The following is a 56,717-nucleotide window of genomic DNA, read 5'->3' as shown; positions in this document are numbered from 1 at the left end:
GGGAGGGCGTCGACCGTGCGGTGATCGGCGGCCTGTCCATGGGCGGCTACGTGGCGATGGCGCTGTGCCGCCGTCACCCGGACCGCGTACGCGGGCTGATCCTCGCCGGCACCAAGGCGCAGGCCGACCCCGAGCCGGCCCGGGCGAACAGGGAGCGCATCGCCGCCGCGGTCCTGGAAGGCGGCACGGACATCCTGGTGACCGAGTCGCTGCCCGCGATGGTCGGCGCGACCACCAAGGAGCGCAGGGGGATGGTCCTCGGGCGCGTGCGCGGGCTCGTCCAGGCGGCGCCGCCCGCGGCCGTCGCATGGGCCCAGCGGGCGATGGCGGCGCGGCCCGACGCGTTCGGCACGTTGCGGTCGCTGACGGTGCCCGCGCTGGTCGTCGTGGGCGACGAGGACGAGTTGTCGCCGATCCCGGACGCCCGGGCGATGGTGGAGGCCATCCCGCAGGCACGGCTCGCCGTCATCGAGAAGGCGGGCCACCTGTCCGCCATCGAGCAGCCAGAGGCGTTCAACCGGGTCGTCGCCGAGTTCGTCACGTCCCTCGGCTGACCTGTCTCGGCCGGGTCCCCTCGGCCGGTCTCAACGACATGAGAGCGGGGCCCGGCGCTTGGCGCCGGGCCCCGCTCAGACAGCCGTCCAGACCCCCGAGTGTGCCGGTGGCTACTCCTGCCACCACTCCGCGTCGTCGTCGCTCTTGGTGGAGCTGATCGGCTCGACGGCCGGCGTGGCGGGCACGGCCGGCTTCTCCGCGACCGGCGGAGCCGACAGGGCTGGCTTCGGCGGGGCCGCGGTGACGGGCGCCGGCTCCGACTCCATGCCCGGCAGCGGGGCGCCGCCGAGCAGCTGGCGGAGCTGGGCGAGGTGGCTGGTGATGCTGTCGCGCTGGCGGGTGAGCTCGTCGACCTGGCGCTGCATCGCCGTACGGGTGCGCTCGGCCTCGTTCTTGGCCTCGGTCACGATCGTGTCGGCGCTGGACTTGGCGTCGGACACCAGCTGGTCGGCGTTCTTGCGGGCGTTGGCCAGCAGCTGCTTGGCGTGGGTGTCGGCCTCGCGGCGGGTCTGCTCCGCCTGCTGCGTGGCCTTGGCGGCCCGCTGCTCGGCGGTGGCGGCGCGCTGCTCGGCCTCGGCCACCAGCTTCTGGGTGTTGGCCTGGGCGGTGGCGTGCCGCTCGGCCTCCTGGCGCTCGGCCTCCTCGCGGCGGGCGGCGAGCTGGATCTCGAACTCCGCCTCGTCCTGGGCGCGCTTGGCCTCCGACTCCTCCAGGATCCGCTGCGCCTGGGCCCGCATCTCGTCGGCCTGGCGCTTGGCGGTGGTGAGCACCTCGTCGCGCTCGCGCTTGGTCGAGGCGCGCAGCTGGGCGACCTCGCGCTCCGTCGTGGTGCGCAGCTTGGCGATCTCGCGCTCGGCGTCCGCCCGCTTCTCCGCGACCTCGTGGTCGGCGGTGGCGCGGATCTTGGCGACCTCGCGCTCGGTGGTGGCGGTCAGCTCGTCGGCCTCGCGCCTGGCCGTCGAGCGGATCTCCTCGGCGTCGCGCTCGGCGCTGCTGCGCATCTCCTCGGCCTCGCGCACCGCGAGCGCCCGCTTCTCGGCCGCCTCGTTCTCCGCCGCCGCCCGCAGGTCGGCGGCGTCCACCTTCGCGGCGGCGCGAATCTCGTTCGCCTCCGACCTGGCCGCCTGGACGAGCTCGGTGGCCTGTTCCTCCGCCAGCCTGAGCAGCTGCTCGATGCGGGCGCCGAGGCCGGAGTACGTCGGCCGCTCCTGCTCCTGCAACTGGCGCTGGGAGTCGGACAGCTCCCGCTGGAGGGCGCCGACCTGTTCCTTCGCCTGACGCAGTTCGGTGTCGAGAGTCTTCAGGTGGTCGTGGACCTGGTGCCGGTCATAACCCCGGAGCACCACGTCGAATTCGCGAGATGGAGCGTCCTCGAAGAAGTTGTTGAGCTGGGCGTCGATGTCGGACTGCATGAGGCTCGATCCTGGTTGTCGAGACGGCTACAGGGGCCGGACGGGGGGTCGTTCCGAGGCGAGGAAGCCGGTGTGGCGTCCACGTCCGGTGGTACGCCAGCGTACTCCGGTACTGCCGCGTTGGAGGCCCCGTCCGACTTTCTGCGCGACTTGTTACGTATGAACGTTTCTTGCGTTTGCCTAGCGCCTGGACGTCTCGACGAGCTCGGTGAGAACCCCTCCCACGTCCTTGGGATGCAGGAACGCGATCGAGGCTCCCATCGACCCGTGCCTGGGCCGCTCGTCGATCAGGCGCACGCCCTTCGCCCCGATCTCCTCCAGGGCCTTGGTGACGTCCGCCACGCCGTACCCGATATGATGCACGCCCTCGCCCCGCTTGGCGAGGAACCTGCCCACGGCGGTGTCGGGGTGCAGCGGTTCGAGGAGCTGGACGTACGACGCGCCCTGGTCGCCGTCGGCCACGTGCAACATGGCCTCCCGGACGCCCTGCTCCTCGTTCACCTCGCGGCTGACGACGGTCAGTCCGAAGACGGACTCGTAGAACTCGATCTTCTCTTCCAGGTTGTGGCAGGCCACGCCCACGTGGTCGATTCGCAGCAGCATCGCCGTCTCCCTTCGCCGCGCCCGCTTCCGGGCGGCCGTACTACTCCTGGGTATGGTGACACCGTCGCCCCGATCTCGTAGTGGAGGGTCCCAATGTCTGGTTCCGTCATCGTCGCCGGAGCACGCACACCGATCGGACGGCTCCTCGGCTCGCTCTCCGATCTGTCCGCCGTCGAACTGGGCGGGATCGCGATCAAGGCCGCGCTGGAGCGTGCGGGTGTCTCCCCCGACCAGGTCCAGTACGTGATCATGGGACAGGTGCTCCAGGCCGGGGCCGGTCAGATCCCCTCGCGCCAGGCGGCGGTGAAGGCCGGCATTCCCATGACCGTGCCCTCCCTCACGATCAACAAGGTGTGCCTGTCGGGCCTGGACGCGATCGCGCTGGCCGACCAGCTCATCCGCGCGGGCGAGTTCGACGTCGTCGTCGCGGGCGGCATGGAGTCGATGACCAACGCGCCGCACCTGCTGCCCGGCCTGCGCAAGGGCGTGAAGTACGGCAGCACCGGGATCGTGGACGCGACGGCCCACGACGGGCTCACCGACGCGTTCGACCAGATCGCGATGGGCGAGTCCACCGAGCACCACAACGCCAGGCTCGGCCTGACCCGGGAGGAGCAGGACGAGTTCTCCGCGCGGTCGCACCAGCGCGCCGCCGAGGCGACGGAGAAGGGCCTGTTCGACGACGAGATCGTCCCGGTGCCGCTGCCGCAGCGCAAGGGTGACCCGGTGCTGTTCTCCGCCGACGAGGGCATCCGCAAGGACACCACGGTCGAGGTTTTGTCGAAGCTGCGCCCGGCGTTCACCAAGGACGGCACCATCACGGCCGGATCGGCCTCGCAGATCTCCGACGGCGCCGTCGCCGTGGTCGTGATGTCGAAGGCCAAGGCCGAGGAGCTGGGCCTCGAATGGCTGGCCGAGATCGGCGCGCACGGCAACGTGGCCGGCCCGGACAACTCGCTCCAGTCCCAGCCCGCCAACGCCATCAAGCAGGCGCTGGCCAAGCAGGGGCTGTCCGTCGACGACCTCGACCTGCTGGAGATCAACGAGGCGTTCGCCCAGGTCGTGCTGCAGTCGGCGAAGGAGCTCGGCGTCCCGCTCGACAAGGTCAACGTCAACGGCGGCGGCATCGCGCTCGGCCACCCGATCGGCGCGTCCGGCGCCCGGATCGTGCTGACCCTGGCCCACGAGCTGAACAGGCGCGGCGGCGGCCTCGGCGCGGCCGGCCTGTGCGGCGGCGGCGGCCAAGGTGACGCGCTCATCATCCGGGTGCCCGCGCCCGGCGCCTGAGCGGAGCCGTACGTGGACGTCCGTGAGCTCGTCGGGCAGGCGCGGCGGGGACGGCCGCGCGCGGTGGCGCGGCTGATCTCGCTGGTGGAGAACGCCGTGGAGAACGCGGCCGACACCAAGGGGCATGCCGGGGGAGACCAGGCGGGAGCCGCGGCGGCGAGCCGTGCCCTGCGCGAGGCGATGGCCGAGCTGGCCACCGGCGCCGCCCGGCCGTACAGCGCCCGGGTCATCGGCCTGACCGGCTCTCCCGGAGTCGGCAAGTCGACCTCGACCGGCATGCTCATCCGGGCGTTCCGCAGGCGCGGCAGCAGGGTGGGGGTGCTGGCGGTCGACCCGTCCAGCCCGTTCACCGGCGGCGCCCTGCTCGGCGATCGCGTACGCATGCAGGACCACGCGACCGACCCCGACGTCTTCATCCGCAGCATGTCGAGCCGGGGACACCTCGGTGGGCTCGCGTGGGCCACGCCGCAGGCGCTGCGCGTGCTGGAGGCCGCCGGGTGCGACGTGATCCTCGTCGAGACGGTCGGCGTCGGGCAGGCCGAGGTGGACATCGCCCGCCTGGCCGACACGACCGTCGTCATCCTCGCTCCGGGCATGGGCGACGGCGTGCAGGCCGCCAAGGCGGGCATCCTCGAGGTCGCCGACGTCCTGGTGGTGAACAAGGCCGACCGCGACGGCGTCCAGGCGACCGTGCGGGAGCTGCGGAACATGACGGGCCTGATCGAGACGGCGTGGCGGCCCCCGATCGTCACGACCGTCGCCTCCAGGGGCGAGGGCGCCGACGACCTGCTGGCCGCGCTGGACAAGCACCAGGCATACCTGGAGGAGTCCGGCGAGGCCCGCAGGCGGCGGCTGGCCCGGGCGCGCGACGAGATCGAGGCCATCGCGCTGGCCCAGCTCCGGTCGCGCTTCGCCGTGCTCCACGGGGACCGCCTCGACGCGCTCGCCGAGCGGCTGCTCGGCGCCGAGACCGACCCCTACGCCGCCGCCGACGACCTCATCGCCGCGCTGCGCTGAGCCAACCGGCCCAAGGCCCTGCCCGTACGGCTCTCGCGTCACGGCGGCCGACGGGTCAGGGCTCGCCGGCGTACTTGACCGTGATCGTCGTGAAGCCGAGGGACTTCAGCATGCCCTCCAGCATGGCCTTGGCGTTCTGGTCCGCCCGGGAGCGCAGGTCGCTGGCGGCGGCCGCCTCCTCGATCTTGCGTTCGGCCAGCACGTAGAGCTCCTGCTGGTTCTGCGGGGACGACGACAGGAAGTCGGAGATCCGGTCGAAGATGCCCCGCTCCTGTGCGAAGACGTACGACCGCTTGTTGTCGAGGTTGGGCTTCTCCAGCTCGGCGTGCGGCAGCCGCACGGTCACGGTCGTGCGGTCGGGGGAGACCGTGAAGGCGTCCTTGGGCAGGGCGGAGAAGTCCACGTAGGCGTCCACGTTCCCGGCTCCAACGAAGAGCGTGCGGGAGCCCTTGATCGCGTCGGGCAGGAACTTCGCGTCCTTCTCCAGGTCGACGATGACCTGGAAGTTGCCGGTCGCGGCCTCGAAGCGGCTCAGGTTCTGCACCGACCGGAGCAGCGCGGGGCCGCTGCGATCGATGGTCTGCTCGCCCAGCGGGTTGAGCCAGGACCAGGTCAGCCGGGCGCCGACCACGAGCAGCAGGACCACGAACAGCAGGCCGGCGAGCATCCGCCAGCCGCGCCGGGGGCGGCGTGCGGGGGGCCCGGCGCTCGCCGTGGCGTCGGTGGCGGCGGCGCCGGAGTCGGCCGGCGCGAACGAGGGACGGGTCTGACGGTCCACGGCGGAAATCTTCCCGGTATTTCCGCCCTCTCACTCATCGCAAGATCGATTCTGCTGAGAAGCCCTGCTTCGGCCCTCCGAAACCCGTCTTTCGCCCGGGCCGTGCGCCGCCCCACCGGTCCCGCGCCGTACGCCGCGCGTCTCCGGGCGCGCTCCGGGCGCGCTCCGGGGCGGGGCCGGAGGCCGGTGCGCCCGGCTCTGCGGGTGTGCCCGACCCTTCATGTTGGGCCCGCAGCGTGCCGTCCACCTCCGCGCGCTCCGGGGCGGGGCCCGGAGTTGGTGGCGTCGGTGCCGCTCGTCGCGCGGTGTCTGCCGTCCCCACGGTGGGGCCGGCGTCATGAGGCGGGGGCCAGGAGCGCGCCGGGTACGCCGGTCACACCGGGGTCCTCCTGCGCGTCCTCCTGGAGGTCCGCCTCGCGGGCGCCGGTGGCGTCCCCCGTGGCGGGCCGGGCACGGTCGGTGCGTCCGCCGTCGTGCACGGGACGCCGGTCCTTCCCCGCACCCCCGGGGGCGCCACCAGAGGCATGGCCGGAGGCGCCGCCGTGACCGGGGAGGCGCTCCGGCCGGGCGCGCCGCCCGCCCCGCCCGTCGTCCGCGCCCTGGCCGCCGTTTCCCCGAGGTCCTCCCGTCCGGCCGAGGCCGCCCTGCCCCGACGGCCGCCCGCGGTCCGGGGCGTTCTCCCGGCCCTGCGTCCCTCCCTGACCTCCTCCCTGCGCCGTCGGGCCGCCGGGCTGGAGGCGGCCGGGCATGCTCGGGACGGGTGACGGGCTCGCGCCGGGCTCGCCCGGCCGATAGGGGGGCGGCGTGTCCCCGGGCCTGCCGGTCCTTCCGGGCCGCCAGGGGTGCGGCGACCGGCCGCGGCCGCGGGACCAGGGGTCGTCTCTCCGGGCGCCTTCGCCGCCCGGCATGTCCCACGACCCCGGACCACCCTGGCCCGTCGAACCCCGGCCCGTCGAACCCTGGCCCGTCGGACCCTGGCCCGCGGGGCTCGCGGTGGGAGGAGACGGCCACGCGGGAACGGACGGGCTCGGGCCGGTCCACCCCATACCGGTTCCGCCGGCGCCCGGGTCCGCGCCGCGCTCCCAGCCGGGCTCCGGGTCGACCGGCACGCCGGTGGCGACGGCCGTACCCGGATAGGTCGGCTCGACCGGATAGTTCGGCGCGTACGCGGGGGTGGGGCTCGCCGGATAGGCCGTCGCCACGGGGCCGGCGGGCCGGGAGCCGCCGCCGAAGTGCTTGGCCTGCAGCCCGCAGGAGACGAAGTCGGAGTAGAACATGCGCAGCCAGTCGTGCCGCTGGGCCTCGGTCAGCTCGGAGAACCAGACGGAGGCCTGGTGGTGCTCGCGCAGCGGTCCGCCGGGCAGCGAGGTGCCCCGCAGCCAGGCGACGACGATGCCCCGGTAGCCCGCGGCCACGGTTCCCGGGCACGGGCGGGCCAGGCGGTCGAGGAACTCGACGGCCGCCCGCTGGGCGTACCCGGACCCGAGGTCGTCGATGTGGACGACGACCACCTCCGGCCCTGCCGGGTCCTCCTCGCCGTACGCCCGCTGCTCCACCCGGCGGAAGGCGGCCGGTGTCCCGTTCAGGCGCATCGCGAGCGCGGTGAACACGGTGGCGAGCTCGGCCAGGCCCCCGCGCAGCGCCGGATGCACGCACACGCTGATCGGCCATTCCTGACACACCAGGCGTTCGCTCACGGGCATCGTCCGCGGCACGGTGACGAGCCGGGCCGCGCCGGTCCCCGCGGCCAGGACGGCGATCACCGCGGCGGCCAGCGCCAGCGTCCGCCGGGTCACCAGGGCCACCCAGCCGAGGAGCAGCGCGGTGCTGAGGCCCAGCAGCCAGAGCGTCTGGTCCGTGTACGCGGTCTCGCTGACGCCCGCGATCAGGTCGTACGGCTCACCCGTGGCGGGGGTGAGCCGGTCGGCCCAGTTGGGCCCGGTGGCCAGCCAGGTGAACAGCCCGTAGGTGCCGGCGCCCGCGATCAGCGGGACGACGACGACCGGCACGAGCCAGCCCAGGATCCAGCCGACCACGACGTACAGCCCCAGCCCGGCGACGGACATCGCGAGACCGCCGGGCAGCAGCGGCCCGCCCTGCCCGGTCAGCGCGGCGCGCAGCCCGAGCAGCAGCACGGTCGCCCCGAAGGAGCCGGTGACGACCGCGATGATCGACAGCGGCGCCCGTGCGGCCCGCCACGGCGTCAGGACGCGGCCCCGCTCGGCGCGGCGCCTGCGGAACGCGACCCAGGCCGCGAACGCGGCTCCGAGCGGTCCCGTCAGGCGCAGCGAGCCGATGACGGCCGCCACTATGTCATCCCAGTCCATGAAACCGGGAATGAGGACGCTCCACGCGGCGACGAGCGCCAGCACGAGCAGCACGGTCGCCGCGACCAGCGCGCCGTGTCTCAGCTCACCGCGTGAACCGCCCCTATGCTCACCCACAGTAGGGCGCGGCCCATGGCCACGCCGCCGAAGTCCGGCGCGCATGCGGCGCCGGGACAGCGATGCTGTCCATTGAGAATCTCCCCCGTGTCTGTGTGAGCGGTGCGCGAACCGACGCCGTTCCCCGTGGCGCTGGTTCGCCGGCCGGCATCGCCTCGCCCGCCGTCGGACGCGTCCCCGCGGACCCCCCTTGCCCCGGCGGGACCACCCCGGATACCCGGGGCGGCCGCGCGAGGCAAGCTCCGCGAGACGTCCTCTAGCAGACGGGGTTCCCCGTGCCGCCGGGTTTGCCGCCGCCTCACCTTTCGACGTGGCAACCATAACGGAGCGTGACCCTGACGGGGGGAGTTCTGGGGTCAAGGAATGAATCCGGTTACGCTCGGTGCGCCGGTAGATCTTGGTCGGCGTCGCGCTACCGTATATCGCTGTGTCCGTTCCGCCCAGCTCAGAGCCGCCGCCCACGGGTGGCCCCCGGCCGCTCAAGCTCCCGTTCGACCCGATCGAGCGGGCGGCCGAGACCTGGCGTTCGACGTTCGGGCCGTCGTCCGCCATGGCCGCCGTCACTTCGATCATGAGAGCCCATCAGATCCTGCTGGCGCAACTGGACACGCTGCTCAAGCCGTACGACCTGACCTTCGCCAGGTATGAGGCCCTCGTGCTGCTCACGTTCAGCCGGGCCGGATCGCTGCCGCTGTCGAAGATCGGCGAGCGGCTGATGGTGCACCCGACGAGCGTGACCAACACGGTGGACCGCCTCGAACGGGCCGGCCTGGTCCGCCGCATGCGCAACCCGCGGGACGGCCGCGGCGTGCTCGCCGAGATCACCGGCGAGGGCCGGGACATCGTACGGCGGGCCACGGCCGACCTGATGAACGCGGGTTTCTGCATGGGCATGTACGACGACGCCGAGCTCGGCGAGATGTTCGGCCTGCTCAGGACCCTGCGCGTCGCCGCGGGGGACTTCAGCCCCTGACGCGGTCCTTCGCCAGCATCGTGAACGAGCCCCGGACGAGGGCCAGCAGTTCGGGCGCGGCCGCGTTCTCGTCCAGTGCGGAGCGGCGGTCGCTCGTGAGCGCGGTCACCACGTATGTCCTGCCCGCGGCGTCACGGGCGAGGAAGCCCATGGAGAGCACACCGGGCTCGGATCCGCCCTTGTACCAGACGGTGGGCCAGGCCTTGGCGTCGAGCCCCAGCCCGGCGTCGTTGGCCGACATGGCCTCGTCGAGGGGCGGCGTGTTCAGCGCGGACAGGCCCGCGAAGGCCCGGCAGACGTCGCCGGGCGAGGCGAACCACTCCAGCCTGTCGATGTCCCGGGGCTTGTTCCACACCTTCACCTCGGTCAGGGGCGTGCGGGCGACGGTGGTGGCCAGATAGCGGTACCGCCGGGAACGGTCGAGCGACAGGTAGTTCTTCGCGAGGCGGGGGTAGTCCGCGCCCTTGAGAAGGAAGAGCTCCCTGGTCGTGAGGAACGGCCGGTTCAGCGCCGCGTGACGGGACCACTTGCTCATCTGGGTCTCCACCCTCGCGCGGCCGGCCTTGTCGATCAGCAGGTCGGCGCCCGTGTTGTCGCTGATCGAGATCATCAGCTTGGCCGCCTCCCGTACGGAGACCGTGCTGTTGTCGGGACGGTCCTGCAGTATGCCGCTGGGCAGGCTCTTCAAGCCGGGCCGGATGGTCAGGGGCGTGTCCCAGGAGAACCGGCCCTTCTTGATCTGCTCGGCCGTCGCGCCCAGCACGTAAAGCTTGAACATGGACCCGAGCGGCCGGGGGGTGTCCGGCGCGACGGTGTGCACGGGACGGCAGGCGCCGTTCCCGCGGACCTCGGCCGCCAGGAACCCCACCCGGGGCGCGAGCGCACGCAGCCGCTTGTCCAGTTCGGCCCAGCTGCGCGGCGCCGGACGCTGCTCCTGCTGGAACAGGAGGGCGGCGATCCTCCCGTCGCCGTCGACGGCCATGGAGATCTGGAGACGTCCCTGGCCGGTCGTGACCATCCCGGACAGGGTAGTGGGCGTGACGTCGGCCAGCGACTCGAGCCGCAGGCCGCCCAGGCTCTTCAGGACCTCGTTCAGCTGGGCCGGGGAAACCTGTGCGAGGAAGCCGGCGCTGAAGTGCGCCCTGATCTGGTCCTCGGGGATCGGGAGGGCCGCGGCCGCCGTCAGGAACCAGCGAAGCTGCTCGCCCACCGGCGAATCCGGGATGTCCGGCGTGCCGGTGGGAGCGGGGGTGGGCGCCGCCGTGGCGGGCGCCGCACCGGCGCCGACGGCAGCGGGAGCCGCGGCTGCGGCGGTGGCGGCCACGGCGAGCGCCAGTGCCGCGCTCATGAGGGGAATCGCCAACCTGCACAGTGAACTGGTGCGCATCGATCTCGGCGCGATCGGCACGAGAGAGCTCCTTCGCGGTAGGAAGTGCGGCGTCCGGGTGCGGGCCGTCGGCGGTTCGCCGCGGCGGTGGGCGTTCACGTGATCTCACGTTAACGATCACTGCGCGGTCGCGACACCCGGCGGGCCCCCGGGCCGTCGAGGGGCGGTGTTCGGGCCTGCCGGTCGCGACCACCGTTACGGCCGACCCGGCCCTGCGCACCCGCAGGTTCCCGGACGAGATCGAGGGAGCGACGTATCTCGTGGTCAGCGAGGCGATAGCCGACGCGCTCAAGCACGCCGGCGCGTCGCGGGTAGAGGGCAGCTGGGGCTGGAGGCCAGTCCGGACATCCGCCGGGTCGCCGCGGTCTTGCCTGTCTCGGCGGTTCCTGATCCGCGCCGCCCGGGTGGGCCGGTGGCGCACCACCGCATGGGGTGCGCCACCGGCCCAGGGTAGGCGCACGGGTGCGCCTCCGGTCAGCTCGGCTCAGCGGCCGACGGCGCGCAGGGCGTCGACGATGCCCCTGCCGTAGAAGCCGTTGTTGTCGGCGGCGCCCTCACAGGTGTGCGTGGCGGTCACCGTGCGCCCGTCCGGCAGATGGCGGGTGTAGGTGTAGGCGGGCGGGTTCGGGCAGGCCGTCCTGGTGGCCGTGCCCTTGAGGATCGCCTCCACCTTGTCCGGGTTCATCGTCAGTCCGCCGCGGACGCGGTCGCGCTGGCCGTACCGGCTGACGATCAGCGCCGCGACGCCGGCCGCGCGCGGCGAGGCCATCGAGGTGCCCTGCAGGTACTGGTAGTAGGCGCAGACCGAGCCCTTGCAGTCCTTCACGACGTACGGCACCGTCGGGTCGCCGTTCTCGTCGATCTCGCCGTTGGCGACGGCGAGCGCCTTGGGGTAGGCCGAGAGCGTGGCCTTGGTGATGTCCCTCGTGTCGCCGGGCGTGTCGTACACGTCGCCGCCGGGTGAGGCCACGTCGACGTAGCCGTTGCCGTAGCTCGAGTAGTAGGCCTTCCGCTTGCTGACGCCGGTCGAGGAGACCGAGATCACGTGCTCGGCCTCACCGGGGAGGGAGACGCAGGACGGGGGGATGGTCCGGGTCCGTTCCGTCTGCTGGCCGGGGAAGGTGGCGTAGTCGGGGCTGCCGGAGTCGACGTTCGTCTTGGTGTAGTCGATCGCCTCGTTGCCGGCCGCGCTGACGAGCGTCACGCCGTGCGCGTGCGCGTAGTCGATCGCCCGCTGGGTGGCGGCGATGTACAGCCGCTGCTGGGCCTGCTCCTCCGGGCTGTCGGCCGGGTTGTCCGTGCAGTTGAACAGCCACGGGTCGATGTAGTAGCTCATGTTGACCACGTCGACGCCGATGTCGCCGGCGTAGGTGAGGGCGTCGACGGTGGGCTGGAGGAAGAAGTAGCCCGAGTCCTGGCCGGCCCGCAGGTTCACGATGGTCACCTTGGGCGCGACGCCCGAAACGCCCAGCCTGTTGATGGGCGAGGCGATCGACGAGGCGACGTGGGTGCCGTGGCCGTCCTCGTCCACGTCGTTCGGGTCGGTGCAGGAGCCGTCGGGGTCGTCCTCGCACTTGCCGTCGATCACGTTGCCGTTGGCGTCCGCCGGCAGGTCGACGGTGAAGTTGCGGCTCAGCCGCCGGTCGAAGTTCGGCGCGATGTCGGGGTGCGAGCCGTCGACGCCGGTGTCGAGGATGCCGACGAGCACGCCCTTGTCACCCTGCTCGAACCTGTGGGCCTCGTCCGCGTGGATTTGCTTCATGTCCCACTGCAGGTCGGCGAGCGGTTCGTCCTTGACGTTGCGGCCCCACTTCGCGGCCGGGGCGCCGACCCGGCCCTCCTTCTCCACCGCCTTGCTCTTGGCCGCCTGCGTCACGGCCTTCCTCGCGGCGGCGGACGCCTTCGCGTCGTCCGGCGCGCTGCCTATCACCCGGTTGCGGGCGACGCCTTCGATGGCCGCGACGCCGTTCAGGGCGCCCGCGAAGTCGGCGTTGGTGGTGCTGACCGTGGCCAGCCCGACCTCGGCGTTCACCTTGATCACGCTGCCGCCCGCCGCTTCGATCGCCTTCTGGGCGTCCGCGGCGGCCGCGCCTTCCTTGTACAGAACCACGTATTCGGTCTGGGTCGCCGACCCGGCGGCCGCGGGTACGGCCTGCGCGGGTGTGGTGAGGGTTGCCGCCACCATCGCCGCGGTCGCGGCGACGACTGTCAAGCGCTTCACATCCACCTCCATGTGGACTTCAAGGGCGCTGACCATGGTTGAAGATTTCTCGGTCCTGTCAAAGGTCCGTGAGAATTCGCGACCAACGTGTGACATGACTGCCGGGGAGGCGGGCGATCAGTGGGGACCGGTGCTGGCCGGATTTAGTAGGACGTCCTAGTATCTTCTCGGAGAGTGAGACACGGGGAGGGACGCATGGAGCCGGACGCGACGAGCGCCGAGTCGATCGAGGCGGGCAGGGCCCGGTGGCAGGCGCGGTACGACGCCGCCTTCAAGCGGGACCGCGAGTTCCGCACCCTGTCGGGAGTCGACCTGGATCCCGTGTACGGGCCGTCCGGGGACGACCCCCGGTTCGGGCGCATCGGCTGGCCGGGCGAGTTCCCCTTCACCCGCGGCCTGTACGCCACCGGCTACCGCGGCCGGCCCTGGACCATCCGCCAGTTCGCCGGGTTCGGCAACGCCAGGCAGACCAACGAGCGCTACAAGATGATCCTCGGCGCCGGAGGCGGCGGTCTGTCGGTGGCGTTCGACATGCCGACGCTGATGGGCCGCGACTCCGACGATGCCCGCTCGCTCGGCGAGGTGGGCCACTGCGGCGTGGCGATCGACTCGGCCCTCGACATGGACCTGCTGTTCGACGGCATCCCGCTCGGCGACGTCACCACGTCCATGACCATCAGCGGGCCCGCCGTACCGATCTTCTGCATGTACGTGGTCGCGGCCGAGCGGCAGGGCGTGCCGGTCGGGAAGCTGAACGGCACCCTCCAGACGGACATCTTCAAGGAGTACATCGCGCAGAAGGAGTGGCTGTTCGCCCCCGAGCCGCACCTGCGGCTGATCGGCGACCTCATGGAGTTCTGCGCCGCCGAGATTCCCGCGTACAAGCCGCTGTCGGTGTCGGGGTACCACATCCGCGAGGCCGGGGCCACGGCCGCGCAGGAGCTGGCCTTCACGCTCGCGGACGGTTTCGGCTACGTCGAGCTGGGCCTGTCGCGCGGGCTCGACGTGGACGTCTTCGCGCCGGGCCTGTCGTTCTTCTTCGACGCCCACATCGACTTCTTCGAGGAGATCGCGAAGTTCCGTGCCGCCCGGCGGATCTGGGCCCGCTGGATGCGCGACGTGTACGGCGCCCGCACGGAGAAGGCGCAGTGGCTGCGCTTCCACACCCAGACGGCCGGGGTGTCGCTGACCGCGCAACAGCCGGACAACAACATCGTCCGCACCGCGATCGAGGCGCTGGCGGCCGTGCTCGGCGGCACGAACTCGCTGCACACCAACGCGCTGGACGAGGTGCTCGCGCTGCCGTCGGAGAAGGCCGCCGAGATCGCACTGCGCACCCAGCAGGTGATCATGGAGGAGACGGAGGTCGTCAACGTCGTCGACCCGCTCGGCGGCTCCTGGTACGTCGAGGCGCTGACCGACCGGCTGGAGGCCGAAGCGGAGAAGATCTTCGCGAGGATCCGTGAGATGGGCGGCGACGGCACGATGACCGCCGGCATCCTGCGGGGCATCGAGGACGGCTGGTTCATGTCGGAGATCGCCGAGTCGGCCTTCGACTACCAGCGCAAGCTGGAGAAAGGCGACAAGCGGATCGTCGGCGTGAACTGCCACACCGCGACAGTGGAGGAGCCGCTGGAGATCCTGCGGATCAGCCACGAGGTCGAGGTCGAGCAGCGCAGGGTGCTGGCCGGGCGGCGCGCCGCGCGGGACCAGAAGGCCGTTGACGCGGCGCTGGCCGCCCTGCGGGCCGCGTCCAAGGGCGACGACAACATGATCCCGCCCATGCTGGAGGCCGTACGCGCCGAGGCCACGCTGGGCGAGATCTGCGACGTCCTGCGCGAGGAGTGGGGCACCTACGCCGAGCCCGCCGCTTTCTGAGTCTCCGCGCCGCCGCGCCGACTCTCGTCGGCGCGGCGGTGCCCTCTCCCTGCGCAAGGCCCAAGCCACGAGTCCGGCTCGACATGTCGGCTCGGCATCATCCGGTGACATGCGCGTCGGCGTCTGACTGCACCCTCATCGTCACAGGCGGATACCCCCAAGTTCGCAGTGCCGAGTCGCAGGTCGGCATCCGTCAGGCGGGGGCGAGCGCGGCGACGCGGTCGAGGAGGGACTCCAGGGTCTTGTCGTCGGTGGCGGGGGCGATGACCGTCACCCGCAGGTGGCGTACGCCGCCGACCTCGGCCGAGGTCAGATGGAAGGAGCCCTCCTCCAGCAGGGTCTCGCGAATCGCGGCCTGGTCGCCGTCGCCGTACCGGAAGCAGACGATGTTGCTCTCCGGCTCGTACGGGCAGTGGAAGCCGGGCCGCTCGCGGGCCAGCTCCCAGAAGCGGTGCGCGGCGGCGTACCGCCCCGCCACGTGCTCACCGAGGCCCCGCTCGCCCCGCCAGGCCAGGTTGAGGAACACCTTCAGCCCGAGTGCGGCCTTGGTGCACTCCACGGTCCTGCCGATCAGGTCGAACCCCTGGTCGCCGTAGAACAGGTAGCTGGCCTGCTGCCGGAACGCGGCGTCCAGGTCCCCTTCGCGCCGGACGAGCACGGCGGCCGCGAGGCCGGAGGTGCGCAGCATCTTGTGGGCGTCCCAGATGATCGAATCGGCCAGCTCGACGCCGTCGAGCAGATGGCGGTGCTCCTCGCTGAGCAGCGCCGACGCTCCGTGCGCGCCGTCCACGTGGAACCACAGCCCGTTCCCGGCGCAGAACTCGCCGATGGGCCGCAGGTCGTCGTACAGGCCGGTGCCGGTGGCGCACGCGGCGGCGACCAGGGCCATCGGCCGGCGACCGGCCCGCCGCGCCCGGTCGAGCCCCTCGGGCAGCCGCGCCACGTCGATCCTGCCCAGGTCGTCCACGTCGAGCGGCACGACCGCGCGCTCGCCCAGGCCGAGGATCGCCGCCGCCCGCGTGATCGAGTAGTGCGCCGACGGCGGCGCGAGGACGGCGAGATCGCCGGGCACGCCCTCGGTCCACGCGTCCGGGGCGGCGGCGGCCCGCGCCGCGAGCAGCGCGGTCAGGTTGGCCAGCGACCCGCCGTGGGTGAACACGCCGCCGCCCTCGGCGAAGCCGACCTTGCCGAGCATCCAGCGCAGCACCTCGAACTCGACCGTCGCCGCGGCGGCCCCCATCTCGTAGATCGCCATGGGGTTGTTGATCGCGCCGTGCACGAAGTCGGCCAGCGCGGCGGGAAAGTCGGGCGCGGCCGTCTGGTGGGCGAGGTAGGCCGGATGATGCAGCCGCGTTCCCTCCACGAGATAGGCGTCGAGCCACTCCCGATAGGTCTCCGCCGTCATGCCACCCTCCCGGATCCACCGGGCGAGCCCGAGCCGTCCGGCCAGCTCGCCGGGGGGTCTGCGGCGGATCACCGGCACCGTTCCGCCCTGGCTCTCCCGCACGTACGCGGCGAGTCCGTGCACGGTCACCTCGGCGGCGTGGACGAAGTCGTCGATGTCCCAGGTGTGATTCGGTGTCATGCCCGAATAATGGCCCTATCGGACGTCAGTCCGCCACGAACGCCGAATCGACGAAGGAACAAGACCGTGACCGTCGAACTGGATTCGACCGACAGGAAGATCCTGGAGCTGTTGCAGAAGGACGCGCGGCTGCCCAACAAGGATCTCGCCGAGCGGGTCGGCGTCGCCCCCTCCACCGCGCTCGAACGCGTGCGGTCGCTGCGCCGGCGCGGGCTGATCACGGCCTTCCGCGCGGAGGTCGACACGCAGGCGCTCGGACGGCCGCTGGAGGCGCTGCTGGCGCTGCGCGTGCGGCCCCACACGAGCCAGCTCGTGGACCCGCTGCGGGCGTTCGTGCTCGGGCTCCCCGAGACGGTCGCGCTGTTCCACGTGGCCGGCCCGCAGGATTTCCTGGTGCACGTCGCGGTGCCCGACGCAGATCACCTGCACCGCCTGATCCTCGAGCGCATCCTGGTCCGGCCGGAGATCGTCCATCTCGAGACGACGCTGATCTTCCGTACCGAGCGCAGGACCGTCCAGGGCCCGGTGAGCTGAAGAGCGATCTCAGACGCCCACGGTCCCGTCGACGCCCTCGCGCAGGAAGTCGGCGTGGCCGTTGTGCCGGGCGTACTCGTGGATCATGTGCAGCATGACCAGCCGCAGCGACACCTCCTCGCCCCACCGCGGCTGGTAGGCGGTGACGTCGAGCGACTCGGCCGCGCGCTCGATCCTGCGGGAGTGCTCGACCTCCGCCTGCCAGGCGGCGAACGCCTCCGCACCCGTGGCCCCGCTCGCGTCGTACGCCACCTGGTAGTCGCCTTCCTCCGACCAGACCAGCGGCACGTCCTCCTTGCCGATCACGCGACGGAACCACGTGCGCTCGACCTCGGCCATGTGCCGCACCAGACCGAGCAACGAGAGCGTCGACGGCGGCATCGACCTGCGGCGCAGCTCCTCGTCCGACAGGCCGTCGCACTTCAGCGCGAGCGTGGCCCGGTGATAGTCGAGGAACGCGCGCAGCATCTCGCGCTCACCGGCGATGCTCGGCGGGCCAACGCGTTCCACGGCCATGTCCTGCTCCCTTCGCGCGGTGAACGTGCGCTGTTCACCCTATGGCGGGCGCGAGCCCGGCCGGATCTCAGAAGGATCTGCGGCGGGGACGCACGGATCACGCGGGCGCGTACGGCAGGATTGGGGGTATGGCAGCGGAGTTCTCTCGACCTGGATCGCTCTACGGCGCCGTGGACCTCGGCGCGCGTAAGCAGGCACTCGAGGCCCAGGCGCGGCGTGAAGCCGCCGGGCCGGCCGGAGCCGCCTCGGCGGACGTCATCGAGGTGACCTCGGCCACCTTCAACGCCGACGTGGTGGAGCGCTCCCTGAGCGTTCCCGTGATCGTCGAGGCGACGGTGACCAGGGCCGAGCAGGTCCGGCAGTTCAGCGGCGTGATGGAGAAGCTGGCCGCGGAGGCGGCGGGCGCGTGGGTGCTGGCCAGGGTGGACGTGGAGGCCGACCCGCAGCTCGCCCAGGCGCTGCGGATGCGCGCGGTGCCCACCGTCTACCTGGCCTTCCAGGGGCAGCTCATGCCCCTGTTCGAGGGTCCGCTGCCGGAGGAGCAGCTCCGGCAGGCGCTGGCGCAGGTGTTCGAGCAGCTCGGCATGGAGCAGGCCGCGCCGGGCGAGGGGGAGCCCGGCGAACCGCCGATCGACCCCGAGCTCCTGGCGGCCGAGCAGGCCGTGGAGAAGGGCGACCTGGACGCCGCGGCCGCGGCGTTCGAGCGCCTGCTGGCGAGGTCGCCGTCGGACGAGGGCGCGAAGATCGGTCTCGCCGGGGTCGGGCTGCTGCGGCGCACCCAGGACCTCGATCCGGCCGACGTGCTGCGCCGGGCCGCGGAGGGCCAGGACGACGTGGACGCGCAGGTCCAGGCCGCCGACGTGGAGATGGTGAACGGGCAGGTGGACGAGGCGTTCGACCGGCTCATCGCGCTCGTGCGGCGCACCCGGGGCGCGGACAGGGACAAGGCGCGGGTCCACCTGCTGGGGCTGTTCGACGCACTGCCCGCCGACGATCCCTCGGTCACGCGCGCGCGCAGGGCGCTGGCCAACGCGCTCTTCTGACCGGTTCCGGTCCGCGTCCGCCGGCCCCTCACGTCGGTACGGCGGCGCGCGGCCCCGGGCGGAGTGTGGGGTGAACAGCACGGGTCCGGGCTGAAACACCCGGCGGGGGATGGCACGATGGATAGCACCCATGAGCCGTCCAGCCGGATGCGCGAGCGTGGCCGCCACACGGAGGCCGCGCCCAACTGCCGGGAGAGCACGGCCAGGCAACACCCCGCAAAGGAGCGGATAGACGTGGCCACCGTGCCCAGCGTGTCCTACTCGATCACTGTGCGCCTCGAGGTGCCCGCAGGGGGCAAGGCGGTAAGCCTGCTCACCCACGCGGTGGAGAACGCGGGCGGCGTGGTGACCGCCCTCGACGTGACCAACGCGGGTCACGAGAAGCTCCGCATCGACGTGACGTGCGCGGCCAAGGACGCCGACCATGTGCAGGCGATCGTGGACAGCCTCGGCGCGGTCGAGGACGTCACGATCCACAAGGTCTCCGACCGGACCTTCCTCATGCACCTCGGCGGCAAGATCGAGATGCAGTCGAAGGTCCCGCTGCGCAACCGCGACGAGCTCTCGATGGCGTACACCCCGGGTGTGGCCCGGGTCAGCCTGGCGATCGCGCGCAACCCCGAGGACGCCCGCCGCCTCACGATCAAGCGGAACTCGGTCGCCGTCGTCACCGACGGCTCGGCCGTCCTCGGACTTGGCAACATCGGCCCCGCCGCCGCGCTGCCGGTGATGGAGGGCAAGGCCGCCCTGTTCAAGCGGTTCGCCGGCATCGACGCCTGGCCCATCTGCCTCGACACCCAGGACGTGGACGAGATCGTCGCGACCGTGCGCGCCATCGCGCCCGGCTTCGGCGGCATCAACCTCGAGGACATCTCGGCGCCGCGCTGCTTCGAGGTGGAGCGGCGGCTGCGTGAGCTGCTCGACATCCCGGTCTTCCACGACGACCAGCACGGCACCGCCATCTGCGTGCTCGCCGCGCTGACGAACGCGCTGAAGGTCGTCGGCAAGGAGCTCTCCGAGGTGCGGATCGCGATGGCCGGCGCCGGTGCGGCCGGCACCGCCGTCCTGCGCCTGCTGCTGGCGGCCGGGGCGCGGAACGTCGTCGTCTGCGACTACCTCGGCGCGGTGCACCTCGGCCGCGACGACCTCGACGACTCGCTGCGGTGGATCGCCGAGCACACCAACAGCGAGGGGTACGGCGGCGACCTGCGCGGCGCGGTCAAGGGCGCCGACGTCTTCATCGGCGTCTCCGCGCCGGGAATCCTCACCGGGGACGACGTCGCCGCCATGGCGAAGGACGCGGTGGTGTTCGCGCTGGCCAACCCCGAGCCGGAGGTCTCCCCCGACGATGCCCGCGAGCACGCGGCGGTCGTGGCGACGGGCCGGTCGGACTACCCCAACCAGATCAACAACGTGCTCGCGTTCCCGGGCGTGTTCCGCGGCCTGCTCGACGCCCAGGCGGACGGCGTGACACCGGAGATGCTCCTGGCGGCGGCGCGCGCGCTGGCCGCGGTCGTGACGAGCGAGGAGCTCGGCCCCAACTACATCATCCCGAGCGTCTTCCACCCCGACGTGGCCAACGCCGTGGCGGCCGCCGTACGGGAGTCGGCCGGGGGCAGGGCGCGCGGTTTCACCGAGGCCTGACCGGTCCTGTCTCGGATGGTGACCACGCCGTCGCGTTGAGTAATATGACGCGGCGAACCGGGGTCGGCGTACACGAATCCGCAATCCTCCCTCATGATGGGATGTATGGCGGAAGCGATCTACGTCGGCGGGTTGCTCGTAGCGACGCCACTGCTCGACGACCCCAACTTCCGGCGTAGCGTGGTGCTCGTCCTGGAGCACGACGAAGACGGCGGCACTCTGGGCGTGGTGCTCAACCGGCCCAGCGAGATCGCCGTGACCCAGGTCCTGCCCTCCTGGGACGCCCTGGTCACGGGTCCTCCGGTGCTGTTCGAGGGCGGCCCGGTGCAGACGGACAGCGCGCTCGCGCTGGCCGTCGTGCTCAGCGGCGAGGAGCCGCTCGGCTGGCGCCGGCTGCAGGGCAGGGCCGCGGTCTCGCGCCTCGGCACGGTGGACCTCGACGCGCCACCGGAGATCCTCGCGGGGGAGATCTCCCAGATGCGGATCTTCGCGGGCTACGCGGGCTGGACCGCCGGACAGCTCGAGAACGAGCTTCAGGAGGGCGCCTGGTACGTCGTGGACTCCGAGCCGGGGGACACCTTCCATCCGAACCCGGCCACGCTCTGGCGCACCGTGTTACGCCGGCAGAAGGGGGATCTCGCGCTCGTCGCGACCTTCCCGGACGACCCCCTGCTCAACTGAGCCCCGGCACACCCTGCCCGGTGACACGCGGAGGCCGGGCGCGGGGAGCGCGCCCGGCCGTGGGTGAAACTCCGCGTCTCAGCTCGCGGTGCAGCTCACCGCCGGCACCGAGTTGGTGCCGCTCCAGGAGCCGAGGAACCCGAACGAGGTGGACGCTCCGGCGCCGAGGCCGCCGTTGTAGCTCACGTTCTTGGCGGTGATCGACGATCCGCTCGACGTCACCGTGGCGTTCCATGCCTGGGTGATCGTCTGGCCGTTCGCGTAGGTCCAGGTCACGGTCCAGCCCGAGACGGCACTGGAGCCGGCCTTGACGGTCACCTCGCCCTGGAAGCCGCCGCCCCACTGGTTGGTGACCTTGTACGTCGCCGAGCAGCCCTTGGCGCCGCCGCTCGGGGACGCGCTGGGCGAGGCACTGGGCGAGGCACTGGGGGAGGCGCTGGGGGAGGCGCTGGGGGAGGCGCTGGGAGACGCCGACGGGCTGGCGGACGGGCTCACCGGCGGCTGACCGCTGTAGATCGTCGCCTCCTTGGCGGTGGACTTGATGCCGTTGGCGCCGTTGAAGAGCCGCTGGCCCCACGAGGTGAGCTGGCTGACGTTGAAGTTCGTCACCTGGTCCAGGTATTCGACGCCGCCGCCGTTGCCGCTCCAGGACCAGCCGAGGTAGCCGACGCCCCGCGACTGGGCCTGCGCCATGATCGTGTCCTCGTCGGGGTCGCCGTCCGAGTGCATGTTGCCGAACTCGCCGATCACCAGCGGCAGCCCGGCGGTCTGGAACGCCTGGAGGTAGGCCGTGACCTCGGCCGCCGTGTCGAAGACGCCGTACATGTGGATCGAGAAGACGGTGTTCTTCTGGGGGTCGCCGGCGAAGATCGAGGCGGCGTTGTCACGCATGACGAACTGCCAGTCCTGGCCCCAGTTGGGCGCGTCGACCATCAGCATGTGCTGGAATCCGGCCGCCCGCATTCTGCTGATCGCGTTCTTGGTCGCACTGGTCCAGGCGGACGGGTTGTTGTTGCCGTACGGCTCGTTGCCGATGTTGATGACGACGTAGTTCTCCTGGCCGGTCAGCACGCTCTTCAGGCCGACCCAGTAGTCCACGGCCTGGTCGAGCGTGTACGCGCCGCTCTGCTCGCCGTAGCCGGTGGTGTCGTGGTTCTCGAGCACGCAGATTAACCGGTTCTGCTTGCACAGCGAGATGACGTTGGAGACGTCGCTCGCCGAGTTGGCCGTCCAGCGTCCGCCGCTGAGCACGACGCGGACGGTGTTCGCGCCCAGCGACTTGATGTTCGCGAACGAGCTCGTCTGGCTCGCGTACCAGGTGTGCGCGTGGCTGGTGCCGCGCATCACGAAGTCGGTCCCGTTGGCTTCGAGGATCTTCGTGCCGCTGACGTGGAGTCCGGTGGCGGCCTGCGCGCTCTGGGTCATCGCGATCACCGACATCAGGAGGGCGAGGACGGCCGCGCCCGCGGCGATGAAACGTGTTCTCATTCTGTACCTCGGGTGGGGGGATCGGCGCCGGTGGGAGCGCCGAACGCACCATAGGCGGGGGGAGCCGGAACCGTACAGCGAGCGCCTCCGGGGCGATCGCCATCGGTTTGCTGCAACTGAACCGGTTCTGCTGTGCGGGCCACCCGGACCAGCGCGATCTCCCTTCGGGGGCTGTCGCCGGCGCCGTGAAACACCGATGAAACGTTCACCTGTCGTCGCGGCGATGCCGCCTGGTGGTGGTGTGCTGTGTGGCTGTGTGGCTGTGTGGCGAGGCGGGTGGTCTGTAGGGTCGGCTGCCGTGTCCGACTTCGATGTATCCGCACTCGGTGCGCCCGGTGACGGCCCGTCCGATGTCGCGGCGCCCGTGGTGGACTGGGCGCCCCCTGGCGCCGTACGGTTCGCCGGCGGTGCGCCGGTCGCCCTGGTGGCGCCCGGCGCGGGGCTGACGTCGCTGCCCGCGGCGCTCGGCGACATGGTCACGCTGCGCCACGTCGACCTGGACGGGAACGCGCTCACGACGTTGCCCCGCTGGATCGCGCGTCTGGAGCGGCTGCGGGTCCTGCTGCTCTACGGCAACCGGATCGCGGCCCTCTCGCCCGAACTGGGCCGCCTCGTGTCGCTCGAACATCTCGGCGCCGGGCGCAACGCGCTGACCGCGGTGCCGGACACACTGTGGCGGCTGGGCCGGCTGCGGTCGCTCGTCCTGGCGGAGAACGAGATCGCGGACCTTCCTCCCGGCCTGGGCCGCCTCCGCGAGCTGCGCATGCTCGACCTCGGCCACAACCGGCTGCGCGAGGTGCCCGCGGAGATCGGGGACCTGCCCTGCCTCACGGACTACCTCTACCTGAGCGACAACGGCTTCACGTCGGTGCCCGCCTCGCTGGGACGGCTCGACCGGCTCGGCTATCTCAACCTCGCCGAGAACCGGCTGGCCGCGCTGCCCGCGGAGATCGGCGGCATGACCGGCCTGCACGAGTTGCGCGTCCACGACAACCGGCTGACCGCGCTGCCGGAGACGATCGGACGCCTGACCGGGCTGCGCGAGCTGCACCTGAGGAACAACCGCCTCGCGGCGCTGCCCGAGTCGATCGGCGGGCTGCGCGCGCTGCGCCACCTGGACCTGCGGGGCAATCCCCTGGAACGGCTGCCCGACTCCGTCGTCCGCCTGACGGACCTGACCTACCTGGACCTGCGGGCGACCCGCCTCGCCACGCTGCCCGACGGGCTGGCGGAGCTGCCTCGGCTTGAGAAACTCGACCTGCGGTGGGTCAAGCTCGACGAGGTGCCCGCCTGCGTACGCCCGCTGCGCGAGCGAGGGTGCGTCGTCCTGCTCTGAGATGGCGCCGGGTGGCCTGCGGCCTGACGTCAGCCCGCGGCCGACGCCGACGCCGACGCCGGCTCCGGCTCCGGCTCCGGCTCCGCGGAGCCTACGGGCAGGTCCCAGCCGGGACGCAGGGAGCGCTCGGCCAGCGTGAGCAGGTCCTCGTACCGGCGTGCCAGGCCGTTGAGATCCTCCGTGGGCCCGTTCATGCAGAGCAGTCCGATGCTCACGAAGACCGACACGACGAGCTGCGACTGCAGGTCGTCGGGTGCCGTTCCCATCCTGCGGGCCACCTCGGCGACCAGCCTGCGCTCGTTCTCCCTGATCAGCCGCATGGCGCCCGCGAGCAGGGACGGAGTGGAGTGGACGAGCCGCTGGGCCTTCATGATCCTGCCCGCCTCGGCGCCGTCGATCTCTCGTAGGATGCCCAGCATGGCGCGCATCGACTGACTCAGCGCGGCGAACGGCGGCTCCGACAGCGGTCGTGCGACCAGTTCGGCGAGGAACATCTCCTGCTCGTCGGCGGTCAGGGAGAGCGCCACGTCCTCCTTGGAGGCGAAGTAGCGGAAGAAGGTCCTGGGCGAGACCTCCACTTCGGCCGCGATCTGGTCGATCGTCGTCGCCTCGTAGCCCTGGGAGAGGAAAAGGTCGAGGGCCGCGTCGATCAGGGCGTCCCGCGTCCGCTGCTTCTTGCGTTCGCGCAGACCCACGGCGGTCACCTCCTCGAAACTGTCGGTTCACAAACTCTCAGATGTCACCGTATGTCGGATAAAAGGATTTGTCATCTGTCATGGACTGACATAAATTACTGCGGGTCTACTCAGTGTCGCTAAGGGGGAACCTCCATGACTCAAGCCGTATCGGCGGTGGACGCCGACGCGCCTCCAGGACGGGGCCAGGGCCATCCGTGGCTCACACTGCTCGCCGTCTCGCTCGGCGTCATCATGGTCATGCTCGACGGCACGGTCGTGGCGATCGCGAACCCGGTCATCCAGGTCGAACTCAAGGCGACACTGGCCGACCTGCAGTGGGTGACCAGCGGTTACCTGCTCGCGCTGGCGGTCTTCCTGATCACGGCCGGCAAGCTCGGCGACCTCTTCGGGCACAAGCGGGTCTTCCTGATCGGCGTCGCCGGCTTCGCGCTGACCTCGCTCGCCATCGGCCTGTCGTCCTCGATCGGCATGCTGATCGCGCTGCGCGTGCTGCAGGGACTTTTCGGCGCGCTGCTGCAGCCCGCCGCGCTGGCGTTGCTCCGGTCGGCCTTCCCCGGCGAGAAGCTGAACATGGCCATGGGCGCGTGGGGTGCGATCATCGGTCTGTCGAGCGCGGGCGGCCCGATCATCGGCGGCCTGCTGGTGGAGAACGTGAGCTGGCAGTCGGTGTTCTTCATCAACGTGCCGGTCGGCGTGGTGGCTCTGGCGTTCGGGCTGTGGGCGCTGCGGGAGAGCAAGGCCAAGACGCTGTCCAGGGTCGACTGGCTCGGCGTCGTGCTGCTGTCCGGCGCGATGTTCGCGCTGGTGTGGGCCATCATCAAGGCTCCTGAGTGGGGCTGGGGCGACGCCAGGACGCTCGGCTTCCTCGCCGCGGCCGTGGTCGTCGGGGCCGTGTTCCTGTTCTGGCAGTCGAAGGCGCGCGAGCCGCTGCTGCAGCTGAGCCTGTTCCGCAACGCCTCGGTCTCGATCGGGACCGTCCTCATGATCCTCATGTCGTTCGCGATGTTCGGCGCGATGTTCTTTCTCACGTTCTTCTTCCAGGGCGTGCACGGGCTCACGCCGCTCGACTCCGGCCTGCGGATGCTGCCGATGAGCGCCGGCATGATCGTCGCCTCGCCCATCGCGGGCGTGCTCATCGGCAAGTTCGGCCCGAAGATCACCATCGCGGGCGGCATGGTGATCGCCGCCGTCGCCATGTTCCTCATGTCGCGGCTCGGCGTCGACGCGGCCTTCGCCGACACCGCGATCCCGTTCGTGCTGCTCGCGTTCGGCCTGTCGCCGGTGTTCGTCGGCGCCACCGAGATCATCGTGGGCAACGCCCCCGAGGAGCTGAGCGGCGTCGCGGGCGGCGTGCAGAACTCCGCGATGCAGGTCGGCGGCGCGCTCGGCACCGCCATCCTGGGCGCGGTCGTGTCCGCCAAGGTGGCCGACGTGCTGCCGGGCTACCTCGGCCCGGTGGCGCAGGCCGTCAAGCCCGCGGAGCTGGAGGGGCTGAAGGCCCTGGCCTCGGTGGGCCAGGCCCCGCCCGGGCTCCCGGCCGAGGTGGCCAAGACGGTCGCCGACGCGGCGCACCTGTCCTTCATGGACGGCCTGCACCTCGGCTTCGTGGTGAGCACGGCGGTCGCCCTCGTCGCGGCGGCCCTGGCCCTGTTCGTCAAGGCCGGTCGCAAGACCGAGGGCGCCCCGGTCCACGTGGGCTGAGGTCCGTTTCCTCCCGTACGGCTCCCGCCACTTCGGCGGGAGCCGTACTCGTGTACGGGTCGGGAGCGCCCGCTCGCTCAGTAGACTTGGTATCCGTGAGCGGCACGAAGATTCTTCCCGAGAGCGACGTAACACCCCGGCTCTCGCACGGCGACGGTGACCACGAGCGCTTCTCGCACTTCGCCGACAAGAACAAGATCACTGAGAGCTACGTGACCGGCGCGCCGGTGCGGGCCCTGTGCGGCAAGGTCTGGGTGCCCAGCCGCGACCCGAAGAAGTACCCGGTCTGTCCGGAGTGCAAGGAGATCTACGAGGGGCTGCCCAAGGGCGAACCGTCCGGCGAGTGAGTGTCGATACGGGATCATCACGTTCCCCGCGGCTAGGGTCTGCCTTCTGACCAGCCGTATCGGGGGAACGAATGGTTCGGCGACCCATCGCCGTCTTCCTTGCATGCCTTTACGCGCTGGGCGGCGCCTGCGCCGCCCCGGCGTCCGCCGCCTCCCGGGCGACCGGGGGTCACGCCGGCACCGGAATGCGCGGTTCGCCGGCCTCGCGGCCGGACGCCTGTCTCGCCCGCCACGCCGTACCGCAGCGCCGGCACGGCGTGGGCGGGCTCACCCACGCGCTGGAGCCGCGTGAGCCCGGGCCCGACGAGGTCGCCCGGATGTCGGCCGACCTGGCACGCAGGCTCGGGGCGGCGCAGCGGGACGACACTGCGCGGCGGGATGACACTGCGCGGCGGGATGACACTGCGCGGCGGGATGACACCGCGCGGCGGGGGAGTGCTCCCGGCACCCTTGAGCGGATCACCGTTCCGGTGTGGGTGCACATCATCAGGGACCGCGCGCTCGGCCTGCCCGACGCCGCCGTCTCCCGGCAGATCGCCGTGCTGAACACGGCCTACTCGGGCGGGTACGGCGGGGCCGACACCGGCGTGCGCTTCGAGCTCAAGGGCATCACGCACACCGACAACAGGAGCTGGTTCCGCGACCCCATCGGCTACGAGGAGCCGATGAAGAAGAAGCTGCGGGCCGGGGGTCCGGAAACGCTCAACCTGTACATCGCGCAGCTGAGCCGGCTCGTGCTCGGCTACTCCACCTACCCGTACTGGTACGACGACGAGCCCGTGCTGGACGGCGTGGTGATCGACTGGCGGAGCGTCCCGGGCGGCCCGCTGCGCGACTTCGCCAGAGGCTTCACGGCCGTGCACGAGATCGGCCACTGGCTCGGCCTGCTGCACACCTTCGAGAACGGCTGCAAGGCCCCCGGCGACTCGGTGGACGACACCCCGGCCGAGGCGTACCCGACGAACGGCTGCCCCTCGAAGAAGGACACCTGCCCCGCCCCGGGCGGCGACCCGGTCCACAACTTCATGGACTACGCCCAGGATCGCTGCATGCGCGAGTTCACAGCGGGCCAGGGCGTACGCGTCCACCAGATGTGGGACGCCTACCGCCGCCCGGCGCCACGGGAAGCCGGCGCGGGGCCGCAGAAGGCGGCCGCGAGCATCGAGGGGCCCGCCGCGGACGGCGCCGACGACGGCGTGCCGAGCGCCGCCGAGGGCGGCGAGGAGCCGGTCATGGAGGCCCAGGGCGATGCGCGAGGTACGGGGCGATGACGAATCGGCCGTGAGCCGTTGACGTGGCGGCGCGGGTGTGAGAGTAACTCCACAGCAGCGTTCATGGTCACGAAGCCTCGCGTCCGGCCCTGAGCGCCGAGTCACTCGCCGGTTCCGTCCCACGCGCGCCCGGCCATGCCGCCCGGGGAGGCTTTGTGGATGACCAGTGGATGCGCCGGGTCTGGCCCCCCGCCGAGGAGGAGCCCCCGCCGTCCGAGGAGGGCCCCACTCGCCCGTACGGCGCCCCGGGCGGGCCGCCGTCGTCCCCGCAGTGGCCCTCACGCCCGTACGGCGGCCGGGAGGCCGAGGGGGCCGAGGAGGACAGCTTCACCCGTGCGTACCGCCTGCCCGGCGACGTGACGGAGGAGAGGCGTGGGCGTTCCGGCCCGGAGCAAGGGGGCTTCGCCACCCGCCCCTACCTCATGCCGGACAGAGGCGAGGCGGGGCAGGAGGGCAGGCGCCCACCGGAGCGGCCCGAGGCGACCGGGGGTGCCGGAGGAGGTCTCACCCGTGCGTACCGTCTGCCCGGCGACGCGACGCCGGAAGGGCCGGCGCATTCCGGAGCAGCCGGGGAGGCCGAAGAGGGCTTCCCACGTGCCTACCGCCTGCCCGGCGAGGTGACGCAGGAAGGGCCTGCGCATCCGGGAACCGAGGGCCCCGGAGGGGGCTTCACCCGTCCGTACGGCGCGCCGGTCTCGGAGAGGCGATCGGCGGACCGCCCGGTGTGGCCCTCGCTGGGCCTGGAGCCCGCGAAGCCCGAGGACGACCTGCCTCCCTCGGCGCGCCGCTACCGCGGGCCCGAAACGCCGCCGCGCCGGATGCCCCGCTGGTTACAGCGCCTTCTCGTCGGCGGCCTCGCGCTGGTCTGCTCGGCCGCCGTCATCGGCGCGGTGGTGGTCACGGTCCTGCACCGGGCCGAGAGCGCGCCTCCCACGGTGATCCACGACCAGATCGCGGGAGTCGCCTACACGCTGCCGCCCGAGTGGCGGGAGGGCGTGGTCGCGCCCGTGACCGGCTTCACCTCATCCGCCGCGCGCGGGGACAGCGCCACGGTCATGGCCCGGCCCGGCGACCGGGTGGACCCGCCCAACCTGCGCTCGGCCGTCATCGACCTGGCCGATCTCTATACCCAGCTGCTGCTGCACGGCGACAAGGTCGAGGTGCTCGACGACCGCGCGGTCACCGTCGGCGGGCGGCCGGGCCACACCCGCGCCGTACGCGCCGAGTACACCGACGTCGTCAACGAGCCGGCCTTCATGCGGGTGACCCTGCTGACCCGGCCGGACGGCGGCAGCACGGTCCTGCTCGGGCTGGCCCATCCCGACGATCCCCGGTCGCGCGCCGAGATCGAGGGCCTGATGTGGGGAGCCCGCTGAGCCGCGCTTGTCCTCCTGCCGCCCTCTGCCGGAACTCTGGCGGCGTGCCCTCCGCGCCGACCCATCCTTTCCGGGCGAATGACACTATCGGTCCCTATCGGTGGCAGTAATGGCAACGGGGGAGACAGTCGGTCGTTCCGGTCCTGATTCGCGCCCGCGTACGTCCCGTTCATTACCAGCATGAAAGTACAAAAGACCGCTCGGAGTGCTCTAAGGCGAGATAGCTAGGCGTGTCCGTATTTGTGGGGCGGCTTGGAGATAGGTGTAACATCTGTTTGCCGGTATCCGATAAGTGGCTCGCTGCCCGCGTTTCCCCCGACAGGTATTTTCGATGTCGCATCGCACGAAAACGCGGTGACCCGGAAAGACCAATTCTCTCACTATGGGGGGGAAATCAAATTGATTTCTCGTAGGAGCAGCTCGGCCTCTGGTTCGCGTGGCGCCGGTCGCCTGCTGATGTGGTCCGCCGCGGCAGCGGTGACCTGCGCGACCGTGGGGCTCTCGGGCGCGGTCGCGGCGAGCGCGGCCCCGGCGAAGGCCTCCCCCGCCACGCAGGCGGTGACGAGCCCGGCCGGGGACAAGGACAAGGACAAGGAGAAGATCCCCTACCCGCGCCTCGACACCACGAATATCATCACTTCCTTCACCACCACCGGTGCCACCCCCACTGTTCCGACGAACTCGAGGACTTACACGGGCTCCGCCCGCAGGGGTCACGTCTGGATCAACGACACCACGGGGTGGAGGGACATCACCTCGGTGTTCCCGGCAGGCTTCTACTACGACATCAGCCTGGCTGCGGCACCCAGCACGCCTCGCGGCGCGGAGGCGGCCCCTCTCGTGCTTGGAGCCACGGGTATTCCCGCCGGCCTCCTGAGGGTCACCGTCCGACGGGCGGACGGCGTCATTTACCGATCCGACTGCACCGTCACTGACGTCAGCGGTACCAACGCCGCTGGCACAGGCACGGCCCGGTCGCTGGCCAACATCACCTGCGGCCCTTCCGCCACGGTCTGACAATTTCCAGATCCAGGTAGCGAATGAGGGCGGACGGCCTCCGGGAGCGTCAGCTTCCGGGGCTGTCCGCCCTCGTGCGCAAAGGTGCCGGCGCACGAGGATCCGGCTACCGTCGTCTACCGGCCCAGCGCGCTTCACGTCCCGGATCCCACGGCGACGCGGAGATCGCCGCGGTGAGCCGGGCCGGCGTGGCAGAGTGTCGGCGACTCCATGTGTGCAGCGCCACACCGGGTGATTTCGGGCCACCTCGCGTGTGCGGGACACGTCCTGTCGGTCGGGCGGGCTAGTCTGAATCCACTGTGAGGGAGCGAACCGATAGAGACACGAGTGTTCCGACGAGTTCGGGGAGGCGTCGTTGAGCGTTTCGGCCGCGTCCCACCTCTCCCCGTCCTACCCCGACAGAGCCGCCTGGGGCACCGCCCCGAAGCTGCGCGCCTGGCAGCAGCAGGCCTTCGACCTCTACTTCAGCCGTGAGCCGCGCGACTTCCTGACCGTCGCCACCCCCGGCGCCGGAAAGACGACGTACGCGCTGCGGATCGCCAGCGAGCTGCTCAGCCGCGGGGTCGTGCGCGCCCTGACGATCGTCACCCCCACCGAGCACCTCAAGCGGCAGTGGGCCGACGCCGCGGCCAAGGTCGGGATCAGCATCGACCCCGAGTTCAAGAACAGCCAGGGCGCCACCTCGCGTGACTACGTCGGCGTCGCCGTGACGTACGCGCAGATCGCGATGCACCCGGCGCTGCACCGCGCCCGCACCGAGGCGCGCAAGACCCTGGTGATCTTCGACGAGATCCACCACGCCGGCGACGCCAAGTCGTGGGGCGACGGCGTCCGCGAGGCGTTCGAGCCCGCGACCAGGCGGCTGGCGCTGACCGGCACGCCGTTCCGGTCCGACGAGAGCCCGATCCCGTTCGTCACCTACGTCGAGGACGGCGAGGGGGCGATGCGGAGCGTCTCCGACTACTCCTACGGGTACGGCCCGGCCCTGGCCGACGGCGTCGTCCGGCCGGTCATCTTCCTGGCGTACTCGGGGGAGATGAAGTGGCGCACGCGCGCGGGCGACGAGATCGCCGCCACGCTCGGCACGCCGCTGACCAAGGACCAGCTCTCGCAGGCGTGGCGGGCCGCCCTCGACCCGAAGGGCGACTGGATCCGCCAGGTCATCCACGCGGCCGACCGGCGCCTGACGGAGGTGCGGCGGGGCGTGCCCGACGCGGGCGGGCTGGTCATCGCCTCCGACCATGAGGCGGCCCGCGCCTACGCCCGGCACATCCGCGCGGTTACCGGCGAGGGCGCCGAGGTCGTGCTCTCCGACGACCCGGGCGCGTCCAACAAGATCAAGGACTTCGGCACCTCCGACCGGCGCTGGCTGGTCGCGGTCCGGATGGTCTCCGAGGGCGTCGACATTCCCCGGTTGTGCGTCGGGGTCTACGCCACAAGTACCTCGACCCCGCTGTTCTTCGCCCAGGCCGTCGGGCGTTTCGTCCGCGCCCGCAAGCGGGGGGAGACCGCGTCGGTCTTCCTGCCCTCGGTGCCCGTCCTCATGGGCCTGGCGGGCGAGATGGAGGAAGAGCGCGACCACGTGCTGGGCCGTCGTCGCGACGAGGACGGCCTCGACGACCTGCTGCTGGAGCAGGCCCAGCAGGAGAAGAAGCAGCCCGACGCGCTCGGCGACGAACTGCCCTTCCAGACGCTGGAGGCCTCGGCGACCTTCGACCGGGTGCTGTTCGACGGCGGCGAGTTCGGCACCGCCGCCGCACCCGGCTCGCCGGAGGAGGAGGACTTCATCGGCCTGCCCGGTCTGCTGGAGCCCGACCAGGTGGCCTCACTGCTGCGCAAACGCCAGGCCGATCAGCAGGCGGCCAAGCGCAAGACCAAGAAGAGTGAGGAGTCCGCCCCGGCTCTCGCGCCGCACGAGCAGCTCGCCGAGCTCCGCAAAGAGCTGAACGGGCTCGTCGGCGCGTGGAACCACCGCACCGGCCAGCCGCACGGCGTCATCCACGCCGAGTTGCGCCGGGCCTGCGGCGGCCCCGCCATCGCCCAGGCGACGGCGGAACAGGTCCGCGAGCGCATCGCCATGCTCCGCAAGTGGGCCACCCAGCGCAGGTGACCCCGCCGTCGTCCGACCCGCGCCGTACGGCTTTGCGCGTGGTCCGGCGGAGTACGCCGAGGAGCTGTCCGGGTGTCTCCTGACGGCACGCCGCCCAATCGAGGACGGATCGCGGCTCGCCGGTCCCTTGCGGGGCGGTGAGCCGCGCGCGTCCTCGCCCCGGCTACCGGAGCAGGCCAGGAGGACCTGCGGCAACACGCCTCGCGTCCGGGGCGCTACGTGGGCTCAACTGTCGGGCTCCGGATTCCGGCCGGGGGTGCCGATCAGGCGGATGCCTCCGCCTGGACGTCCTCGGCATGCTCCACGCGCCGAGGGTCCGGCCGGTTGACGAGGTTGCTCATCCGCACCTGGGCGTACACGTCCTCCAACCGGGTCAGGACCGACTTGAACATCGTCCTGTTCAAGTCGGTCATCCTGCCGATGTGGTCGGCCATGCCGTCGACCTGTTCCGTCATCGTGGTCAACTGGCCGCTCATCGCGTCGACCCGGGTGGTGAGGCCGTCCACCCGGCCGGTCAGGGTCCCGACCTGGTCGGTGAGACCGTCGACGTGGGTGGTGAGGCCGTCGACACGGGCGGTGAGCACGTTGACCTGACCGGTGAGGGTGTCGACCCGATTGGTGAGTGTGTCCACGCGCGTGGTGAGGCCGTCCACCCGGCCGGTCAGGACCTCGACCTGTCCCCCGAGGGTCTCGACCTGCCCGGTGAGGGTGTCCACCCGATCGCTGAGCCCGTCGATGCGGCCGTCCAGCCGCTCGATTTCGTGGTCTATGTGGTCGAGGCGGCGGTTGGCGGCGGCCATCTGGCTCTTGAGGACGCCGATGTCCGTTCTCGTCTGCTCGCCGATCTGCTCGACCCGGGTGAGCCGCTCGCTTATCGCGTCGACCTTGACCAGATCATCTGCTGTGCGTCGTAAGCGCGTATCGTCGCATCCAGACGGCTGCTCTTGCCGAGATCCATCACTTCTTGCTCCAGGAGTTCGACGCGTTCCTCGATCGTCAAAGTGCGTGTCCTCCGATGCTGATCGCAGCGTAGCCGAGGCTCGCTGGGGAGAAGTAGGGGCGCTGCGGGTGCGCGGAGGTAATTGCTATCAGCTCGGAGGCCGTCGGGATGAGAATGCTCAAGGCGGATTTTGTGCGGCTCCGGCAGCGGGGTGAGGATATTCCGCTACCGGTGTTACGACTGTTCACCTGGCTCCGCGTGTTTCGTGCCGCATGACCTCATTGCACGCGATTCATGAACGGCTCATTTTCAACCTCGCCACGGGGTGCGCTCTGAGGCGCGGGAGCGCAAGGGGATCTCGTCGCCGGTCTCGCCGTTGATGGCCGCGAAGCGGCGGTGGTGGCGGGCGACGACCGGCGGAGCCGGAGGCTGAGGGAGGCCAGGCCCTGCTCCACGCGTACGGGCACGTGCTCAACGGTCTTGTCGGCGCGTGGAAACCACCGCGTCTGTCATCCGAACGCGCGTCCCGGGCGGTAGTCATCGCCGGAGACGACGAGACGGAGATGATCGATGGACGACGGGTTCGCCGAATACGTGGCACAGCGGCATCTACGGCTGTGCCGGATGGCGTATCTCCTCGCCCGGGACTGGGGCACGGCCGAGGACCTGGTTCAGACCGCGCTCGCGAAGGCGTGGCTCGCCTGGCGGCGGATCGAGGGCAACCCCGACCCGTACGTCTACCGGATCATCGTGAACACCCACGCCTCGTGGTGGCGCAGGCGCTGGCGCGGGGAGATCCCGGCCGAGACGCTTCCCGAGACGGCCGATCCCCGCGACGAGGCCGCCGAGGTGGACGACCAGGCCGCGCTGTGGAGCGCGATCGGCACGCTTTCCCCGCGCCAGCGCGCGGTGATCGTCCTGCACTACTACGAGGGACGGACGCTCGCCCAGGTCGCCGACATCGTCGGCTGCTCCCTGGGAACGGTGAAGACCCAGCTCAGCCGGGCGCTCACCCGTCTTCGCGTCGACCCGGACGTCCAGACCATGACCATGGAGAGGGCCCAGCGATGAGACACACCGAAAGCGACCTGCGCACTCTGCTGGACGAGCACGGCCGGGCACCCGCCGGCCGGGAGCCGGCCGCGCCTCTCGACGCGATCGTCCGGCGAGGCCGGCGCATGCGCCGCACCCGGCGGGCGATGACGGCCGGAGCGGCGGTTGCCTGCACCGTCGCCGCCGTCGCGCTGGGAAACGCCATGCTGGCCGGGCACCCCCGCGCCGATCGTACGACGGTTGCCGCGCAGCCCACCGGTTCCGTCCAGGCGGCGGCCTGGCCGAAGCTCCCCGACAGGTTTCCCGTGATGCTGGGAGCCGAGAAGTTCGACCTGCGCCCCATCCACGCCTGGAGATTCGAGACGATGAGCGCCGGGCAGACGCTGACCTTTACTCCGACCAGCTCTTTTACCGGAATCAAGGTGGCCTGCGACGACCCGCGCGCGTGGGTGGTCGTGGCGATGCCGCTCAAGGGCGGTGAGACGGGCGGCACGACCGGACGGTGCGGGGACTCGGCGGGTGGCGGGCACCACGACCGGAAGTCGGCGCCGTCCGGCTGGCTGAAGGGTCCGCAGTCCATCCGGATCTGGGTCTTCCCCGCGGACGCCCCGGTGCGGGAGGCGGCGTGCCGGGTGGTCCCGAAGGAGTGTGACGAGCCCGCACTCGCCGAGGGCCGGGCGTTGCGGCGTCCCGAGGTGCGTGACCAGTTGTCGGCCATGGTCGGCGAACGACCGGGCAGGTGGGCCGCCGGGATCTACGACCGCGCCGAGGAGGTGCCGCCCGCACCGGACGGCGAACCCCTGGCGGACTTCGACGACCCGTTCGAGGGCACGTCGACGCCGGCCGGCTGAGGCGGTACGGGCGGTGACCGTTCCTCAGGAGACGCGGGAGCGCAACGGGATCTTGTCGCCGGTCTGGCCGTTGATCGCCACATAGCGGCGGTGCTGCCGGGTGACCGGGCTGAGCCGGAGGCTGAGGGAGGCCGTTCCCTGCTCCACGCGCACGGGCACGTTGTGCGCTCCCTCGGGGTGCCGCGCCTCGGCGCCCTCCTGGACCCAGATGCGCAGCCGGTGCCCGGCCTGGTGAACGGCCACCGTCGCGGTGTCGCACTGCGCGGGCGACGCGGGCCAGTACACCGTGAGGCCGTGCAGGGCCCTGCCGCGGAACGACAGTCGTACGGCCTCGGGCTCGGGGATGCGGGGATCACAGGCGGGAGAGCCGGTCGGGACCGGAGACGGCGGCGCGACCGCATCGGTGGAGGGCCGCACGCCCGCCGGCCGGCCGGCGTCGGTGTGAGGGGCGCGGACGGCGACCGTCTGGGCGGGGGTCCGGGCGGCCCTCTGGGTGAGCCCCACGACCATCGTGGCCGCCTGCAGGGCCGCGAGCGTGAGCGCGCCCGTGACGCGGAGCAGGCCCCGGTGGCCGCGGCCGAAGAGCAGCCAGACACAGACCGGGGTCAGGACGAGCCAGGTGAGGCCGAGCAGGAACGCGAACATCGGGGCCGCCAATCCACGAAGGGTCGTCGCTCTGGGTAATACACCGATGACTCTACGTGGTGAAGGCGTTGGCATCCGATTCCGCGCGGTCGTGTCCCCGCACACGATTCACGGGTGCGGCGGCCGGGCCGGGTCGCCGGTCATGCCCCCGACGTCGTCGCCGTCCACCGGACTGCCTGCCGGCCCGTCGGGAGTGCCCGGGCCGGGGATCGACGTCGCGGGTCAGGAGCGGAGGACGGGCTCCCCGGTGAGCTCCGCCCCGGCCTCCGCGAGGCGGGCGAGCGCCGACTCCGTCGTCTCCCGGGCCACGCCCGCGGTCAGGTCCAGCAGGACCCGTACGGTGAAGCCGCCGGCCGCCGCGTCGAGGGCGGTGGCCCGCACGCAGTGGTCGGTGGCGATCCCGACGACGTCCACGGCCTCCACGCCGCGTTCGCGCAGCCAGGCGGCCAGGCCCACGCCGTCCCCGGTGGCGCCTTCGAACCCGCTGTAGGCCGCCTGCCGGGCGCCCTTGCTGAAGACCTCCTCGACCTTCGCGGTGTCGAAGGCCGGGTGGAAGTCCGCGCCGGAGGTGCCGACCACGCAGTGCGGCGGCCACGAGTCGACGTAGTCGGGCTCGGCGGCGAAGTGGGCCCCCGGATCGACGTGGTAGTCGCGGGTGGCGACCACGTGGTCGTAGGCGTGCTCCTGGACGTGCCGGCTGATCGCGGCGGCCACCTCGGCGCCGCCGCCGACCGGCAGGCTGCCGCCCTCGCAGAAGTCGTTCTGCACGTCCACGATGACGAGCGCGGTCTTCATGGGATCACCTCACAGTGGCGATCGCGGAAGACCGGCGTCGTCCTCATGCGCCGGTCCTCCGCGATCACTTGAAGATAGTAGGGACTGCGGGGTCTCCGGGGGAGAGGCTGGACGCCTCCAGTGGCAACTCCGTCAAAGTCGCCCGGTGCCGGTCGCGGGCGGCCGCCAGGGGTTCGCGGCCGACGACCTTGCCGTCCCGCACGAGTTCGGCCAGCAGCGGACGGTCCTCCGCGTCCATCGGCTCGCGGGTGACCACCTCGGCGGTGGCGGTGCCGCCGCTGGTCCTGCGGTAGGCCCACTTGCGCCCGCCGACGCTGGGCTTGCCGACGGACGTCTTCGCGACGGGCTGGAGGGCTCCCGTGTGGTCCTGTCTGGCGACGAGCTTGTAGACGAGGCTTGCCGTCGGATGGCCCGAGCCCGTGGACAGGGCGGTGCCCACGCCGTAGGCGTCCACCGGCGCCGCGGCCAGCGCCGCGATCGCGAACTCGTCGAGGTCGCTGGTAACGACGATCCGCGTGCGGTGCGCGCCGAGCTCGTCGAGCAGGCGGCGCACCTCCACGGCCACCACCGCGAGGTCGCCGGAGTCGATGCGCACCGCGCCGAGGTCGTGCCCGGCCAGCTCCACCGCGATGCGTACGGCCCTGGCGACGTCGTAGGTGTCCACGAGCAGGGTGGTGCCGCGCCCGAGGGAGTCGAGCTGGGCCCGGAAGGCGTCCTCCTCCGAGTCGTGCAGCAGGGTGAACGCGTGGGCGGCGGTGCCCGCGGTCGGCACGCCGTACAGGTGACCGGCCATGAGGTTGGAGGTGGAGGCGAAGCCGCACAGGTAGGCGGCCCTGGCGGCGGCGACCGCGGCGTGCTCGTGGGTGCGCCGCGAGCCCATCTCGATCAGCGGCCGGTCGCCGGCGGCCTGGGCCATCCGGGAGGCGGCCGCCGCGATCGCGCAGTCGTGGTTGAGTATCGACAGGACCAGCGTCTCCAGCAGCACGGCCTCGGCGAACGTGCCCTCCACCACCATGATCGGAGAGCCGGGGAAGAACGCCTCGCCCTCGCGGTAGCCGTACACGTTGCCGGAGAAGCGGTAGCCCGCGAGGAACTCGCCGGTCGGCTCGTCCACGATCCCGGCCGAGCACAGGTAGTCGATGTCCTGCTCGTCGAAGCGGAAGTCCTCCAGCGCGTCGAGGAACCGCCCGGTGCCGGCCACCACCCCGTAGCGCCGTCCCCCGGGCAGCCGGCGGGCGAACACCTCGAAGACCGCCCTGCGGTGCGCCGCGCCGCTCGCCAGCGCGGCCTGGAGCATCGTCAGTTCGTACTGGTCGGTCAGCAGGGCCGTGCCCGTGGTCGTGCGCACGTGTCGAAGACTACGACGGTCGTGGTGCAGGATGGTTACGTGGGTAGCACAGCTCCAGCCGAGGTCGAGCGTCCGTCGTCGGACGTGCGCCCCGATCTGCCGTGGCTCACGATCGTGTGGAACGACCCGGTCAACCTGATGTCGTACGTCACGTACGTCTTCCAGGCCGTGTTCGGCTATCCCCGTCAGAAGGCCGAGAAGCTGATGATGGACGTCCACCACAAGGGCAAGGCCGTCGTCGCCAGCGGCACCCGGGAGGAGATGGAGCGCGACGTGCAGATCCTCCACTCCTACGGCCTGTGGGCCACCGTTCAGCAGGACAAATGATGAGCACGGGCTTCAGGGCGACGAGTGGCGGGGTGACCGTCCATCTCGACGCGGGTGAGGTGTCGATCCTGCGCTCGCTGGTGTCCCAGGTGCTCGGCCTGGTCGAGCCGGGGACCACCGGCGACGACCCGCTGGAGCGCGCCCTCGGCATCGGTGCGGCGGCCCCGTCGGCCGACCCCGTGCTCGCGCGCCTGTTCCCCTCGGCGTACTCCGACGACGACGAGGCGGCGCAGGAGTTCCGGCGCTACACGGAGGCGACGCTGCGCGACGGCAAGCGGGCCGACGCGACCACGCTGCTGGAGACGGCGGAGCCGGGACGGCTCACGCTCACCGCCGAGCAGGGGCAGGCGTGGCTGCGGGCGCTCAACGACGTCCGCCTCGCGCTCGGCGTGCGGCTGGAGGTCACCGAGGAGGTCCACGAGGAGATCGCCCGGATGCCCGAGGACGACCCCCGCTACCCCTCGTTCGTGATCTACGACTGGCTGACCTACCTGCAGGACACCCTCGTCAGGGCCCTTTGGTAGGTTGCCCGCATGCTGACGATCCCACGCGAACTGGTCGACAAGATCGTGGCCCACGCCCGGGCCGACCACCCCGACGAGGCGTGCGGCATCCTGGCCGGGCCCGCCGGGTCCGACCGTCCCGAACGGTTCGTCCCGATGGAGAACGCCGAGCGCTCCCCGACGTTCTACCGCTTCGACTCGATGGAGCAGTTCCGCGTGTGGCGGGAGATGGACGACCGCGACGAGGTTCCGGTCGTGATCTACCACTCCCACACCGCCACCGAGGCGTACCCCTCCCGTACGGACATCACCCTCGCCTCCGAGCCCGAGGCCCACTACGTGCTGGTGTCGACCGCCTCCGAGGAGGAGACGTCCTTCCGGTCCTACCGGATCGTGGACGGCGTCGTCACGGAGGAGGAAGTCAAGATCGTCGAGTCGTACGGTTAAACTGAAGTTATGCCCATCGATGACGCTCGTCCCGTGTCGTCACCGGCTGTCCTGTCGCGCCGGGTACGCCCGGAGTCTCCTGTTCAGGCGTTCCTCTTCGCGCACACGCCTTCTGTCGTCGTCTACGACTGTCGCTGACCCGGCCGCCTGGCGGAGGCGCCCGTACGGGCCCGCCGGGGAGACGACCGCTGGAATCGACTCCCACCTGACCATGTTTCACTCAGGTGAACGCCCACCCTCACGACGACCACTGATCAAGGAGATTGAGCCGACATGGCTATCGAGGTCCGCATTCCGACCATCCTCCGCAGCTACACCGATGGCGCCAAGGCGGTCAACGCCAAGGGAGCGACCCTCGAAGAGCTGATCGGCGACCTGGAGTCGCGTCACCCCGGCCTGAAGGACCGGCTGGTGGACGACTCCGGGCTGCGCCGATTCGTCAACGTCTACCTCAACGACGAGGACGTACGTTTTCTCGGCGGGCTCGGCACCCCCGTCGCCGACGGCGACACCGTGACCGTGCTCCCGGCCGTCGCGGGCGGAGCGCGCTAGATGCGCTTCGACTCGTTGATCGACTCGGTCGGGCGCACCCCCCTGGTGGGTCTGCCCAGGCTGTCGCCGTCCCCCGACGTGCGGATCTGGGCGAAGCTGGAGGACCGCAACCCGACCGGGTCGGTCAAGGACAGGCCGGCGCTGTGGATGATCGAGCAGGCCGAGAAGGACGGGCTGCTCACGCCGGGATGCACGATCCTGGAGCCGACCTCCGGCAACACCGGCATCTCGCTGGCGATGTCGGCCCGGCTCAAGGGCTACCGGCTGATCTGCGTCATGCCGGAGAACACCTCCGAGGAGCGCCGCCAGCTGCTGCGCATGTGGGGCGCGGAGATCATCTCCTCGCCGGCCGCGGGCGGCTCCAACGAGGCGGTGCGGGTGGCCAAGGGCCTCGCGGCCGAGCACCCCGACTGGGTGATGCTCTACCAGTACGGCAACCCCGCCAACTGGCGTTCCCACTACGAGTCGACCGGGCCGGAGATCCTCGCGGACCTGCCGACCGTGACGCACTTCGTCGCCGGGCTCGGCACGACCGGCACGCTCATGGGCGTCGGCCGCTACCTGCGAGAGCAGGTGCCGGACGTGAAGATCGTGGCCGCCGAGCCCCGTTACGGCGAGCTGGTCTACGGCCTGCGCAACGTGGACGAGGGGTTCGTGCCCGAGCTGTACGACGCGTCCGTGCTGACCACCCGCTACTCGGTGACCTCGGCCGACGCGCTGCGCCGGACCCGTGAGCTGCTGGCCACCGAGGGCATCTTCGCGGGCATCTCGACGGGCTGCGCCCTGCACGCGGCCCTGGGCATGGCCCGCAAGGCCGTCCAGGCCGGCGAGCGGGCCGACATCGTGTTCATCGTGGCCGACGGCGGGTGGAAGTACCTGTCGACCGGCGCCTACGAGGGGACCCTCGACGAGGCGGAGGACCGCCTCGAAGGCCAGCTCTGGGCCTGACCCCCGACCCGGCTGACACGACCGACCGGCTCACCCCGCCCGCTCCGGCGAGGGTGGGCCGGAGTTCCGGTTCGGACGGGATGAGCCGGAGCCTGAGGGCCGGCAGGAGGGGTCAGTTGAAGACGACCCTGAGTGTGAAGGCCGAGCCGTCCTCGCTGGGGGTGCCGCTCAGGCCGATCGCCCGCAGCATCCCGGCGTCGGTGCGCGCCTGACCCTTCAGGCCCTCCAGATACAGCTTCTCCAGCCGGTCGAGGTCGGCGTACACGGCGTAGGTGGCGTTCCCGGAGTCCGGGACGGCCAGGCGGAACGTCTCGCTCTCGCCGAGCGTGCCGCCTCCGCCCAGGGCGGCGGCGTACTCCTGAGTGCTCGCGATCACGAACCGTCCGTCGCCCTCGGCGGTGGCGATGTCGGCGGATCTCTCCATGCCGTTCAGATGGGTCTTCACCCGGTTCACCAGGTCCTGCGCCTTGGCGGTGTCGGTCGTCAGCACGGCGCCCACGCGGGGCAGCGCGCCGTCCAGGTCCTGCTCGTCCAGGGCGAGCGTGAAAGTGCGGCCCAGCAGCGTCACGAGGTCGTCCGGCAGGGACAGGCCGTACTGCGCCCGCGCCCCGTCGAGGGTCTGCCTGAGCATCTCGCCGCCCGGGCCGCCCGCCGCCTGCTCGATCGACGGCCACTGCTCGCGCAGCATGTCGCCCAGGCCGGAGAACGAGGCCGCCGCGACCGTGGAGGCGGGCAGCTCACCGATCTTCATCGGCTCGGGCCGGACCTTCGTGGGCGTCCCGCCGCGGGTGATCCCGGCCAGTTCGGCGTAGTCGCCGGAGAACCGGAGGGCGCCGGCGAAGCGCATCCCCTTGATCTGCGGCAGCTCCAGAGTGGCGGAGGCGTCGGCCCAGCCGGTCTCGGCGACCTTCTCCACGTCCATCCAGAACGACAGCACGCCCTGCTCGCCCAGCGCCTTGAGGTCGTCGGCGAAGCGCGGGTCGCCGGACAGCGGCGCGGCCTTGACGTACTCGTCGGCCAGCTTCTGGCTCATCGCGATGACGGCGTACCCGTCGCGGAACGCCAGGCCGCCCTTCCCGTCGCCGAGGCCCAGCTTGCCGATGCCGGTCCGGGCCGCCGCCTCGTCCTTCACCTGTACGGCGAGTGCCCCGACGGGGTCGCCGCCGTCGGCCGCCGGAAGCACGGCGAGGCCGACGCGGTCGCCGAGCCAGGGCTCGACGTCCCTGGCGTAGTCGACCTTGGCGAGGCCGGGGTCGTCCTTCCGCAGCGCGGTGACGAGCGCCTTGCGCGGGTCGTCGCCGCCGAAGGAGTCGCGGGTGGCGGAGAACTTGCGGGCGATGCCGAACAACGCGAGCTTCTGCCCGGCCGCCGGGTCGAGGTCGAGCCGGACGTAGGCCATCGCGTTCGCCGGCAGCACGTCCTGCGGCTGGGTGCCACCGCCGCTGAGCTTCGAGGCGGCCCACACCCCGCCGCCGCCGACCAGGCCGACGAACACGGCGGCCACCAGCGCGAGGATCCAGCCTCGCCCCCGTCGGGCGCGGCCCGGGGGAGACGGCGGGGCGGCCAGGGTGACGGAGCCGATCTCCTCGGGCTCGGTCCAGGACGGCATCCGCACGGTGTGCGCCTCGCCCATGGCCGGGCGGGGAACGCGATAGGCGACGGTGCGGTCGAGGTCCTGTTCGTCGCCGGGTCTCCAGGCGCCGGGTCTCCAGGCGCCGGGCTGCCTGGGGCCGGGCTGCCTGGGGCCGGGCTGCCTGGGATCGGGCTGCCTGGGATCGGGCTGCCTGGGGTCGGGGTTCTGCGGGGAGGTGTCGGGGGACATGGGGCTCACTCACATACGTCGTCGTCAGGTACGCCGTGAAGCTAGGCCCGGCCGGTAGCGGCGCGCTTGCAGGCCGCTTGACCGCGAGCCGCGGGGCGGTCCGCCGGAATGCCACGCTAGAGTAATCACCAGAACAAAATTCGGTAGAGCGGCGAGGGGCGCATGACCAAGTTCGACGAGGCGACGCAGGCCATCCGGGTCGACGACACCACCTACGACGTGTGTCTCGACGACGGATACTCCATCGGAGGGCCGCTGAACGGCGGCTATCTCATGGCCGCGATGCTGCGCGCCGTGGTGGACGCCTCTCCGCACGCGCACCCGGTCTCCACCAGCGCCCAGTTCCTCCGGGTCGCCCGGCCGGGCCCCGCCCGGGTGCTCCTCGAGCCGCTCAAGACGGGCCGTACGGCGGCGATGACCCGGGCGAGGCTCGTGCAGGACGGCGAGTCGTTCATCGAGATGCTCGTCACGACCGCGACGCTGGACGGGTCGGCGGCTCCCGACTTCGCGGACGGCCCGTCCGCCGTCATGCCGGAGCTGGCGGACTGCGTGCGCCTGCCCAGTCCCAAGCCCGAGTCGAACATGAACTTCGGCGCCCAGATGGAGATCGTGTTCGACCCGCCCACGATCGGCTGGCTCAGCGGCGAGCCGACCGGCCGGCCCGAGTCGCGGGCGTACTTCCGCCTCGCCGAGCCGCAGGACCCCGACCCGTACGTGCTGGCGCTGGCGGTGGACGCGCTGCCGCCGGTCGTGTTCTCCGCGGGGGCGCGGGGGTGGGCTCCGACGGTGGAGCTGACCTGGCATCTGCGCGCCCTGCCCGCGCCGGGGTGGCTGACCCTGCTCGGCGGCGGGCGGCTGATCAGCGACGGCTGGTTCGACGAGGAGGTCGAGGTGTGGGACTCGGCGGGACGGCTGGTCGCCCAGTCCCGCCAGCTCGCCCGCCTCGGCCGGGGCTGAGCTCTGTTCCCCTCGCGGGGGCGCGCGTGGTGAGCATCGCGGGGCGCGCGTGCTGAGCATCGCGGGGGCGGCGCGTTGTGAGCATTCTTACCCCGAGCGGCGGGGACCGTTCCCCTAACCTTGGGAAGCGTGCCGGACAACAGCAGGGCGATCGGGATCTTTGACAGCGGGGTGGGCGGCCTGACCGTCGCCCGGGCGATCATCGACCAGCTGCCCCACGAATCGATCTTCTACGTGGCCGACACGGCCCACCAGCCGTACGGGCCCAAGAGCATCGCCCAGCTCCGCGCGTACGCGCTGGAGGTCATGGACCACCTGGTCGAGCACGACGTGAAGATGCTGGTCATCGCGTGCAACAGCGCGAGCTCGGCGGTGCTCAGGGACGCCAGGGAGCGCTACGACGTCCCGGTCGTCGAGGTGATCCAGCCCGCCGCCCGGCGGGCCGTGCGGGCCACGAGGAACGGCAGGGTCGGCGTGATCGCCACGCGGGCCACCATCGAGTCGATGGCCTACCACGACGCCTTCGCCGCCGCCCCCGACGTCGAGCTGGTCGCGGTGGCCGCCCCCCTGCTCGTGGAGTTCGTCGAGCGGGGCGAGACGATGAGCGAGGACCTCATCGAGGTGGTGAGGGGATACCTCAAGCCGATCCAGGACGCCGGCTGCGACACGCTCATCCTCGGCTGCACGCACTATCCGCTGCTCACCGGCGCCCTGTCGTACGTCGCGGGCGACGGGGTGACGCTGGTGTCCAGCGCCGAGGAGACGGCCAAGGACGTCTACCGCATCCTGCACGACCGCGGGCTGTCCAACGGCGCGGGCGAGCCGGGGCACCGCTTCCGGGCGACGGGCGACACCGAGCTGTTCGCGCGGCTCGGGCAGCGCTTCCTCGGTCCCGAGCTCCAGTCGGTGGAGCGGACCGCCCCCGGCATCGGCGACGTCACCGGCGTAGGGAGTTCGTGATGAAGTTGACGATCATCGGCTGCTCGGGCAGCTTTCCCGGCCCCGACAGCCCGTCCTCCTGCTATCTGCTGGAGGCCGAGGGCTTCCGGCTGCTGCTCGACTTCGGCAACGGCTCGCTGGGCGCGCTCCAGCGGCACGCCGGGCTCTACGAGGTCGACGCCATCCTCCTGTCCCACCTGCACGCCGACCACTGCCTCGACCTGTGCGCCTACCACGTCGTACGCACCTACACCCCGGACGGCCCGCTGCCGAAGGTGCCCGTCCACGCCCCCGCCGGCGCCTCGAAGCGGCTCAACGCCGCGTACGCGATGCCGGACGAGCCGGTGCTCGAGAACTCCTTCGACTTCGTACGGCTGTCGCCCGGCACCCGGCACGTCGGCCCGTTCGAGGTGACGGCCGCCACGATGAACCACCCCGTGGAGACCTACGGCTTCCGCGTCACCCACCGGGGCAGGTCCGTCGCGTACTCGGCGGACACCGGCGAGTCGGCCGAACTGGTCAAGCTGGCCCACGAGGCCGACGTGCTCCTGTGCGAGGCGTCCTTCCTCGACGAGCCGGGCCTGACCCCCGGCCTGCACCTGAGCGGCAGGCAGGCGGCCGAGCACGCCGCCCGCGCCGAGGCCGCCGCGCTCGTCCTCACCCACCTCGTCCCGTGGTACGACAAGTCCCGCATCCTGGAGGACGCCTCACGCGGCGGCTTCGGCGGGCCGATGGAGTTGGCGCGGAGCGGGGCCGTGTATGACCTAGGGTGACCCGTATGGCTCGTTCACACGGTCGTAGTTCCGACCAGCTTCGCCCCGTGACCATCACCCGGAACTGGCTCGCCCACGCGGAGGGCTCTGTGCTGGTGGAGTTCGGGGGCACCAGGGTGCTGTGCGCCGCGACGGTGGAAAGCGGCGTGCCCCGCTGGCGCAAGGGCAGCGGTCTTGGCTGGGTGACGGCCGAGTACGCCATGCTGCCCCGGTCGACCAACACCCGCAACGACCGCGAGTCGGTCCGCGGCAAGATCGGCGGACGCACCCACGAGATCTCCCGGCTGATCGGCCGGTCCCTGCGCGCCTGCGTCGACTACAAGGCCCTGGGGGAGAACTCCGTCGTGCTCGACTGCGACGTGCTGCAGGCCGACGGCGGCACCCGCACCGCCGCCATCACCGGCGCGTACGTCGCCCTCGCCGACGCCATCGCCTGGATGCGGCAGCGCCGGATGTGCCCGGGCGACCCCCTGGTGAACTCGGTCGCCGCCGTCTCGGTCGGCGTCGTCGGCACCGAGCCGATGCTCGACCTCGACTACAGCGAGGACGTCAAGGCCGAGACCGACATGAACGTGGTGATGACCGGCAGGGGCGACTACGTCGAGGTGCAGGGCACCGCGGAAGGCACGCCGTTCGACCGGACGACGCTCAACGGCCTGCTCGACCTGGCAGCCACCGGATGCGCCGAGCTCACCCGCATCCAGACGGAAGCCCTCTCCTGAACACCGAGGACGACAGCATGAACAAGGTGGTCCTGGCCACCCGCAACGCCGGGAAGATCGTCGAACTGCGCCGGATCCTCGCCGACGCCGGCGTGCCGGTCGAACTCGTCGGCCTGGAGGCGTTCCCGCAGATCGGCGACGTGGCCGAGACAGGTCTCACGTTCGCGGAGAACGCGCTGCTCAAGGCGCACGCGGTCGCCTCGGCCAGCGGTCTGCCCGCCGTCGCGGACGACTCCGGCCTGTGCGTAGAGGCGCTGAACGGCATGCCGGGCATCTTCTCCGCCCGCTGGTCCGGCCGCCACGGCGACGACGACGCCAACCTCGACCTGCTGCTCGCGCAGGTCGCCGACGTGCCGGACGGCCGCAGGCAGGCCCACTTCGCCTGCACCGCCGCGCTCGCGCTGCCGACGGGTGAGGAGCACGTGGTGGAGGGCGCCGTGCACGGCTTCCTCATCCGCGAACGGCGCGGCACGGGCGGCTTCGGCTACGACCCGATCTTCGTGCCGGACGGCGAGACCCGCACGACCGCCGAGATGACGGCCGAGGAGAAGGACGCGATCAGCCACCGGGGCAAGGCGTTCCGCGCGCTCGCCACGCTGATCGCCGAGGTCGTCTCGTAATCCCGCCGTAAGACCCCTGGGGGCGGACGGGCGTAGCGTTCGTGACGTGAACGCAGCAGGCACCCGCATGCCCGCCTGGGCGGCCGCGCTGACCGGCCTCGTCGCCGGTGCGGTGGCGCTCGGGGCGGCCCAGATCGCCGCCGGTCTGATCGATCCCGGTGCGGCGCCGGTCGTCGCCGTCGGCGGCGCGGTGGTCGACGCCACGCCCGCCGGTCTCAAGGAATGGGCGATCCGCACCTTCGGCTCCTACGACAAGGCGGTCCTGCTCGGCGGCATCGTCGTCGTGCTCGCGCTCGTCGCCGCCGGTCTCGGCCTGCTCGCCCGCCGCAGGGCGGCGTACGGCACGCTGGGCCTGGCCGTGTTCGGCCTCGTCGGCGCCGCCGCGGCGCTGTCCCGGCCGGACGCGGGGGTGGCGCACGTCCTGCCCTCGCTCGCGGGCGCCGCGGCGGGCGCCTGGACCCTCTCGCGGCTGACGCGCCGCGCCATGGGCAGCGGCGAGGAGGACTACGTCGCCGCCAGCCGGGCCGCCGACGGGGAGAGCGCGCCGGCCACGCGACCGATCTCCGGCCCGGCGGGTGCCGCGACGGCGGACGAGGAGAGCCGCTCGGCGGCGCCCGGCCCCGCCGTCCCGGCCGTCATGCGGGCGGGCGCGGCGCCGTACGCCTTCGACCGGCGCAGGCTCCTGACGGGGGCGGCGACCGGGGTCGTCGTGGCGGGCGCCGCCGGTCTCGGCGGCTGGCTGCTGTCGGGCACGAAGGACGGCGAGATCGCCCGGAGGAACGTGGCGAGAATGCTGCCGCGCGCGGCGCGCCCGGCCGTGCCCATCCCGTCCGGGGCGGACCTGCGGATTCCCGGCCTGGCGCCCTTCGTCACGCCCAACGCCGACTTCTACCGGGTGGACACCGCCCTCGTCGTGCCGTCGGTGGACCCGGCCCGATGGACGCTGAAGATCCACGGGCTGGTGGACAGGCCGGTCGAGCTGACCTTCGCCGACCTGCTCAAGCGCCCCCTCATGGAGGCGGACGTCACCCTGACCTGCGTGTCCAACGAGGTCGGCGGGCCGTACATCGGCAACGCCCGCTGGCTCGGCGCCCGGCTCGCCGACGTGCTGCGCGAGGCCGGGATCCGCCGTGAGGCCGACATGCTGCTCAGCGTCTCCGAGGACGGCTGGACCTGCGGCACACCGGTCGACGTGGTCATGGACGGCCGCGACGCGTTGCTCGCCGTCGCCATGAACGGCGAGGTGCTCCCGGAGGCCCACGGCTTCCCGGTCCGCCAGGTCGTGCCCGGCCTGTATGGATATGTGTCGGCGACGAAGTGGGTCACCGAGATAAGGGTCACCCGGTTCGACCGGGACGAGGCCTACTGGACGCCGCGCGGCTGGGCGCCGCGGGGCCCGATCAAAACCCAGTCCAGGATCGACCTGCCCCGCGACGGGGACGAGGTCAAAGCGGGGCGTACGACCCTGGCGGGCGTCGCGTGGGCTCAGCACCGCGGCGTCGACGCGGTCGAGGTGCGGGTGGACGGGAGCCCGTGGCGGCAGGCGAGGCTCGCGGACGCCCCCGGCCCGGACACCTGGCGGCAGTGGTCGCTCGACCTCGACCTGACGCCCGGCCGGCACACGATCTCGGTGCGGGCCACCGACGCGACCGGTTACACCCAGACCGAGGACGAGGCCCGGCCCGACCCCGACGGCGCGACCGGCCTCCACACCGTCACCGTCACGGCCCGCTGACCGGCCCCTAGTGGGAAGCCGGGTCTGGAGTTGGGAAAACCCGCCGTGCCCCGGGCGGCCCGCCTCTACCATCGGCACGCTGATGTGCGCGAGGAGGGGGGCCAAGCGCGTGAACCAGGAGAGGGCGCGCCGGCACGCGAGGTGGCGGTTGCCGTCCGGTGTGTACAACCCGGTCGTGTCGGCCGACGGCCGGCGATGGCGGGATTACGAGCAGGCGGCCGACGCGCCTGCTCCTTCGCTCGAGGACCGCCGCCTGGACGTGCGGATCGCGGCGCTGCCGCTGGGCATCGACACCATGACCGACACCATCACCATGCCGGTGGTGCCGGCGGCGAGGAACGGCGAGATCGGGGGACGGGGGGGCCACGGCCCGGGGACGCCCACGGGGCGCCGCGGCGGGCCGCCCGACCTCCGGGAAGCCGTCCCCGTCACGACGCCCGCCGACGCCACGACCGGGGACGACGAGGATATTCGGGGCCCGGAGGATGCCGAGGACCATGCGGACGTCGAGGCATCCGAGGATGACCGGGACGATCGGCACGCCCGCGATGTCGCTGATGCCCGTGATGCCCCTGATGCCCGGGACGCTCAGGGGCCGGAGAACGGCGGGAACGTCGAGCGCGCCCTTGACGACGGCGAGGCGACGGGAGAGCCGGCGGCGGAGACGACCGCCGGGGAAATCTCCGAAGAGGCCGTTGGAGAGGCCGTAGGGGGGACCGCCGACGTCACGACAGACGGCGCGCCGTCGACCTCGGGAGAGCCCGGCCCGGGGGACGCCGGGCCTGATCCGGGGGAGCCCGGCTCGCACGTCTGCAGCCGTGAAGAGCCCGGCTCGCACGTCTCCAGCCGTGAAGAGCCCGGCTCGCATGCCCGCGTCCGTGAGGACTCCGGCTCGCGCGCGTTCGCCCGCGACGAGTCCGTGTCGCACGCCCGCGCGTGGGAGGACTCGGGCTCGCGGGAGCCAGGCCCGGGGGAGCCCGGCCTGCGAGAGTCCGGCGACCTCGCGCACGCGGAGGAACCCCCGGCCGCCGAACCCGAGGCGAATCATGACGGGGCCGACGTCGCCGGGCACGAGGACGCCACCGAAGACGCCACCGAAGACGCCACCGGGGACGCCGCCGCGGACCCGGCCGGGCAGGACGAGTGGCGCGCCGAGACCGCGCCCGCGCCGAGGATCCCCGCAGCACAGACCGGCGACGAGCCGGCGCCCGAGGCAGGCCGGAGCGAGTGGCGCGAGGAGGCGTCCGGCGGCGCCGCGGACGACGGTCCGGAGACGGGCGAGCTCGCGGACGCCGACGACTTCTGGGCGGCCGTGCTGCGCGACGACACCGAGTGCGACTGGCTGGACGGCCCGGGCCGCCCGCGGCGGCTGGAGGAGACCCGCCCGTACGGCAGGCCCGGCGGCCTGGCCGAGGCGGATCCGGACGGCCAGGTGAGCCTCGCGCAGGCGGTGAGCGGGCGCTTCCCGGACCCGCGCGGCACCTGGATCCGGCTGATCAACGCAGAAGGGCCGACGGAGGACGCGTTCAGGTCCAACAACGCCGTCGACTGCGCGCTGTCGGTGATGTCCACCTGGCACGGCGAGCCCGCGGTGGCGGCGCGCAGGCAGCCGGAGTACGACGGGTCGGGCCGCCCGCTGCTGACCGGGGAGACCGGGGGCGTCGCCCGCGCCGAGGAGTGGCTCGGGCACCGGTTCGAGTACGTGGGCCACGGCCGCCGGGCGTACGTGGCCGTCGCCCAGCGGCTGATCTTCGGCGGGCACGGCGCCGCCGCCGTCCTCATCACCCGCTGGGCCGGGGGTGGCAGCCACGCGTGGAACGCGGTCAACTGCCGGGGCGAGGTCCTGTGGATCGACGCCCAGCGGGGTCACATGGCCGTGGATCCGCCGTACGAGGACGTCACGGGGGTCTTCGCGGTGGTGATCGACCGCCAGGGCCGCCGCCTGTGACGGCCCGCGCCCGGGTCACCCGCACGCGCGGGTGACCCGGGCGACCGACGCCCCGGCCCGTACGGAACCGGGGGAGCGGCGGTCAGGAGGCGGCCAGCGCCCCGACGACCGACGCCCGGGCGGCCCGGCGGGCGGGCAGCACCGCGGCGAGCACCCCGGCCAGGCCCGAGGCGGCGATGAAGATCAGGATCTGCACGGCTGGAAGCTGGAAGGAGACGTTCTCCGTGAGCGTCGTCGTCGCCGCCCAGCCGTACGCCGTGCCGAGCACGACGCCGACGATCGCGCCCACCAGGCCGAGGACCAGCGCCTCGACCGAGAGCATGCCCCGCAACTGCGGCCGGGTCAGCCCGAGGGCGCGCAGCAGCGCGGACTCGCGGGTCCGTTCGTGGACCGACAGCGACAGCGTGTTCGCGATGCCGAGCAGCGAGATCACGATAGCGAGGGCCAGCAGCCCGGTGACGACCATGAGCATCGAGTCGATCGCCTCGTCGAACTGGCCGCGGATCTCGGTCGTGCTGCCGACCTTGACCGCCGGGTAGGCCGCCGTGGCGTCGTCCACCACCTTGCGCGCCCGCTCCGGGGCCACGCCGTCGGCGGCGTCCACCAGGATCTGCGTGTCGTCCACGGCGCCGAAGTGCCGTTCGAACGCCTGCTCGGCCATGGTGAACGGCGGCAGCAGGGACACGCCGGCCTTCAGCACCGCCGCCACCTCGAGCGAGGCGCTCTTCCCTCCCGACGCGATGGTCACGGTGTCGCCCACCGCGACGCCGAGGTCCCGGGCCACGTAGTCGGCCACCGCGACGTCGCCCGCGCCGAAGCCGTGCAGCGTGCCGGACGACGCCTCCGGCTTGATGGCGGTGCCGATGGCCGACTGGGTGACCGTGCCCACCTCGTAGTCGCGGCCGTTCACCTTGGCCTTCTTGCCGCGGAACTCGGTCACCGCGGCGAGGTCGCGGCTCCCGCGCAGCGCGTCGGCGACCGAGCGGGGGATCGTGCCCGTCTGCGCCGACAGGATGTAGTCGGCGGGGAACTGCTTGTCGAGCTCGCCGCCGACCGTGGTCCGCACCGTGGCGGTCAGGACCGACATGAACGTCATCAGCGTCACGCCGACGGTCAGGGCCACCGTCGTGGTGGCCGCCCGCTTGGGGTTGCGCCGCGAGTTGTCCAGGGCGAGCCGTCCCGGCACGCCGAACAGCCGCGCAGGCACCCAGCCGGCCAGCCCGCTCAGCGGCCGTACGATCACCGGGCCGAGCACCAGCACCGCGAAGAACACGAGCACGCCGCCGGCCATGACCGTCAGCAGCGCCGCCTGGCCCGGCTTCTGCAGCACCCCCGCCGCGGTGAGGCCGGCCCCCGCCAGCAGGAGCAGGACCGAGACGACCATCCGTACGACCCCGGTGCGGAAGGTGTGCTCCTCGACCTGCGCGCGCAGCGCCGCGACGGGCGGCACACGGGTGGACTGGCGCGCCGGGAGCAGGGCGGCGGCCATCGTCACGACGACGCCGGTGCACAGGCCGACGGCGATCGTCTGCGGGGACAGGGTCACCGTGCCCGTGGGGATGTCGGTGCCGACGGCCCTCAGCACGGCGACCGCCGCGGCCCCGAGGCCGAGGCCCGTCAGCAGGCCCAGCACCGACGACAGCAGACCGACCACGGCGGACTCCAGCACGATCGAGCCGAAGACCTGCCGTTTGGTGGCGCCGATGCAGCGCAGCAGCGCCATCTCACGCATCCGCTGCGCGACCAGGATGTTGAAGGTGTTGTAGATGACGAGCGCGGCGACGAGCAGCGCGACCGCGCCGAACAGCAGCAGGCCCAGCCGGATGTAGGACGTGTCCACGTGGTTGCGCCTGGCCACCTCGTCGGCGCGTTCCCGCCCGGTCATCACCGTCGCGTCGCCGCCCACGGCCGCCGCGACGGCCGTGCGCAAGCTCTCCGGCGAGGGTCCCGAGGAGACGACGTCGATCTCGGTGTAGCCCTTGGCGCCGGTGACGCGCCGCGCCGCGTCGGGGGTGAAGGCGACCGCGCCCCGGTAGGCGAGGTTCTGGTCGACGCCCACGTCGAAGATCCCGACGAGGCGGAACTCCTGCCGTTCGCCCGCCCGGTCGAGCACCGCGACGGTCGCCCCCGGTGCCAGCCCCTGGGCCTTGGCGGTGTTCTTGTCGAGCACCGCCTCGCCGGCGGCGGAGGGCGCCCGCCCCGAAGTGATCTTGATGCGGCTCGCCGGGATGGACACCCCGGCGGTCGGGAAGTCCCCGACGACCTTGCCGTCCCTGCCGATCAGCGGGGCGTCCCCGGACACCATGGGCTGGGCGTCCCGCACGCCCCGCACCGCCCTGACCGCCGCGAGCGCGCTCTGCGGCAGGCTCGCGTCGCCCTCGGCGTCGTCCTTGGGCGTCACCACCACGTCCACCTTGTCGGCGTCCGCGGCGAACGACTGGGTGAACCCGGCGTCGATGGTGTCGGTGAGCACGAACGTGCCCGCGATGAACCCGACACCGAGCACGATCGCCAGGGAGGTGAGCAGCAGGCGCAGGCGGTGCGCCAGCAGCCCGGTGAGAGTGGTCCTGAACACGGCTCAGGCCTCCAGCGCCATCAGCGTGTCGAGCACGGCCTGCGGCGTCGGCCGATCGATCTCGCTCACCAGCAGGCCGTCCCGCAGGAAGACCACCCGGTCGGCGTACGACGCCGCCACCGGGTCGTGGGTCACCATCACGATCGTCTGTCCGAGCTCCCGCACCGACCTGCGCAGGAACGCCAGCACCTCGGCGCCGCTGCGCGAGTCGAGGTTTCCGGTCGGCTCGTCGGCGAAGATCACCTGGGGCTTGCTGATGAGCGCCCGCGCCACTGCGACACGCTGCTGCTGGCCGCCCGACAGCTCGCTCGGCTTGTGCCTGAGCCGGTCCCGAAGGCCGACCGTCTCGATCACGCGGTCGAACAGCGCCTGGTCGGCCTGACGGCCCGCGATCTCCAGCGGTAGCCGGATGTTCTGCTCGGCCGTCAACGTCGGCAGCAGGTTGAACGCCTGGAAGATGAAACCGACGCGCTCACGACGCAGGAGCGTGAGCTGCTTGTCGTTCAAACCGGTGATCTCGACGTCGCCGATGCTCACCCGTCCGTCCGTCACGGTGTCCAAACCGGCGAGGCAGTGCATCAGGGTGGACTTACCGGAGCCGGACGGCCCCATGATCGCGGTGAACGCCTCCGCGGCGAAACCGATGTCGACGCCGCGCAGCGCGTGCACCGCCGCGTCGCCCTCGCCGTACACCTTCGTCAGTCCCCGCGCGACGACCGCGGTGCGAACCTGGGTTGTTGTGGTCATGACGCCACGCTATGGCCGTGATCAGGGCGTTTCCTCGGCCTCGCGGACGTTCTCCGTGTGCGGCCCCGGGACGGGTCCTGCGGGACGTGTGCGACTTGCGAGGTAGTCCGGACTCAGCCCCGCGGATGATCGGGGGAGACCACACCGGTCTCGTACGCGTAGACGACCACCTGGGCGCGGTCGCGCAGCCCCAGCTTGGCCAGGATGCGGCCCAGGTGGGTCTTCACGGTCGCCTCCGCGAGGTGCAGGCGCGCCGCGATCTCGGTGTTCGACAGGCCGCGGGCCACGTGGTACATCACCTCCCGCTCCCGAGCCGTCAGCACGCCGGTCTCCTGCCGCTGCCGGTCCCCCTCGGGCAGGAGCACGGCGAAACGGTCGAGCAGGCGGCGGGTCGTGCTCGGCGCGACCACAGCGTCACCCGTGTGGACCGACCGGATCGCGCTGATCAGCTCGGCCGGCGGCACGTCCTTCAGCAGGAATCCCGCCGCGCCCGCCTTGATCGCGGCGAACGCGTACTCGTCGAGGTCGAACGTCGTCAGGATCAGCACCTTGGGACCGTCCGGCGCCGCGCAGATGACGCGGGCCGCCTCCACGCCGTCCATCCGCGGCATGCGGACGTCCATGAGGACCACGTCCGCCTCGACCGTGCGCAGCGCCTCGACGGCCGCCAGCCCGTCCGCCGCCTCACCCACGACGTCGATGTCCGGCTGCGCCCCGAGGACCATCCGGAACCCGGTCCGTACCAGCTCCTGGTCGTCGACCAGCATGACGCGTATCACTGCCGCTCCGCTCCGCTCGTCATCGCCGCGATCCCCGCAACCGTACGCGGCCGGGGGACGGCCCGGTCACGCGGCCATCCCGATGGGGATCCTGGCGACCACCCGGAACCCGCCGCCGGTCCGGGGGGCCGCCTCGACGCTCCCGCCGTACATCGCCGCCCTCTCCCGCATGCCGATCAGGCCGTGCCCGCCGACCAGGCGCGGCGCCGCGGCGCCTCTGCCGTCGTCGCTGATCCTCAGCTCGAGCTCGCCCCTGCCGTACGTCATCTCCACCCAGGCCCGCGTGCCGGGGCCGCCGTGCTTGAGCGCGTTCGTCAGCGCCTCCTGCACGATCCGGTAGACGGCGAGCTGCTCGCCCTCGGGCAGCGTACGCGCGGTGCCGGACACGGTGAACTCGGTCGGCAGCCCCGAGTCCCTGACCTGCCTGATCAGGTCGCCCAGCTGGGCCACGCCGGGCTGCGGAGCGTACTCCTCCGCCGGGCTGCCGGCGTCCTGCCGCAGGACGCCCACCAGCCTGCGCATCTCGGCCAGCGCCTGCCGCCCGGTCGCGGAGATCGCCTGCATGGCGCGCCGCGCCTGCTCCGGGTCGCCGTCGAGGGCGTAACCCGCGCCGTCGGCCTGGACGACCATCACGCTGACGTTGTGCGCCACCACGTCGTGCAGCTCACGGGCGATGCGGGCACGCTCGGCGGCGGCCGCGATGCGCGCCTGCTGGTCGCGCTCCCGCTCGGCCCGCTCGGCGCGTTCGACCAGGCTCTCCACGTAGCGACGGCGGGTGTTGGCGTAGATCCCGGCGATCCACACGGCGACGATGAAGGCCGACGACGACGGCCACGCCTGCCCTGCGTCGGGAGACCAGCGCAGCATCGCCAGCAGCAGCCCGAACTCGGCGACCGCCCCGGCGGCCAGCGCCCACCGCAGCGTGCAGCGCGACGCGACGCCGTACACCGCGACGAGCACCGCGATGTTGGCGGGCAGGACGATGACGTCGAGCAGCCACTGCACGAAGCTGACGGCGGCGACCACGGCGAACACCTCGCGGGGGTGGTCGCGGCGCCAGGTCAACGGAACGATGAGCGCGGCCGACAGCAGCAGCAGCCCGGGCGCACCGACATCCCGGGCCCCGACCGAGCCCGACCGGGTGAAGGCCTCGACGGTGGCCAGGCTCAACAGCGCCAGAGGGGAGACCGTGAGCGCGTCCACGAGCTTGCTGTGGCGCCGAGTCCAGGCGCGCAGTCTGCCGAACACGTACCCAACCATACGTATCGGCTGCTCAGGAAGGTCTCACCCTTGCGGTGGATACGGCGGTACGACTCAGGTCGCAGGCGCCCGCCGGGTTTACGCCGTTCTTACGGATCACGGCGCATCCTTGTTCGCGGGAACGCTTCTCTGAAGCGGGTAAAGGGAGATCTGAATGGCGGATCAGGACGCGGGGTCGCGCGGCACCGGGGACGAGCCGCGCGGCCCGCGCCCGGAGCCGGAAACCGGGCCGACCGGGTTGAGTGAGCCGACCGCGACCAGCGGGGCCGCTGAGCCCGCCGGCCCGGCGGCGCCGACCGGGCCGGCTGCGACCACCGCTGCCGCTGAGCCGGCCGGGCCGACGGTGCAGGCCGGGTCGACGGTGCAGGCCGGGTCGACGATGCAGGCCGGGCCCGCCGGGACCGCGCCGGTCGCGCCGAGTGCGCCAACCGGCACGACCACGCAGACAGGGCCGGCCGGGGCGACCATGCCACCGCCACCTCCGACGAATCCCACGTCACCTTGGACCAGCCCGGCGAACACGCCCAGGGCGGCGGGGCCGGGTTCATCCTGGGCCAGCCCCGGCAACACGCCCGGCCCGATGAACACGCCCGGGACGCCGGGGCCGTACGCGCCGTGGACAGGCTCCACCGGCCCGAGCCGGCCGGGGCCGGGACCCGCGAGCGCGATCCCGGGCGGCAGCGGGTACGCCTTCGGGCCCGGAGGCGCGGGATGGAACGCCCCTGGCTGGCAGAACCCGCGTCCGCCGATCGCGTCGGCCCCGCGGCCCGGCTTCTCCACGCGCTTGGCGGCTCGGCTCCCGCGTGGGCACACGGGCCGGCTGGTGGCCGTCGGCATCGCGTCCGCGCTCGTCGGAGCGCTCCTCGGCGGTGGCGTCGTGGCCGTCACCGCCATGGTCTGGGACCGGGCGGACGCGGGGACGAACTGGGACGCCGGAGGTGACCGGCAGCGCTTCTTCCCCCGTGGCTACGGCCAGAACGCCCCGCAGTCCCAGGACGACCTCCTGCCCCCATGGTGCAGGAGCACCGAGGCCGGAGTGCGCTGCCAGGCGCCCGGCTGATCTTCGCTTCCCGGAAGGGCGCGCGCCGGCGGAGGGGCCGGCGCGCGCCCAAGGGGGTTTCTCCGGCGGGTTGTCGGGTCGCCGCGGCTGCCGGCTCCTCCCGGTTACGGGCATCAGGCCCCGGGTGGGCCCGGGCGGTCACCGAAGCGCGCGCCGGTCGGCGTGCGGGTGCCGCGAGAGCCGTACGGCGACGAACTCGGCCGGCAGGATCTCCCTTTTCCAGGGAATCCGGTGCGCCATTGTTTCTACTTGGATTTTGGTGGGGTCGACGAGATTCGAACTCGCACTGTACGGCACCTAAAGCCGCGGTCTCCTGCCATTGGACTACGACCCCTTCGCGTTTTCCCTTGCCCGCGAGATTCTCGGTCTGAGAATGGCAGTTCGGGCAGAGGAATCGCAGATTCTCTCTTCTGTTGTCCAGCCAGTTTCCGTTGACGTGGTCGATGTGCAATGTCAGCGACCGGCCCTG

52 protein-coding genes and 1 tRNA gene (1 of these 53 cut by a window edge) are annotated in these 56,717 nt (G+C 72.0%); 32 read left to right on the top strand and 21 right to left on the bottom strand.

All coding sequences use genetic code 11. The features are described 5' to 3' along the window. Positions 1-554, top strand: the 3' portion of a protein-coding gene (locus HHX30_RS12225; protein WP_169982013.1) for an alpha/beta fold hydrolase. Its footprint begins 217 nt before the window's first position; 554 of the gene's 771 nt are visible here — the last part of the coding sequence; its start codon lies off the left edge, out of view; it ends in the stop codon at positions 552-554. Between the two features lie 111 nt (positions 555-665). On the opposite strand, the gene HHX30_RS12220 is transcribed toward HHX30_RS12225, so the two are convergent. Both HHX30_RS12220 and mce read right to left on the bottom strand, forming a co-directional pair. Further along, a complete protein-coding gene (locus HHX30_RS12220; protein WP_169982012.1) occupies positions 666-1,967 on the bottom strand; it encodes a DivIVA domain-containing protein in 1,302 nt (433 codons plus the stop codon). Positions 1,968-2,147: 180 nt separating this feature from the next. Further along, a complete protein-coding gene (mce, locus tag HHX30_RS12215) occupies positions 2,148-2,570 on the bottom strand; it encodes a methylmalonyl-CoA epimerase (protein ID WP_139575889.1) in 423 nt (140 codons plus the stop codon). Between the two features lie 93 nt (positions 2,571-2,663). Between mce and HHX30_RS12210 the strand changes: the two genes are divergently transcribed. After that, a complete protein-coding gene (locus tag HHX30_RS12210) occupies positions 2,664-3,857 on the top strand; it encodes an acetyl-CoA C-acetyltransferase (protein ID WP_169982011.1) in 1,194 nt (397 codons plus the stop codon). Between the two features lie 12 nt (positions 3,858-3,869). After that, positions 3,870-4,874 carry a methylmalonyl Co-A mutase-associated GTPase MeaB gene (meaB, locus tag HHX30_RS12205; protein ID WP_169982010.1) on the top strand — a complete coding sequence of 335 codons (1,005 nt, stop codon included), beginning with the start codon at positions 3,870-3,872 and terminating at the stop codon, positions 4,872-4,874. A gap of 55 nt (positions 4,875-4,929) precedes the next feature. Here meaB and HHX30_RS12200 read toward each other — a convergent pair whose 3' ends face one another. Next, complete coding sequence (locus tag HHX30_RS12200) at positions 4,930-5,652, bottom strand: DUF4230 domain-containing protein (protein WP_311922337.1); 723 nt, start codon at positions 5,650-5,652, stop codon at positions 4,930-4,932. 335 nt (positions 5,653-5,987) lie between these two features. Then, positions 5,988-8,096, bottom strand: a complete 2,109-nt coding sequence (locus tag HHX30_RS12195) for a hypothetical protein (protein WP_169982009.1) — start codon at positions 8,094-8,096, stop codon at positions 5,988-5,990. A 427-nt stretch (positions 8,097-8,523) separates the two neighbouring features. On the opposite strand from HHX30_RS12195, the gene HHX30_RS12190 reads away from it, so the two are divergent. Further along, a complete protein-coding gene (locus HHX30_RS12190) occupies positions 8,524-9,069 on the top strand; it encodes a MarR family transcriptional regulator (RefSeq protein ID WP_169982008.1) in 546 nt (181 codons plus the stop codon). Here the strand turns inward: HHX30_RS12190 and HHX30_RS12185 are convergent. Next, entirely contained in the window at positions 9,059-10,417 is a 1,359-nt protein-coding gene (locus HHX30_RS12185; protein WP_169982007.1) for a serine hydrolase, read from the bottom strand. The two genes, HHX30_RS12190 and HHX30_RS12185, sit on opposite strands and share 11 nt — an antisense overlap. Here HHX30_RS12185 and HHX30_RS12180 point away from each other — a divergent pair. After that, complete coding sequence (locus HHX30_RS12180) at positions 10,416-10,559, top strand: hypothetical protein (protein WP_169982006.1); 144 nt, start codon at positions 10,416-10,418, stop codon at positions 10,557-10,559. The genes HHX30_RS12185 and HHX30_RS12180 overlap by 2 nt on opposite strands. A gap of 381 nt (positions 10,560-10,940) precedes the next feature. Here the strand turns inward: HHX30_RS12180 and HHX30_RS12175 are convergent, their stop codons facing one another. Beyond that, positions 10,941-12,677 (bottom strand): S8 family serine peptidase, encoded by a 1,737-nt coding sequence (locus HHX30_RS12175; RefSeq protein ID WP_311922336.1) that lies wholly within the window; start codon positions 12,675-12,677, stop codon positions 10,941-10,943. A 195-nt stretch (positions 12,678-12,872) separates the two neighbouring features. Between HHX30_RS12175 and HHX30_RS12170 the strand changes: the two genes are divergently transcribed. After that, positions 12,873-14,555, top strand: coding sequence for a methylmalonyl-CoA mutase (locus HHX30_RS12170; RefSeq protein ID WP_169982005.1), 1,683 nt, complete (start codon positions 12,873-12,875; stop codon positions 14,553-14,555). A 193-nt stretch (positions 14,556-14,748) separates the two neighbouring features. Here HHX30_RS12170 and HHX30_RS12165 read toward each other — a convergent pair whose 3' ends face one another. After that, a complete protein-coding gene (locus HHX30_RS12165) occupies positions 14,749-16,140 on the bottom strand; it encodes a pyridoxal-dependent decarboxylase (RefSeq protein WP_169982004.1) in 1,392 nt (463 codons plus the stop codon). 66 nt (positions 16,141-16,206) lie between these two features. On the opposite strand from HHX30_RS12165, the gene HHX30_RS12160 reads away from it, so the two are divergent. Continuing rightward, positions 16,207-16,674 (top strand): Lrp/AsnC family transcriptional regulator, encoded by a 468-nt coding sequence (locus tag HHX30_RS12160; protein ID WP_211591907.1) that lies wholly within the window; start codon positions 16,207-16,209, stop codon positions 16,672-16,674. A gap of 9 nt (positions 16,675-16,683) precedes the next feature. Here HHX30_RS12160 and HHX30_RS12155 read toward each other — a convergent pair whose 3' ends face one another. Continuing rightward, complete coding sequence (locus HHX30_RS12155) at positions 16,684-17,190, bottom strand: DinB family protein (RefSeq protein WP_169982002.1); 507 nt, start codon at positions 17,188-17,190, stop codon at positions 16,684-16,686. 128 nt (positions 17,191-17,318) lie between these two features. On the opposite strand from HHX30_RS12155, the gene HHX30_RS12150 reads away from it, so the two are divergent. From HHX30_RS12150 to HHX30_RS12140, 3 genes are all read left to right on the top strand, one after another. Further along, the gene (locus HHX30_RS12150) at positions 17,319-18,233 is read left to right on the top strand and encodes a tetratricopeptide repeat protein (RefSeq protein WP_169982001.1); all 915 of its coding nucleotides are present in this window, start codon (positions 17,319-17,321) and stop codon (positions 18,231-18,233) included. Positions 18,234-18,467: 234 nt separating this feature from the next. Continuing rightward, positions 18,468-19,877: an NAD-dependent malic enzyme gene (locus HHX30_RS12145; protein ID WP_169982205.1), complete on the top strand. Its 1,410-nt coding sequence runs from the start codon at positions 18,468-18,470 to the stop codon at positions 19,875-19,877. A 105-nt stretch (positions 19,878-19,982) separates the two neighbouring features. Next, entirely contained in the window at positions 19,983-20,558 is a 576-nt protein-coding gene (locus HHX30_RS12140) for a YqgE/AlgH family protein (RefSeq protein ID WP_079315330.1), read from the top strand. A 78-nt stretch (positions 20,559-20,636) separates the two neighbouring features. On the opposite strand, the gene HHX30_RS12135 is transcribed toward HHX30_RS12140, so the two are convergent. Further along, entirely contained in the window at positions 20,637-22,046 is a 1,410-nt protein-coding gene (locus HHX30_RS12135) for a cellulase family glycosylhydrolase (protein ID WP_169982000.1), read from the bottom strand. 298 nt (positions 22,047-22,344) lie between these two features. On the opposite strand from HHX30_RS12135, the gene HHX30_RS12130 reads away from it, so the two are divergent. Beyond that, positions 22,345-23,382 (top strand): leucine-rich repeat domain-containing protein, encoded by a 1,038-nt coding sequence (locus tag HHX30_RS12130; protein ID WP_311922335.1) that lies wholly within the window; start codon positions 22,345-22,347, stop codon positions 23,380-23,382. Between the two features lie 29 nt (positions 23,383-23,411). Here the strand turns inward: HHX30_RS12130 and HHX30_RS12125 are convergent, their stop codons facing one another. Then, positions 23,412-24,086, bottom strand: coding sequence for a TetR family transcriptional regulator (locus HHX30_RS12125; RefSeq protein WP_169981999.1), 675 nt, complete (start codon positions 24,084-24,086; stop codon positions 23,412-23,414). Between the two features lie 126 nt (positions 24,087-24,212). Between HHX30_RS12125 and HHX30_RS12120 the strand changes: the two genes are divergently transcribed. The 6 genes from HHX30_RS12120 to HHX30_RS12095 all read left to right on the top strand — a co-directional run bounded on the left by HHX30_RS12120 (position 24,213) and on the right by HHX30_RS12095 (position 31,902). Next, positions 24,213-25,781, top strand: a complete 1,569-nt coding sequence (locus tag HHX30_RS12120) for a DHA2 family efflux MFS transporter permease subunit (RefSeq protein ID WP_169981998.1) — start codon at positions 24,213-24,215, stop codon at positions 25,779-25,781. 86 nt (positions 25,782-25,867) lie between these two features. Further along, entirely contained in the window at positions 25,868-26,128 is a 261-nt protein-coding gene (locus HHX30_RS12115; protein WP_030510937.1) for a DUF3039 domain-containing protein, read from the top strand. Positions 26,129-26,199: 71 nt separating this feature from the next. Beyond that, positions 26,200-27,399 (top strand): zinc metalloprotease, encoded by a 1,200-nt coding sequence (locus HHX30_RS12110; RefSeq protein WP_249349939.1) that lies wholly within the window; start codon positions 26,200-26,202, stop codon positions 27,397-27,399. Between the two features lie 155 nt (positions 27,400-27,554). Then, the gene (locus HHX30_RS12105; protein ID WP_169981997.1) at positions 27,555-28,775 is read left to right on the top strand and encodes a hypothetical protein; all 1,221 of its coding nucleotides are present in this window, start codon (positions 27,555-27,557) and stop codon (positions 28,773-28,775) included. 354 nt (positions 28,776-29,129) lie between these two features. Beyond that, positions 29,130-29,792, top strand: coding sequence for a hypothetical protein (locus HHX30_RS12100; RefSeq protein ID WP_169981996.1), 663 nt, complete (start codon positions 29,130-29,132; stop codon positions 29,790-29,792). 355 nt (positions 29,793-30,147) lie between these two features. Beyond that, complete coding sequence (locus HHX30_RS12095) at positions 30,148-31,902, top strand: DEAD/DEAH box helicase (protein ID WP_169981995.1); 1,755 nt, start codon at positions 30,148-30,150, stop codon at positions 31,900-31,902. Between the two features lie 263 nt (positions 31,903-32,165). Here the strand turns inward: HHX30_RS12095 and HHX30_RS12090 are convergent, their stop codons facing one another. Beyond that, complete coding sequence (locus HHX30_RS12090) at positions 32,166-32,702, bottom strand: hypothetical protein (protein ID WP_169981994.1); 537 nt, start codon at positions 32,700-32,702, stop codon at positions 32,166-32,168. Between the two features lie 710 nt (positions 32,703-33,412). Here HHX30_RS12090 and HHX30_RS12085 point away from each other — a divergent pair. Both HHX30_RS12085 and HHX30_RS12080 read left to right on the top strand, forming a co-directional pair. Beyond that, entirely contained in the window at positions 33,413-33,913 is a 501-nt protein-coding gene (locus tag HHX30_RS12085; protein ID WP_169981993.1) for a SigE family RNA polymerase sigma factor, read from the top strand. After that, positions 33,910-34,746 carry a hypothetical protein gene (locus HHX30_RS12080; protein WP_169981992.1) on the top strand — a complete coding sequence of 279 codons (837 nt, stop codon included), beginning with the start codon at positions 33,910-33,912 and terminating at the stop codon, positions 34,744-34,746. The genes HHX30_RS12085 and HHX30_RS12080 overlap by 4 nt, the downstream gene beginning before the upstream one ends. A 24-nt stretch (positions 34,747-34,770) precedes the next feature. On the opposite strand, the gene HHX30_RS12075 is transcribed toward HHX30_RS12080, so the two are convergent. The 3 genes from HHX30_RS12075 to HHX30_RS12065 all read right to left on the bottom strand — a co-directional run bounded on the left by HHX30_RS12075 (position 34,771) and on the right by HHX30_RS12065 (position 37,534). Further along, positions 34,771-35,403, bottom strand: a complete 633-nt coding sequence (locus HHX30_RS12075) for a hypothetical protein (RefSeq protein WP_169981991.1) — start codon at positions 35,401-35,403, stop codon at positions 34,771-34,773. 210 nt (positions 35,404-35,613) lie between these two features. After that, entirely contained in the window at positions 35,614-36,186 is a 573-nt protein-coding gene (locus HHX30_RS12070) for a nicotinamidase (RefSeq protein ID WP_169981990.1), read from the bottom strand. Positions 36,187-36,250: 64 nt separating this feature from the next. Continuing rightward, the gene (locus tag HHX30_RS12065) at positions 36,251-37,534 is read right to left on the bottom strand and encodes a nicotinate phosphoribosyltransferase (protein ID WP_169981989.1); all 1,284 of its coding nucleotides are present in this window, start codon (positions 37,532-37,534) and stop codon (positions 36,251-36,253) included. A 39-nt stretch (positions 37,535-37,573) separates the two neighbouring features. Between HHX30_RS12065 and clpS the strand changes: the two genes are divergently transcribed. The 5 genes from clpS (at position 37,574) to HHX30_RS12040 (ending at position 40,311) form a co-directional block, all read left to right on the top strand. Continuing rightward, complete coding sequence (clpS, locus tag HHX30_RS41565; protein WP_169950261.1) at positions 37,574-37,861, top strand: ATP-dependent Clp protease adapter ClpS; 288 nt, start codon at positions 37,574-37,576, stop codon at positions 37,859-37,861. Beyond that, positions 37,861-38,385 carry a DUF2017 domain-containing protein gene (locus HHX30_RS12055; RefSeq protein WP_169981988.1) on the top strand — a complete coding sequence of 175 codons (525 nt, stop codon included), beginning with the start codon at positions 37,861-37,863 and terminating at the stop codon, positions 38,383-38,385. Before clpS ends, HHX30_RS12055 begins: the two co-directional genes overlap by 1 nt. Positions 38,386-38,394: 9 nt before the next feature. After that, entirely contained in the window at positions 38,395-38,811 is a 417-nt protein-coding gene (locus tag HHX30_RS12050) for a Mov34/MPN/PAD-1 family protein (protein WP_169981987.1), read from the top strand. 273 nt (positions 38,812-39,084) lie between these two features. Next, positions 39,085-39,363, top strand: a complete 279-nt coding sequence (locus tag HHX30_RS12045; protein ID WP_169981986.1) for a MoaD/ThiS family protein — start codon at positions 39,085-39,087, stop codon at positions 39,361-39,363. Further along, entirely contained in the window at positions 39,364-40,311 is a 948-nt protein-coding gene (locus HHX30_RS12040) for a PLP-dependent cysteine synthase family protein (RefSeq protein WP_169981985.1), read from the top strand. 112 nt (positions 40,312-40,423) lie between these two features. Here the strand turns inward: HHX30_RS12040 and HHX30_RS12035 are convergent, their stop codons facing one another. Then, positions 40,424-42,133, bottom strand: a complete 1,710-nt coding sequence (locus tag HHX30_RS12035; protein WP_169981984.1) for a DUF3352 domain-containing protein — start codon at positions 42,131-42,133, stop codon at positions 40,424-40,426. 162 nt (positions 42,134-42,295) lie between these two features. Here HHX30_RS12035 and HHX30_RS12030 point away from each other — a divergent pair, with 162 nt between their 5' ends. The 7 genes from HHX30_RS12030 to HHX30_RS42630 all read left to right on the top strand — a co-directional run bounded on the left by HHX30_RS12030 (position 42,296) and on the right by HHX30_RS42630 (position 49,827). Further along, entirely contained in the window at positions 42,296-43,090 is a 795-nt protein-coding gene (locus tag HHX30_RS12030; RefSeq protein ID WP_169981983.1) for a thioesterase family protein, read from the top strand. Positions 43,091-43,219: 129 nt separating this feature from the next. Then, the gene (gene murI, locus HHX30_RS12025) at positions 43,220-44,050 is read left to right on the top strand and encodes a glutamate racemase (RefSeq protein WP_311922334.1); all 831 of its coding nucleotides are present in this window, start codon (positions 43,220-43,222) and stop codon (positions 44,048-44,050) included. Beyond that, positions 44,050-44,802 (top strand): MBL fold metallo-hydrolase, encoded by a 753-nt coding sequence (locus HHX30_RS12020; protein ID WP_169981981.1) that lies wholly within the window; start codon positions 44,050-44,052, stop codon positions 44,800-44,802. Before murI ends, HHX30_RS12020 begins: the two co-directional genes overlap by 1 nt. A gap of 5 nt (positions 44,803-44,807) precedes the next feature. Further along, positions 44,808-45,524 (top strand): ribonuclease PH, encoded by a 717-nt coding sequence (rph, locus tag HHX30_RS12015; protein ID WP_169981980.1) that lies wholly within the window; start codon positions 44,808-44,810, stop codon positions 45,522-45,524. A gap of 17 nt (positions 45,525-45,541) precedes the next feature. Continuing rightward, the gene (rdgB, locus tag HHX30_RS12010) at positions 45,542-46,144 is read left to right on the top strand and encodes an RdgB/HAM1 family non-canonical purine NTP pyrophosphatase (protein WP_169981979.1); all 603 of its coding nucleotides are present in this window, start codon (positions 45,542-45,544) and stop codon (positions 46,142-46,144) included. Positions 46,145-46,190: 46 nt separating this feature from the next. Then, positions 46,191-47,879 (top strand): molybdopterin-dependent oxidoreductase, encoded by a 1,689-nt coding sequence (locus tag HHX30_RS12005; protein WP_311922333.1) that lies wholly within the window; start codon positions 46,191-46,193, stop codon positions 47,877-47,879. A gap of 109 nt (positions 47,880-47,988) precedes the next feature. Further along, positions 47,989-49,827, top strand: coding sequence for a toxin glutamine deamidase domain-containing protein (locus HHX30_RS42630; protein ID WP_311922332.1), 1,839 nt, complete (start codon positions 47,989-47,991; stop codon positions 49,825-49,827). An 82-nt stretch (positions 49,828-49,909) separates the two neighbouring features. On the opposite strand, the gene HHX30_RS11995 is transcribed toward HHX30_RS42630, so the two are convergent. The 5 genes from HHX30_RS11995 to HHX30_RS11975 form a co-directional block, all read right to left on the bottom strand. Then, positions 49,910-52,402, bottom strand: a complete 2,493-nt coding sequence (locus HHX30_RS11995) for an FtsX-like permease family protein (protein ID WP_169981978.1) — start codon at positions 52,400-52,402, stop codon at positions 49,910-49,912. 3 nt (positions 52,403-52,405) lie between these two features. Then, positions 52,406-53,149 (bottom strand): ABC transporter ATP-binding protein, encoded by a 744-nt coding sequence (locus tag HHX30_RS11990; protein ID WP_169981977.1) that lies wholly within the window; start codon positions 53,147-53,149, stop codon positions 52,406-52,408. A 113-nt stretch (positions 53,150-53,262) separates the two neighbouring features. Next, a complete protein-coding gene (locus tag HHX30_RS11985; protein ID WP_310742224.1) occupies positions 53,263-53,928 on the bottom strand; it encodes a response regulator transcription factor in 666 nt (221 codons plus the stop codon). 66 nt (positions 53,929-53,994) lie between these two features. Next, positions 53,995-55,176, bottom strand: coding sequence for a histidine kinase (locus tag HHX30_RS11980; RefSeq protein ID WP_310742225.1), 1,182 nt, complete (start codon positions 55,174-55,176; stop codon positions 53,995-53,997). Positions 55,177-55,350: 174 nt separating this feature from the next. Beyond that, complete coding sequence (locus tag HHX30_RS11975; protein WP_169981975.1) at positions 55,351-55,968, bottom strand: hypothetical protein; 618 nt, start codon at positions 55,966-55,968, stop codon at positions 55,351-55,353. A gap of 4 nt (positions 55,969-55,972) precedes the next feature. Here HHX30_RS11975 and HHX30_RS11970 point away from each other — a divergent pair, with 4 nt between their 5' ends. Then, complete coding sequence (locus tag HHX30_RS11970) at positions 55,973-56,248, top strand: hypothetical protein (protein WP_169981974.1); 276 nt, start codon at positions 55,973-55,975, stop codon at positions 56,246-56,248. Between the two features lie 257 nt (positions 56,249-56,505). On the opposite strand, the gene HHX30_RS11965 is transcribed toward HHX30_RS11970, so the two are convergent. Next, positions 56,506-56,582: transfer RNA gene (locus HHX30_RS11965), tRNA-Leu, on the bottom strand. Positions 56,583-56,717: the final 135 nt, after the last annotated feature.

Origin of the sequence: Microbispora sp. H10836, from assembly GCF_012999525.1 — a bacterium.
In the GTDB taxonomy this organism is placed as follows: Bacteria; Actinomycetota; Actinomycetes; order Streptosporangiales; family Streptosporangiaceae; genus Microbispora.
Note: the sequence above shows the minus strand (reverse complement) of the source record. Positions and strands in the feature narration are given on the sequence as shown.

What these genes read in the sequence shown, in the direction of transcription:
- rph (WP_169981980.1), top strand. Translation starts at nt 44,808, where the DNA reads ATGGCTCGTTCACACGGTCGTAGTTCCGACCAGCTTCGCCCCGTGACC.
- HHX30_RS12155 (WP_169982002.1), bottom strand. Translation starts at nt 17,190, where the DNA reads ATGGCCGTGGAACGCGTTGGCCCGCCGAGCATCGCCGGTGAGCGCGAG.
- HHX30_RS12180 (WP_169982006.1), top strand. Translation starts at nt 10,416, where the DNA reads ATGAGGGGAATCGCCAACCTGCACAGTGAACTGGTGCGCATCGATCTC.
- HHX30_RS12150 (WP_169982001.1), top strand. Translation starts at nt 17,319, where the DNA reads ATGGCAGCGGAGTTCTCTCGACCTGGATCGCTCTACGGCGCCGTGGAC.
- HHX30_RS12210 (WP_169982011.1), top strand. Translation starts at nt 2,664, where the DNA reads ATGTCTGGTTCCGTCATCGTCGCCGGAGCACGCACACCGATCGGACGG.
- HHX30_RS12040 (WP_169981985.1), top strand. Translation starts at nt 39,364, where the DNA reads ATGCGCTTCGACTCGTTGATCGACTCGGTCGGGCGCACCCCCCTGGTG.
- HHX30_RS12185 (WP_169982007.1), bottom strand. Translation starts at nt 10,417, where the DNA reads ATGAGCGCGGCACTGGCGCTCGCCGTGGCCGCCACCGCCGCAGCCGCG.
- HHX30_RS12220 (WP_169982012.1), bottom strand. Translation starts at nt 1,967, where the DNA reads ATGCAGTCCGACATCGACGCCCAGCTCAACAACTTCTTCGAGGACGCT.
- HHX30_RS12035 (WP_169981984.1), bottom strand. Translation starts at nt 42,133, where the DNA reads ATGTCCCCCGACACCTCCCCGCAGAACCCCGACCCCAGGCAGCCCGAT.
- HHX30_RS12045 (WP_169981986.1), top strand. Translation starts at nt 39,085, where the DNA reads ATGGCTATCGAGGTCCGCATTCCGACCATCCTCCGCAGCTACACCGAT.
- HHX30_RS12030 (WP_169981983.1), top strand. Translation starts at nt 42,296, where the DNA reads ATGACCAAGTTCGACGAGGCGACGCAGGCCATCCGGGTCGACGACACC.
- HHX30_RS12110 (WP_249349939.1), top strand. Translation starts at nt 26,200, where the DNA reads ATGGTTCGGCGACCCATCGCCGTCTTCCTTGCATGCCTTTACGCGCTG.
- HHX30_RS12140 (WP_079315330.1), top strand. Translation starts at nt 19,983, where the DNA reads ATGGCGGAAGCGATCTACGTCGGCGGGTTGCTCGTAGCGACGCCACTG.
- HHX30_RS12055 (WP_169981988.1), top strand. Translation starts at nt 37,861, where the DNA reads ATGAGCACGGGCTTCAGGGCGACGAGTGGCGGGGTGACCGTCCATCTC.
- HHX30_RS12085 (WP_169981993.1), top strand. Translation starts at nt 33,413, where the DNA reads ATGGACGACGGGTTCGCCGAATACGTGGCACAGCGGCATCTACGGCTG.
- mce (WP_139575889.1), bottom strand. Translation starts at nt 2,570, where the DNA reads ATGCTGCTGCGAATCGACCACGTGGGCGTGGCCTGCCACAACCTGGAA.
- HHX30_RS12070 (WP_169981990.1), bottom strand. Translation starts at nt 36,186, where the DNA reads ATGAAGACCGCGCTCGTCATCGTGGACGTGCAGAACGACTTCTGCGAG.
- rdgB (WP_169981979.1), top strand. Translation starts at nt 45,542, where the DNA reads ATGAACAAGGTGGTCCTGGCCACCCGCAACGCCGGGAAGATCGTCGAA.
- HHX30_RS11990 (WP_169981977.1), bottom strand. Translation starts at nt 53,149, where the DNA reads ATGACCACAACAACCCAGGTTCGCACCGCGGTCGTCGCGCGGGGACTG.
- HHX30_RS12050 (WP_169981987.1), top strand. Translation starts at nt 38,395, where the DNA reads ATGCTGACGATCCCACGCGAACTGGTCGACAAGATCGTGGCCCACGCC.
- HHX30_RS12165 (WP_169982004.1), bottom strand. Translation starts at nt 16,140, where the DNA reads ATGACACCGAATCACACCTGGGACATCGACGACTTCGTCCACGCCGCC.
- HHX30_RS12020 (WP_169981981.1), top strand. Translation starts at nt 44,050, where the DNA reads ATGAAGTTGACGATCATCGGCTGCTCGGGCAGCTTTCCCGGCCCCGAC.
- HHX30_RS12080 (WP_169981992.1), top strand. Translation starts at nt 33,910, where the DNA reads ATGAGACACACCGAAAGCGACCTGCGCACTCTGCTGGACGAGCACGGC.
- HHX30_RS12090 (WP_169981994.1), bottom strand. Translation starts at nt 32,702, where the DNA reads ATGGCCGCCGCCAACCGCCGCCTCGACCACATAGACCACGAAATCGAG.
- HHX30_RS12135 (WP_169982000.1), bottom strand. Translation starts at nt 22,046, where the DNA reads ATGAGAACACGTTTCATCGCCGCGGGCGCGGCCGTCCTCGCCCTCCTG.
- HHX30_RS12120 (WP_169981998.1), top strand. Translation starts at nt 24,213, where the DNA reads ATGACTCAAGCCGTATCGGCGGTGGACGCCGACGCGCCTCCAGGACGG.
- HHX30_RS12170 (WP_169982005.1), top strand. Translation starts at nt 12,873, where the DNA reads ATGGAGCCGGACGCGACGAGCGCCGAGTCGATCGAGGCGGGCAGGGCC.